The sequence below is a fragment of the Pseudomonas sp. PDM16 genome (assembly GCF_014851865.1).
Taxonomy (GTDB): Bacteria; Pseudomonadota; Gammaproteobacteria; order Pseudomonadales; family Pseudomonadaceae; genus Aquipseudomonas.
In genome coordinates this window covers 1,019,094-1,076,764 of record NZ_JACVAM010000002.1, presented here as the reverse complement: position 1 = coordinate 1,076,764, position 57,671 = coordinate 1,019,094, and the positions used below count along the sequence as shown (strand labels likewise).

Annotated in this window: 47 protein-coding genes, 2 tRNA genes and 1 pseudogene (1 of these 50 only partly in view); 28 read left to right on the top strand and 22 right to left on the bottom strand. The window is 65.1% G+C overall.

The window, feature by feature from the left end; translation table 11 throughout:
- A protein-coding gene (locus IB234_RS11455; RefSeq protein ID WP_192317578.1) for a LysR family transcriptional regulator crosses the window boundary here: on the top strand, positions 1-655 show its 3' portion. Its footprint begins 254 nt before the window's first position; only the last 655 of its 909 coding nucleotides appear in the window; the start codon falls outside the window, past its left edge; its stop codon occupies positions 653-655.
- A gap of 37 nt (positions 656-692) precedes the next feature.
- Positions 693-1,031, top strand: a complete 339-nt coding sequence (locus IB234_RS11450; RefSeq protein WP_192317576.1) for an FKBP-type peptidyl-prolyl cis-trans isomerase — start codon at positions 693-695, stop codon at positions 1,029-1,031.
- Here IB234_RS11450 and IB234_RS11445 read toward each other — a convergent pair.
- Positions 1,028-1,921 (bottom strand): DMT family transporter, encoded by an 894-nt coding sequence (locus IB234_RS11445; protein WP_192317822.1) that lies wholly within the window; start codon positions 1,919-1,921, stop codon positions 1,028-1,030. The two genes, IB234_RS11450 and IB234_RS11445, sit on opposite strands and share 4 nt — an antisense overlap.
- 134 nt (positions 1,922-2,055) lie before the next feature.
- On the opposite strand from IB234_RS11445, the gene IB234_RS11440 reads away from it, so the two are divergent.
- The 5 genes from IB234_RS11440 to IB234_RS11420 all read left to right on the top strand — a co-directional run bounded on the left by IB234_RS11440 (position 2,056) and on the right by IB234_RS11420 (position 6,918).
- Positions 2,056-2,493 (top strand): Lrp/AsnC family transcriptional regulator, encoded by a 438-nt coding sequence (locus IB234_RS11440; RefSeq protein ID WP_192317574.1) that lies wholly within the window; start codon positions 2,056-2,058, stop codon positions 2,491-2,493.
- Positions 2,494-2,504: 11 nt separating this feature from the next.
- Positions 2,505-3,638 carry a class C beta-lactamase gene (gene ampC / locus IB234_RS11435; RefSeq protein WP_192317572.1) on the top strand — a complete coding sequence of 378 codons (1,134 nt, stop codon included), beginning with the start codon at positions 2,505-2,507 and terminating at the stop codon, positions 3,636-3,638.
- A 78-nt stretch (positions 3,639-3,716) separates the two neighbouring features.
- Positions 3,717-5,585, top strand: a complete 1,869-nt coding sequence (locus IB234_RS11430; RefSeq protein ID WP_192317570.1) for a UvrD-helicase domain-containing protein — start codon at positions 3,717-3,719, stop codon at positions 5,583-5,585.
- Between the two features lie 104 nt (positions 5,586-5,689).
- On the top strand, positions 5,690-6,565 hold the full coding sequence (locus IB234_RS11425; RefSeq protein ID WP_192317567.1) for an MFS transporter: 876 nt from the start codon (positions 5,690-5,692) through the stop codon (positions 6,563-6,565).
- Between the two features lie 14 nt (positions 6,566-6,579).
- Positions 6,580-6,918: a hypothetical protein gene (locus IB234_RS11420; protein ID WP_318651999.1), complete on the top strand. Its 339-nt coding sequence runs from the start codon at positions 6,580-6,582 to the stop codon at positions 6,916-6,918.
- A 63-nt stretch (positions 6,919-6,981) separates the two neighbouring features.
- On the opposite strand, the gene cysS is transcribed toward IB234_RS11420, so the two are convergent.
- Positions 6,982-8,367 (bottom strand): cysteine--tRNA ligase, encoded by a 1,386-nt coding sequence (cysS, locus tag IB234_RS11415; protein ID WP_192317563.1) that lies wholly within the window; start codon positions 8,365-8,367, stop codon positions 6,982-6,984.
- Positions 8,368-8,370: 3 nt separating this feature from the next.
- Positions 8,371-10,038, bottom strand: coding sequence for a glutamine--tRNA ligase/YqeY domain fusion protein (locus IB234_RS11410; protein ID WP_192317561.1), 1,668 nt, complete (start codon positions 10,036-10,038; stop codon positions 8,371-8,373).
- Positions 10,039-10,230: 192 nt separating this feature from the next.
- Here IB234_RS11410 and IB234_RS11405 point away from each other — a divergent pair, with 192 nt between their 5' ends.
- The 12 genes from IB234_RS11405 to IB234_RS11350 all read left to right on the top strand — a co-directional run bounded on the left by IB234_RS11405 (position 10,231) and on the right by IB234_RS11350 (position 21,517).
- Positions 10,231-10,725 carry a peptidylprolyl isomerase gene (locus IB234_RS11405; protein WP_192317559.1) on the top strand — a complete coding sequence of 165 codons (495 nt, stop codon included), beginning with the start codon at positions 10,231-10,233 and terminating at the stop codon, positions 10,723-10,725.
- A gap of 4 nt (positions 10,726-10,729) precedes the next feature.
- Complete coding sequence (lpxH, locus tag IB234_RS11400; RefSeq protein WP_192317557.1) at positions 10,730-11,449, top strand: UDP-2,3-diacylglucosamine diphosphatase; 720 nt, start codon at positions 10,730-10,732, stop codon at positions 11,447-11,449.
- Positions 11,450-11,500: 51 nt separating this feature from the next.
- On the top strand, positions 11,501-12,529 hold the full coding sequence (locus tag IB234_RS11395; protein WP_192317555.1) for a L,D-transpeptidase: 1,029 nt from the start codon (positions 11,501-11,503) through the stop codon (positions 12,527-12,529).
- A 73-nt stretch (positions 12,530-12,602) separates the two neighbouring features.
- On the top strand, positions 12,603-13,289 hold the full coding sequence (locus tag IB234_RS11390; protein WP_192317553.1) for a murein L,D-transpeptidase catalytic domain family protein: 687 nt from the start codon (positions 12,603-12,605) through the stop codon (positions 13,287-13,289).
- A 143-nt stretch (positions 13,290-13,432) separates the two neighbouring features.
- Positions 13,433-14,785, top strand: a complete 1,353-nt coding sequence (locus IB234_RS11385; RefSeq protein WP_192317551.1) for an SPFH domain-containing protein — start codon at positions 13,433-13,435, stop codon at positions 14,783-14,785.
- Positions 14,786-14,955: 170 nt separating this feature from the next.
- Complete coding sequence (locus IB234_RS11380; protein ID WP_192317549.1) at positions 14,956-15,486, top strand: flavodoxin family protein; 531 nt, start codon at positions 14,956-14,958, stop codon at positions 15,484-15,486.
- Between the two features lie 339 nt (positions 15,487-15,825).
- A complete protein-coding gene (locus IB234_RS11375) occupies positions 15,826-16,254 on the top strand; it encodes an organic hydroperoxide resistance protein (RefSeq protein WP_192317547.1) in 429 nt (142 codons plus the stop codon).
- A 14-nt stretch (positions 16,255-16,268) separates the two neighbouring features.
- The gene (locus IB234_RS11370; RefSeq protein WP_192317545.1) at positions 16,269-17,282 is read left to right on the top strand and encodes an alpha/beta hydrolase; all 1,014 of its coding nucleotides are present in this window, start codon (positions 16,269-16,271) and stop codon (positions 17,280-17,282) included.
- Between the two features lie 10 nt (positions 17,283-17,292).
- The gene (locus IB234_RS11365) at positions 17,293-17,856 is read left to right on the top strand and encodes an antibiotic biosynthesis monooxygenase (protein WP_192317543.1); all 564 of its coding nucleotides are present in this window, start codon (positions 17,293-17,295) and stop codon (positions 17,854-17,856) included.
- 13 nt (positions 17,857-17,869) lie between these two features.
- The gene (locus tag IB234_RS11360; protein ID WP_192317541.1) at positions 17,870-19,828 is read left to right on the top strand and encodes an amidohydrolase; all 1,959 of its coding nucleotides are present in this window, start codon (positions 17,870-17,872) and stop codon (positions 19,826-19,828) included.
- A gap of 121 nt (positions 19,829-19,949) precedes the next feature.
- Complete coding sequence (locus tag IB234_RS11355; protein WP_192317538.1) at positions 19,950-20,903, top strand: GlxA family transcriptional regulator; 954 nt, start codon at positions 19,950-19,952, stop codon at positions 20,901-20,903.
- Positions 20,904-21,133: 230 nt separating this feature from the next.
- A complete protein-coding gene (locus IB234_RS11350; protein WP_192317536.1) occupies positions 21,134-21,517 on the top strand; it encodes a helix-turn-helix domain-containing protein in 384 nt (127 codons plus the stop codon).
- A 36-nt stretch (positions 21,518-21,553) separates the two neighbouring features.
- Here the strand turns inward: IB234_RS11350 and ycaC are convergent, their stop codons facing one another.
- Positions 21,554-22,177: an isochorismate family cysteine hydrolase YcaC gene (gene ycaC, locus IB234_RS11345; RefSeq protein WP_043310293.1), complete on the bottom strand. Its 624-nt coding sequence runs from the start codon at positions 22,175-22,177 to the stop codon at positions 21,554-21,556.
- A gap of 29 nt (positions 22,178-22,206) precedes the next feature.
- On the bottom strand, positions 22,207-23,793 hold the full coding sequence (locus IB234_RS11340; RefSeq protein WP_192317534.1) for an MFS transporter: 1,587 nt from the start codon (positions 23,791-23,793) through the stop codon (positions 22,207-22,209).
- Between the two features lie 277 nt (positions 23,794-24,070).
- On the opposite strand from IB234_RS11340, the gene IB234_RS11335 reads away from it, so the two are divergent.
- Both IB234_RS11335 and IB234_RS11330 read left to right on the top strand, forming a co-directional pair.
- A complete protein-coding gene (locus IB234_RS11335) occupies positions 24,071-24,511 on the top strand; it encodes a DoxX family protein (RefSeq protein ID WP_192317532.1) in 441 nt (146 codons plus the stop codon).
- A 22-nt stretch (positions 24,512-24,533) separates the two neighbouring features.
- On the top strand, positions 24,534-25,787 hold the full coding sequence (locus IB234_RS11330; protein ID WP_192317820.1) for an OprD family outer membrane porin: 1,254 nt from the start codon (positions 24,534-24,536) through the stop codon (positions 25,785-25,787).
- A gap of 25 nt (positions 25,788-25,812) precedes the next feature.
- Here the strand turns inward: IB234_RS11330 and IB234_RS11325 are convergent, their stop codons facing one another.
- On the bottom strand, positions 25,813-26,718 hold the full coding sequence (locus tag IB234_RS11325) for a LysR family transcriptional regulator (RefSeq protein ID WP_192317530.1): 906 nt from the start codon (positions 26,716-26,718) through the stop codon (positions 25,813-25,815).
- 187 nt (positions 26,719-26,905) lie between these two features.
- Here IB234_RS11325 and IB234_RS11320 point away from each other — a divergent pair, with 187 nt between their 5' ends.
- The 3 genes from IB234_RS11320 (at position 26,906) to IB234_RS11310 (ending at position 34,063) form a co-directional block, all read left to right on the top strand.
- The gene (locus IB234_RS11320; protein ID WP_192317528.1) at positions 26,906-27,883 is read left to right on the top strand and encodes a response regulator; all 978 of its coding nucleotides are present in this window, start codon (positions 26,906-26,908) and stop codon (positions 27,881-27,883) included.
- Between the two features lie 104 nt (positions 27,884-27,987).
- The gene (locus IB234_RS11315) at positions 27,988-33,444 is read left to right on the top strand and encodes an AAA family ATPase (RefSeq protein WP_192317526.1); all 5,457 of its coding nucleotides are present in this window, start codon (positions 27,988-27,990) and stop codon (positions 33,442-33,444) included.
- Positions 33,445-33,529: 85 nt separating this feature from the next.
- Positions 33,530-34,063: a helix-turn-helix domain-containing protein gene (locus IB234_RS11310; protein ID WP_192317524.1), complete on the top strand. Its 534-nt coding sequence runs from the start codon at positions 33,530-33,532 to the stop codon at positions 34,061-34,063.
- Between the two features lie 42 nt (positions 34,064-34,105).
- Here the strand turns inward: IB234_RS11310 and IB234_RS11305 are convergent, their stop codons facing one another.
- A complete protein-coding gene (locus IB234_RS11305; protein WP_192317522.1) occupies positions 34,106-35,044 on the bottom strand; it encodes a class I SAM-dependent methyltransferase in 939 nt (312 codons plus the stop codon).
- Between the two features lie 123 nt (positions 35,045-35,167).
- Between IB234_RS11305 and IB234_RS11300 the strand changes: the two genes are divergently transcribed.
- Positions 35,168-36,976 carry a monovalent cation:proton antiporter-2 (CPA2) family protein gene (locus IB234_RS11300; protein WP_192317520.1) on the top strand — a complete coding sequence of 603 codons (1,809 nt, stop codon included), beginning with the start codon at positions 35,168-35,170 and terminating at the stop codon, positions 36,974-36,976.
- A 196-nt stretch (positions 36,977-37,172) separates the two neighbouring features.
- Complete coding sequence (cysZ, locus tag IB234_RS11295; RefSeq protein ID WP_192317519.1) at positions 37,173-37,925, top strand: sulfate transporter CysZ; 753 nt, start codon at positions 37,173-37,175, stop codon at positions 37,923-37,925.
- A 158-nt stretch (positions 37,926-38,083) separates the two neighbouring features.
- On the opposite strand, the gene IB234_RS11290 is transcribed toward cysZ, so the two are convergent.
- From IB234_RS11290 to IB234_RS11230, 13 genes and pseudogenes are all read right to left on the bottom strand, one after another.
- Positions 38,084-38,160 (bottom strand) — tRNA-Asp (locus IB234_RS11290).
- A 21-nt stretch (positions 38,161-38,181) separates the two neighbouring features.
- A tRNA-Val gene (locus IB234_RS11285) sits at positions 38,182-38,257 on the bottom strand.
- Positions 38,258-38,403: 146 nt separating this feature from the next.
- A complete protein-coding gene (locus tag IB234_RS11280) occupies positions 38,404-38,916 on the bottom strand; it encodes a type II secretion system protein M (protein WP_192317517.1) in 513 nt (170 codons plus the stop codon).
- On the bottom strand, positions 38,913-40,058 hold the full coding sequence (gene gspL, locus IB234_RS11275; RefSeq protein WP_192317515.1) for a type II secretion system protein GspL: 1,146 nt from the start codon (positions 40,056-40,058) through the stop codon (positions 38,913-38,915). Before gspL ends, IB234_RS11280 begins: the two co-directional genes overlap by 4 nt.
- A complete protein-coding gene (gspK, locus tag IB234_RS11270) occupies positions 40,055-41,008 on the bottom strand; it encodes a type II secretion system minor pseudopilin GspK (RefSeq protein ID WP_192317514.1) in 954 nt (317 codons plus the stop codon). The genes gspL and gspK overlap by 4 nt, the downstream gene beginning before the upstream one ends.
- Entirely contained in the window at positions 41,005-41,718 is a 714-nt protein-coding gene (gspJ, locus tag IB234_RS11265; protein WP_192317512.1) for a type II secretion system minor pseudopilin GspJ, read from the bottom strand. Before gspJ ends, gspK begins: the two co-directional genes overlap by 4 nt.
- Positions 41,715-42,104, bottom strand: coding sequence for a type II secretion system minor pseudopilin GspI (gene gspI / locus IB234_RS11260; RefSeq protein WP_192317510.1), 390 nt, complete (start codon positions 42,102-42,104; stop codon positions 41,715-41,717). The genes gspJ and gspI overlap by 4 nt, the downstream gene beginning before the upstream one ends.
- On the bottom strand, positions 42,101-42,637 hold the full coding sequence (gene gspH, locus IB234_RS11255) for a type II secretion system minor pseudopilin GspH (protein ID WP_192317818.1): 537 nt from the start codon (positions 42,635-42,637) through the stop codon (positions 42,101-42,103). Before gspH ends, gspI begins: the two co-directional genes overlap by 4 nt.
- A gap of 6 nt (positions 42,638-42,643) precedes the next feature.
- Positions 42,644-43,060 (bottom strand): annotated as a pseudogene (gene gspG / locus IB234_RS11250) (type II secretion system major pseudopilin GspG); the annotation flags it as partial.
- 155 nt (positions 43,061-43,215) lie between these two features.
- Positions 43,216-44,433 (bottom strand): GspF family T2SS innner membrane protein variant XcpS, encoded by a 1,218-nt coding sequence (xcpS, locus tag IB234_RS11245; protein WP_192317505.1) that lies wholly within the window; start codon positions 44,431-44,433, stop codon positions 43,216-43,218.
- Positions 44,434-44,702: 269 nt separating this feature from the next.
- Complete coding sequence (gspE, locus tag IB234_RS11240) at positions 44,703-46,214, bottom strand: type II secretion system ATPase GspE (RefSeq protein ID WP_192317503.1); 1,512 nt, start codon at positions 46,212-46,214, stop codon at positions 44,703-44,705.
- A gap of 239 nt (positions 46,215-46,453) precedes the next feature.
- On the bottom strand, positions 46,454-49,195 hold the full coding sequence (locus IB234_RS11235) for a peroxidase family protein (RefSeq protein WP_192317500.1): 2,742 nt from the start codon (positions 49,193-49,195) through the stop codon (positions 46,454-46,456).
- A 149-nt stretch (positions 49,196-49,344) separates the two neighbouring features.
- A complete protein-coding gene (locus IB234_RS11230) occupies positions 49,345-51,978 on the bottom strand; it encodes a LuxR C-terminal-related transcriptional regulator (protein WP_192317498.1) in 2,634 nt (877 codons plus the stop codon).
- Between the two features lie 279 nt (positions 51,979-52,257).
- Between IB234_RS11230 and IB234_RS11225 the strand changes: the two genes are divergently transcribed.
- Positions 52,258-52,911 (top strand): type II secretion system protein N, encoded by a 654-nt coding sequence (locus IB234_RS11225; protein WP_192317496.1) that lies wholly within the window; start codon positions 52,258-52,260, stop codon positions 52,909-52,911.
- A 4-nt stretch (positions 52,912-52,915) separates the two neighbouring features.
- Positions 52,916-54,871 (top strand): type II secretion system secretin GspD, encoded by a 1,956-nt coding sequence (gspD, locus tag IB234_RS11220; protein WP_192317494.1) that lies wholly within the window; start codon positions 52,916-52,918, stop codon positions 54,869-54,871.
- 48 nt (positions 54,872-54,919) lie between these two features.
- Here gspD and IB234_RS11215 read toward each other — a convergent pair whose 3' ends face one another.
- Entirely contained in the window at positions 54,920-56,131 is a 1,212-nt protein-coding gene (locus tag IB234_RS11215; RefSeq protein ID WP_192317491.1) for an O-succinylhomoserine sulfhydrylase, read from the bottom strand.
- A gap of 14 nt (positions 56,132-56,145) precedes the next feature.
- Positions 56,146-57,651, bottom strand: coding sequence for an amidophosphoribosyltransferase (gene purF / locus IB234_RS11210; protein WP_192317489.1), 1,506 nt, complete (start codon positions 57,649-57,651; stop codon positions 56,146-56,148).
- Positions 57,652-57,671 lie beyond the last annotated feature (20 nt).

The following is a 57,671-nucleotide window of genomic DNA, read 5'->3' as shown; positions in this document are numbered from 1 at the left end:
CAACAATTTCCGCGACAAGCCCTCCGGCAGCCTGCGCATCAATGCCGGGCGCGCTGCCATCCAGTTGGTGCTACTGCCGCTGGTGGGGCGTTTCCTCGCTGCCTACCCGGACGTGCGCCTCGAACTGGTGGCCGACGACGGCCTGGTCGACGTGGTCTCCGCCGGCTTCGATGCCGGCGTGCGCTTCGGCGAGCGCCTGGAGGCGGACATGGTCTCGCTGCCCATCGGCCCGCGCATGCGCTCGGTGGTCGCCGGCGCCCCCGGTCTTTTCGAGCGTCATCCTATCCCGCAGAAGCCCGAGGACCTGCATGGCCTGCCCTGCATCCGCCATCGCTTCCCCGGCGGCAACTTCTATCGCTGGGAGTTCGAGCGCGGTGGCATCGCCCTGGAGATCGAGGTCGACGGCCCGCTGACGCTGGACGACGTGGCGCTGATGGTCGAGCCGGCGCAGCAGGGCATCGGCCTCGCCTATGTGTTCGAGGAGATGGTCCGCGAGCAGCTCGCCGATGGCCGCCTGGTGCAGGTGCTCGGCGACTGGTGCCCCTACTACGCCGGCCTGCACCTCTACTACCCGAGCCGCCGCCATGTGCCGGCGGCGCTGCGCGCCTTCATCGACTTCGCCCGCGCCGCACTTGCCAACGGCGCCAATCCCTGACAAAACGCCGCCAGCCTAACCATTCGCGAGCAGAACAATGAGCGACGAACTGAAAATCGAAGACCTGGAGATCGGCAGCGGCAAGGCCGCCGTCAAGGGCGCGCTGATCACCACCCAGTACCGCGGCTGGCTGGAGGACGGCAGCGAGTTCGATTCCTCCTACTCGCGCGGCAAGCCGTTCCAGTGCGTGATCGGCACGCGCCGGGTAATCCAGGGCTGGGACCAGGGCCTGATGGGCATGCAGGTCGGTGGCAAGCGCAAGCTGTGGGTGCCGGCGCACCTGGGCTATGGCGAGCGCCAGGTCGGCTCGATTCCGCCGAACTCCAACCTGGTGTTCGAGATCGAGCTGCTGGAAGTGCTGACCCGCGACGATTAAGACGTCACCGCCAGGCGCCGCCGGCGCAGACTCCAGCCCTGCTGCATGCCGGCCGCCGCCAGCAGGATGGCCGCCACGCCCAGCCACTGCAGCGGGCTGAGGCGATGGCCGAAGGCCAGCCAGTCGACGAAGATCGCCGCGATCGGGTAGATGAACGACAGCGCCCCGGTCAGTGCCGTCGGCAGTTTCTGGATCGCGCTGTACAGCAGCATGTACATCACCCCGGTATGCAGGATGCCCAGGGCCGCCAGGCTGGCCCAGGCCTGCGGCTGCTCGGGCAGCTGGTAACTGGCCAGCGGCGCTAGCATCAAGATGCCGGTGAGCAGCTGGATCAGCGCGATCAGGTGCGGCGGCGTGCCAGTCAGGCGTTTGACGATCAGCGCCGCCAACGCGTAGAGCAGCGCAGCGCCCAGGGCCAGGGCGATACCCATCAGGTAGTTCTCCCCCGTGGTGCCGGTATCGCCATGGGCGCTGACGATGGCCAGCATGCCGAGGAAGGCCACCCCCAGCCAGGCCAGCTTGGCCAGAGTGATGAGTTCGCCAAGGAACAGCGCCGCCAGGCCCACCAACATGAACGGCTGCACGTTGTACACCGCCGTGCTGATGGCGATCGACGCCTTGGAATAGGAGGCGAACAGCAGCAGCCAGTTGCCGACAATGGCCACCCCGCTGACCAGCGCCAGAACCAGCACGCGGCGATTCAGCAACTCGCGACGCAGCAGGCCGAGCGCGGCGCAGACCAGCAGCAACATCACGCCGCCGATCACGCAGCGCCAGAACACCACGTCGACCACGGACTGACCGGACACCAACACGAACCAGCCGATGGTGCCGGAAATCAGCATCGCCGCGATCATTTCCAGCGAGCCGCGCTTGAGGGTCTTGTCCATGGTCGGAGTCTCCGGTTGGGGTGCGCTCATTATTCGGCTACCCAGCCCGGCCACTCCATGGTTAATCTAAGGTGAAATCACACGGCAGCCTTTATTGCGAAGGCGTTTCCCTGAAATCACCTAACGGGATCACCATGACCGACGATATCGACCAGCTTCTGCTCACCGCCCTGATGGAAGACTCGCGCCGCTCGCTCAAGGCCCTGGCGCAGATCAGCGGCCTGTCCTCGCCCAGCGTGGCCGAGCGCCTGCGTCGTCTGGAAGAGCGCGGGGTGATCAAGGGCTACACGGTGGAGGTGGACCCGCGCCACTTCGGCTACCAGCTGCAGGCCATCGTCCGCGTGCGCCCGCTACCCGGCAAGCTGCACGAGGTGGAGCGGCAGATCCAGTCGATTCCCGAGTTCACCGAATGCGACAAGATCACCGGCGAGGACTGCTTCGTCGCCCGCCTGCATGTGCGTTCCATGGAGCAGCTGGACGAGCTGCTCGACCGCATCAACGCCTATGCCGAGACCAACACCGCCATCGTCAAGAAGACCTCGGTGCCGCGCCGGCTGCCGCCGATGAACTGAAGGATTTACCCATGCGATTCAAAACCTCCGCACTGGCCCTGCTGCTGATCGGCCAGGCGGCCCTGGCGCAGCCGAACGAGCTGCGCGCAACCGTCGATGCCGCCGTGCAGCCCGCCATCGCGCAGTACCGGATTCCCGGACTGGCCGTGGCCATCGTGCACAAGGGCGAGCGGCACTTCTTCAACTACGGCGCAGCCTCCCGCGACAGCGGCCAGGCGGTGGACGAACACACGCTGTTCGAGCTGGGTTCGGTAAGCAAGCTGTTCAGCGCCACCCTCGGCGCCTATGCCCTGGCAGAGGGCAAGCTGCGCCTGAGCGATAAGGCCAGCCAGCATCTGCCGGCGCTGCGCGGCAGCGCCTTCGAGCGTATCAGCCTGCTCGATCTGGCCACCTACACCTCCGGCGGCCTGCCGCTGCAGTTTCCGGATGCCGTGCACAACGAACAGCAGATGCTCGACTACTACCGCGCCTGGCAGCCGGCCTACCCTGCCGGCAGCCAGCGCCTGTATTCCAACCCCAGCATTGGCCTGTTCGGCCATCTGGCTGCCGCCAGCCTGGGCGAACCTTTCGATCAGCTGCTGGAGCGCCGCCTGTTTCCGCAACTGGGCATGACAGAAAGCCATGTTCGCGTGCCAGCGGCGCAGATGGCGCGCTACGCCTGGGGCTACCGCGACGAGCAGGCGATCCGTGTGCAGCCGGGCCCGCTGGATGCCGAGGCCTACGGGGTGAAGTCCACGTCCGCCGATATGCTGCGCTTCGTCGAGGCCAACCTCGATCCGTCGCAGTTGCCGGCACCGATGCGCCAGGCCATCGCCACCACCCACCAGGGTTATTACCAAGTCGGCGACATGACCCAGGGCCTGGGCTGGGAGCGCTACGCCTACCCCATCAGTCTGCAGCGTTTGCAGGGCGGCAACTCCACGCAAATGGCCCTGCAGCCGCATGCGGTCGAGCGTTTCGCCAAGCCACAAGCGGCCGAAGGAGACCTGTTGCTGAACAAGACCGGCTCGACCAATGGCTTCGGCGCCTACGTGGTAGTGCTGCCGGCCCGCGACACCGGCCTGGTGATCTTGGCCAACCGCAACTACCCGAATGCCGAACGGGTACGTATCGCGCTGCAGATCCTCACCAGACTGGAGCCCTGAGCACTGGCCCATTGCCAGGCTCCAGCCGGCGATGGAAAGCCCGTATGATGGCCGGCCGCATCTGCTTTCCGAGTTGCCATGCTGTCCGCCGTCAAACGCTACCAGGCGCTGTTCTCCGCCACCCTGGCGCGCTACTTCCCCCGCACCACCGAATACCTGCGCGCCGAGCGTGAAGCCGCAGCCCGGCTGCGCCAGCCACAACCGCGCGCCAAGCGTGCCGCCAGCAGCGGCAAGACCAAGGCTGGCGGTGGCAAGAAGAAGGCCAGCGACGGCCCTGCCCCTGCAACAACCGGCATATATTCCAGGGCCCGCCTGAAGGTCAGCGAAACCCAGATCGCCGCCATGCGCGCCCGTGTCGCCGAGGCGGTGGCAGCCGGGCTGATCGGTGAACCCTCCGAGGAGCAGTGGGCGATGATCCTCTGCCGCGCCCCACTGGCGCGCACCTTCGCCGGTGCCGGCTCGGGCAAGTCCACCACCCTGCTGCTGCGCGTGGTGTTCATGCTCTGCCACCTGCAGATTCCCGCCGCCAGCCTCACGGTGATCTCCTTCACCAACGCCTCCTGCGCCGAACTGCGCGGCCAACTGCTGCGCCTGCTGGCCTTCTGGCAATTTCCCTTCGACGAGGCGCAGGCGCGCCAGTGCGTGCGCACCTTCCACTCGGCCATGGCGCAGCAGACCAAGGCGCTGCTGGGGGCGCCGAACTGGTTCGAGCAACTCGGTGGCTCTACCGGCGACGAGCCGGACGCACCGGCCGGCGGCCGCCTGCCGCCCGCGCAACAGCGCCTGCTGCGCCAGGCCTATGACGAGCTCTACGCCAGCGACGCCGCCTTCCGCCAGCAGGTACACGAGCTGCTCGGCGTGGCCATGCCCGAGACCGTCGGCAAGCCGCCGCAGGAGGGCTTGCGCCTGGCTGGCGAACTACGCGCCGCACCGCTGTTCGAGGCGCTCTACCAGCAAGGCTGCTTCGCCGAGAGTCTCGGCCTGCGCCCGGACCGCATCGACGCGGCCACGATGAACTGCGCGCCGCGCGAGCGCCTGTTCCTGCAGGCGCTCGCCAGCTTCTGGACGCGCTTCCAGGCACTGCTGCAGGTGCAAGGCGCCATCACCTTCGATGCCGCCTTCCGCCAGCTTGGCGAGCGCCTAGCCTGCGCGCAGGAGCTACCCGCGGAGGCCATCGAGCCGCTGCGCCATCTGCTGATCGACGAGTTCCAGGACATCTCGCCGCAGATCGTCCACTGGCTGCAAGCCGTGCACCGCGCACTGGCCAGGCGCGGCAAGGCAGTCAGCCTGATGGCCATCGGCGACGACTGGCAGTCGATCTACGGATGGCGCGGAAGCTCGCCGGAGCTGTTCCTCGACTTCGACCGCCACTTCCCTAGCCGCAGCAAGGCCAAGAGCCAGGTACTAATGCTCACGGCTAACTTTCGCAGCATCGAGCCGATCCTGCGTGATGCCGAGGCGCTGCTGGAGGACGTCGCCTGCAAACAGGCCAAGCGCAGCCAGGCGGTCAAGGCCGCGCAGCCGGGCGACCACGGCGTACGCCGCATCGAGGGCTTCGACCTCAAGCGTCAGCTGCCCGAGCTACTGCAGGAAATCGCCACACAGTGCGCGCATGTCGCCCAGCGCGGCAGCCGCGAACGCAACCCGGTGCTGCTGCTGGGGAGGCGCAACGACGCGCTGAAGCAGGTGCAGGGTCAGCTGGACCCAAGCCTGCCGGTACGTGCCTACAGCATCCACCGCGCCAAGGGCCTGCAGGGCGAGGTGGCGATCATCCTCGACGATGGCGGCAGCCCCGATTCGCATCCGCTGCGCAATGCTCTGTATGCCCACTGCGGTCTGTTCCGCAACAGCTACGACCAGGCCATGCGCGACGAGAGCCTGCGCCTGGCCTATGTGGCCGTCACCCGTGGCGTCAGCCGGGTGATCTGGTACGCGGGCAAACGCTGAAAAAGCGCATCGCCCGGCTAGGCAGATGCCCGGCGCCCCGCTACCTTCGCTGAAGCCTTGGCGCTCGCTCAGGCCCCAGCCATGCAGTGAGGCAACCGCAGACGATGGACAGACTGCCGACCGAATCGAGCCCGCAAACCCAAGCCACCAGCCCCAGCCTGCCGGGCCTGCTGCGACATAAGCGCTGGCTGGTGGCTGCCAGTTACACACTGGTGCTGTGCTTCAACCAGCTGCTGGTCACCAACCTGATCCCCCTGCTGTCGCATATCCAGCAGCTGTATGGCTTGTCGGAGCTGCAGGCCAGCGCCGGCGTGCTGATCTTCCTCATCTTCTGCGTGCTGCTGTCGCTGCCGGCGGGGCGCTTCATCGACCGTTTCGGCTTCCGCCATGGCACCCTTCTCGGCATCGCCCTGATGGCGCTGGCCGTGCCCGTGCGCCTGGCCAGCGAGACCTTCGCCGGCCTGATGCTCGGCCAGTTGCTGATTGCCCTGGGCCAGCCGCTGATCATCACCGGCGCCGCCAAGATGGCCACGGAATGGTTCCCCGAGGCAGAACGCGGCAAGGCCATCGGCCTGAGCACCGCCGGCATGTTCGCCGGCCTCGCCCTCGGCCTGGGCCTGCCTCCGCTGCTGTTCGCCAGCTATGGCCTACAGACCACCCTGAGCGGCCTGGCCCTGGCGTCGTTGGTGCCCAGTGCGTTGTTCATTCTCTGCAGCGGCGAGCGAGGCAAGCCCGCCAGCGCCAGCCAGGCACAAAGCGCGCGCCCCGGCTGGCTCGACCTGCTCTATACCCCCGGTTTGGCGGCGCTGCTCTTGGCGGCTCTGCTGGGCTTCGGTCTGTTCAACGCCTTGACCCTGTGCCTGGAGCCGATACTCGCCGGCAATGGCCTGGACGCCAACGCCCTGGCCATCACGGGCATGCTGCTGATCGCCGGCGGCGTGTTCGGCTGCTGCTGGTGGAGCCGCTGGCGCAACGGCTGAAGAGCAGAAAACGCGTGCTGCTGGGCTGTGGCGTCGGCGTGATCAGCACCATCTGGCTGCTGTTCCATGCCCAGAGCCAAGCCGCGGCTGCGCTCTACGCGGCGCTGCTCGGCCTGTGCCAGCTGCCCTGCTACGCCTTGCTGCTGACACTGGCCGAAGAACTGGTCGGCACCGACCAGGCGGCCAGTGCCAATGCCTTGCTGGTGGTGGTCGGCAATGTCGGTTCGGCCCTGGCCATGACCGCCGTGGCGCTGATCCACAGCGCACAGGGCAGCTGGAGCCTGGTGATCGCCTTCCTGATCGGCATGGCGCTGCTGCAGATGCTGGTGGTGACGCGCTTCGACAATCGCTAGCCACCCTTAGCCAGCCATGAAAAAGGCCGCCCGAGGGCGGCCTTTTTCATGCAGCGCAGCCGCTTACTCGGCCAGGCGCCAGGTGGTGCCGCCCTTGCCATCTTCCAGCACCACGCCCATGGCGGTGATCTGGTCGCGGATACGGTCGGACTCCGCCCAGTTCTTGTCGGCACGAGCCTGCAGACGCGCGGCGATTAGCGCCTCGACTTCGGCGGCGTCGACCTTGCCGGCGGCGCCAGCCTGGAGGAACGCGTCCGGCTCCAGCTGCAGCACGCCGAGCACGCCAGCCAGTTGCTTGAGCTGGGCGGCCAGGCCGGCGGCGGCCTGTTCGTCCGACTCGCGCAGGCGGTTAACCTCACGGATCATCTCGAACAGCACGGCGCAGGCTTCCGGCGAGTTGAAGTCGTCGTCCATCGCCGCACCAAAGCGCTCGACGAAGGCTTCGCCGCCAGCAGGTGCCACTTCCGGCAGGCCTTTCAGGCCGTTGTAGAAGCGCTCCAGGGCACCCTTGGCTTCCTTGAGGCTGTCTTCGGAGTAGTTGATCGGGCTGCGGTAGTGGCTGGATACCAGCAGGTAGCGCACCACTTCCGGGTGGTACTTCTCCAGCACCTCGCGGATGGTGAAGAAGTTGCCCAGGGACTTGGACATCTTTTCGCCATCCACGCGCACCGCGCCGGCGTGCATCCAGGCGTTGGCGTAAAGCTTGCCGGTGGCCGCCTCGCTCTGCGCGATCTCGTTCTCGTGGTGCGGGAACACCAGGTCCGGGCCGCCGCCGTGGATGTCGAAGGTCTCGCCCAGGCAGCAGGTGGACATCACCGAGCACTCGATGTGCCAGCCCGGACGACCGGCGCCCCACGGCGATTCCCAGCTGGGCTCGCCCGGCTTGGCGCCTTTCCACAGAACGAAGTCGAGCGGGTCTTGCTTGATCTCGTCGACCTCGATGCGCGCACCGATCTTCAGGTCTTCGATCTTCTTGCGCGACAGCTTGCCGTAGCCGACGAACTTGCCGACGCGGTAGTACACGTCGCCATTGCCCGGAGCGTAGGCATAGCCCTTGTCGATCAGGGTCTGGATCATCTGGTGCATGCCGGCGATATGACCGGTGGCACGCGGCTCGATGTCCGGACGCAGCACGGACAGGCGTGCCTCGTCCTCGCGCATGGCGGCGATCATGCGCTCGACCAGAGCCTCGAACGGCTCACCGTTCTCCTGGGCGCGCTTGATGATCTTGTCGTCGATGTCGGTGATGTTGCGCACGTAGGTCACGTCATAGCCGCGCTGACGCAGCCAGCGGGTGACCACGTCGAAGGCGACCATCACGCGGGCGTGGCCGATATGGCAGAAGTCGTACACGGTCATGCCGCACACATACATGCGCACCTGGTTGCCTTCCAGTGGCTGGAACGGCTCTTTGACCTTGCTCAGGGTGTTGTAGATGGACAACGCCATGGATCAGGCTCCCCAGGTGTCGCGCAGGGTGACGGTACGGTTGAACACCGGTTTGCCGGGCTGCGAGTCCTTCAGGTCGGCGACGAAGTAACCTTCGCGCTCGAACTGGAAGCGCTCCTCGGCGCCGGCATTGGCCAGCGACGGCTCGGCGCGGCAGCCGGTGAGCACCACCAGCGAATCCGGGTTGATGTTGTCGAGGAAGCTGCCGCCCTCTTCGTCCTTCTCCGGGTTGGCGGAGCGGAACAGGCGGTCGTACAGGCGTACTTCGCATTCCACGCTCTCGGCGGCCGGCACCCAGTGGATCACGCCCTTGACCTTGCGGCCTTCGGGGTTCTTGCCCAGGGTGTTTTCGTCATAGGAGCAGCGCAGCTCGACGATGTTGCCAGCGGCGTCCTTGATGGCTTCGTCGGCGCGGATCACGTAGCTGCCGCGCAGGCGCACTTCGCCACCCGGGATCAGGCGCTTGAAGCCGTCCGGCGGGGTTTCTTCGAAGTCGCTGGCGTCGATGAAGATTTCGCGGCTGAACGGCAGCACGCGCACGCCCATGTCCTGCTTCGGATGGCGCGGCAGTTCGAGGTTCTCGATCTGGCCTTCCGGATAGTTGGTGATCACCACCTTGAGCGGTTTGAGCACGCACATGGCGCGGGCGGCGTTGGCGTCCAGGTCCTCGCGGATGGCGAACTCCAGCATGCCGATATCGACCACGCCGCCGGCGCGGTTGACGCCGATCATGTCGCAGAAGGCGCGAATCGAGGCCGGGGTGTAGCCGCGGCGACGGTAGCCGGACAGGGTCGACATGCGCGGATCGTCCCAACCATTGACGTGTTTCTCGTCAACCAGTTGCTTGAGCTTGCGCTTGCTGGTGATGGTGTAGTTCAGGTTGAGGCGGGCGAACTCGTACTGGCGCGGTTGCGCCGGCACCGGCAGTTGCTCGAGGAACCACTCGTACAGCGGGCGATGGTCTTCGAACTCCAGGGTGCAGATGGAGTGGGTGATGCCCTCGATGGCGTCCGACTGACCATGGGTGAAGTCGTAGCTCGGGTAGATGCACCACTTGTCACCGGTCTGGTGGTGATGGGCGTGGCGGATGCGATAGAGGATCGGGTCGCGCAGGTTCATGTTGCGCGAGGTCATGTCGATCTTGGCGCGCAGCGAGCGGGCGCCGTCCGGGAACTCACCGGCCTTCATGCGAGCGAACAGGTCCAGGTTCTCTTCTACCGAGCGCTCGCGGAACGGGCTGTCCTTGCCAGGGCTGGTCAGGGTGCCGCGGTATTCGCGCATTTCCTCGGCATTCAGGTCGCAGACGAAGGCCTTGCCGGCCTTGATCAGCTCGATGGCCCAGGCGTGCAGCTGGTCGAAGTAGTCGGAGGCGTAGCGCTCCTTGCCGGCCCACTGGAAGCCCAGCCACTCGACGTCGCTCTTGATCGCGTCGATGTATTCCTGGTCTTCCTTGGCCGGGTTGGTGTCGTCGAAGCGCAGGTTGCACTCGCCACCGAACTCCTGAGCCAGGCCGAAGTTCAGGCAGATCGACTTAGCGTGGCCGATGTGCAGGTAGCCGTTGGGCTCCGGCGGGAAGCGGGTGATGATCTTGGCGTGCTTGCCGCTGTCCAGATCGGCCTGAACGACGGGGCGCAGGAAGTTGGCGGCTTTTTCGACGGTGGGCTTGCTCATGATGTCCTTAGCTTCGAGGTGCGCGGCTCGCGGCCCGTGGCGGTTTCGCCCCAGGGTAGGCCGGTCAAGACAAAGCCCGTATGATACCCAACCCGTCAACCCCCTGACAGCCGCAAAGCGACCAGGCGTGGCCTTTTAGCGCGAATGCGCCGCCGCCCTGCCCGTCTTGCCCGAATTCGAGAGCGCATCGCCATGATCAAGCTGCACACCAACCACGGCGTCATCACCCTGGAACTGTTCGAAGACAAGGCCCCGGAAACCGCTGCCAACTTCAAGGAATACGTGAAGAGCGGCCACTACGACGGCACCGTGTTCCACCGTGTGATCAGCAACTTCATGGTCCAGGGCGGCGGTTTCGAGCCGGGCATGAAGCAGAAATCCACCCGTTCGCCGATCAAGAACGAGGCCAACAACGGCCTGTCCAACAAGGTCGGCACCGTCGCCATGGCCCGCACCATGGACCCGCACTCCGCCTCCGCGCAGTTCTTCATCAACGTCGCCGACAACGGCTTCCTCGACCACACCGCACCGACCATGCAGGGCTGGGGCTATGCCGTATTCGCCCAGGTGACCGAGGGTATGGACGTGGTCAACGCCATCAAGGGCGTTGACACCACCATGAAATCCGGCCACCAGGACGTCCCGGTGGAAGACGTGATCATCGAGAAGGCCGAAATCGTCGAGTGATTCGATGATCCTGCTGATCTCCGATCTGCACCTGGAAGAGGAACGCCCGGACATCACCCGGGCGTTTCTGCATTTCCTGCAGACCCGCGCCCGCGGGGCCGAGGCGCTGTACATCCTCGGCGACTTCTTCGAGGCCTGGATCGGCGACGACGGCATGTCGCCCTTCCAGCACAGCATCGCCCGCGCCTTACGCGAGTTGAGCGATGCCGGTACGCGCATCTTCCTGATGCACGGCAACCGCGATTTCCTCATCGGCCGCGCCTTCTGCCGCGAAGCCGGTTGCACCCTGCTGCAAGAGCCGAGCATCGTGCAGTTCAATGGCGAGCCGGTGCTGCTGATGCACGGCGACAGCCTGTGCACTCTGGACGTCGGCTACATGAAGCTGCGCCGCCTGCTGCGCAACCCGCTCAGCCTGTTCATCCTGCGCAACCTGCCGCTGACCACCCGCCACAAGCTGGCGCGCAAGCTGCGCAGCGAGAGCCGCGCACAGACCAGCATGAAGGCCCGCGAGATCATCGACGTGACCCCGGACGAAGTGCCGCGGATCATGGCCGAGCATGGCGTGCGCACGCTGATCCACGGTCACACCCACCGCCCCGCCGTGCACGAGCTGCAGGTGAACGGCCAGCCGGCCAAACGCATCGTCCTCGGCGACTGGGACAAACAGGGCTGGGCCCTGCAGGTGGACGAGCTGGGCCTGAATCAGGCGCCCTTCCCGCTCTAGCTCGCGGCTCGCCTGCTAAGCTGCCCTCAAAGCCATTGCTTGGGGGAAGCGATGACACGCCTGCTACTGGCCTGCCTGGCCCTGTTCCTGCCCATGCTCGCCAACGGCGAGCCACTCAAGCTGCCCGCCGCCGACCAGCTGCGCGAGGAGCTGAAGACGCTCAAGCCGGGGCAGTACCTGTGGTACCCGGAAGTCTCGCCGCAGGGCCCGATCACCCTAGTGGTCAGCCTCACCGAGCAACGCGCCTACATCTACCGCAACGGCATCGTCATCGGCGTCACCACGGTCAGCACCGGCCGGCCCGGCAAGGACACGCCCACCGGGGTGTTCACCATCCTGCAGAAGAGCGTCAGCCACCGTTCGACCCTCTACAACAGCGCGCCGATGCCCTACATGCAGCGCCTGACCTGGGATGGCGTCGCCCTGCATGCCGGCAGCCTGCCCGGCTACCCCAGCTCCCACGGCTGCGTGCACCTGCCGCTGGAGTTCGCCAAGAAGCTCTACGAGATCACCGGCTTCGGCAGCACCACGGTGGTCATCACCGACAGCCACAGCGCGCCGAGCGAGGTAAACCATCCCGGCCTGCTCGCGCCGCTGGTGGCCGACGGCAAGCCGGCGGGCGAGCCGCAGGTCGCCGGCAGCACCTACCTGAACGACCCTGGTAGCGATCACGGTCCACTGTCGATCCTGATCAGCCGCGCCGACCTGCGCGTCTACGTGTTCCGTGGCGGCGAGCTGATCGGCTCGGCGCCGGTGCTGGCGAGCGGCACCGAGCTGCCGCACGGCATGGCAGTGTTCTCTCTGCTGCAGAAGCCGCCAGCCAGCGAGTTCGACCCGGCACCGCCGCTGCGCTGGTCCGCCGTGGCCCTGAGCGACCCGCAGGCGGGTGGCACGCCGGCCGACCAGCTCGGCCACGTCAGTGTCGACAAGGATTTCCTGCGCCAGCTGCATGACGCGATGGACATCGGTACCACCCTGGTGATCACCGACCTCAGCGCCAGCCGCGAGACCCGCAGCGACGGGCAGATGACGGTGATCAACACCGAACCCGAGGAAACTGCACCGCCGGTCAAAAAATGATCGGCAGCTGGACAAATTTCGAGCAGAATGCGCCCGCATTCATAGCCACACGCTTCGTGCAGGTATTCCTTCGATGCTGAATCGACTGGCTGCAGCCTTCGTCGTCCTGATCTTCTCCGGCCTGGCCCAAGCCGCCACGCTGCCCGATGTCGAAACGTTGCAGCGCCTGGCCCCGCAGGCCAACCCCGTCGCGCTGAAACTGGCGCTTACCGCCTACCAGTGCGCCGGCCAGGGCAAGGTCGAGCAGCTGCTGACCGTGATCGACTACTCCCGCCCCTCGCGGCAGAAACGCCTGTGGGTCTTCGACCTGGCCGCACGCAAGCTGCTGTTCGAGGAGTGGGTGACCCATGGCAAGAACAGCGGCGCCGACGTGCCGACCAGCTTCTCCAACCGTCCCAACAGCTACCAGTCGTCCCTCGGCCTGTTCCAGACCGGCCAGACCTACAGCGGCAAGCACGGTCGCTCCCTACGCCTGCGCGGCCTGGAGGTGGGTTTCAACGACAACAGCGAAGCGCGCGCCATCGTCATGCACTCGGCCGCCTATGCCGATCCGGGCGTGGTGCCCGGCCTCGGCCGCCTCGGCCGCAGCCAGGGCTGCCCCGCCGTACGCCCGGCCATCGCCGGCCAGCTGATCGACGCCCTGCAGCGCGGCAGCTACCTGTTCGCCTACTACCCGCAGGAAGAATGGCTGGAGAAATCCGCTTACCTCAACGCCGCCAGCTGCCCGTTGGTCGAAGAGACCATCGCCCGTCAGGACTGAGCCCGCTGAGGCGAATGAGCGACGGATCCACCCAACAATCCTGAAGCGCTGGGAGCCGGGGCACATCCCGGCCTACGGCCTCTTGACGCCTGCCAATGGCCTGATCAGCATTCGCGCTCCTTTCCCGCAGTCAAGGACAGATAATGGACATCACGGTCGGACCGAACCCCAGGCTCTCTCTCATCAAATACGTCGGTTTGCCCGTACTGGTGGCTGTCGCCGGCTTCGTCGCCTTCAACGGCGTGTTTTTCTACAACGAAGCCGGTTACGCCACTCACGTACGCACCATCTTCGGCGAAGAGAAGATCGTCGACGATGTGGGCTACGCCACCAAATGGTTCGGCCGCGCCACGCCATGGAAGAAGGCGCTGAGCGTACAGTCCGTGCTCGGTGAGAATCATGAGGTTGACACCAGCTTCGACAACGACAGCCTGGGAGCCACCATCGAGGCCTTCCCCATCGTGTTCCTCGGCAACGTCGACGCAAAGGTCGAGTCCTCGGCGCGCTTCCGTCTGCCCAGCGGTGACCAGTTCCTGAAGATCGCCCAGGAATATCGCAACCCGGACAACTTCATCAAGACCGCGCTGGTTCCCGCCATCAAGGAAACCCTGCAGGCCACCGCTTCGCTGATGAGCGCCGATGACTTCTATGCCGGCGCCCGCAGCGAATTCGCCGCCGAGTTCGAAAACCAGCTGAATGACGGCCTGTACCTGATCAAGCGCAAGGAAGTACGCGGTCCGCGAGGCCACATCCCGAGTCAGACCGCGATCCTGCAGGCGGGTAGCGACCAGGGCACCTTCGGCGACAACAATGCCAGCCAGTTCATCACCGAGAAGGTCACCGACAACAAGGGCATCCCGGTGCGCAAGCAGCAGCAGTTCCGCAAATATGGCGTGGAGGTGGTCGAGGCACGCATCACCAACGTCGACCCCAATCCGCAGTACAAGCAGCGCATGGTCAAGGTCCAGCAGGCGCTGGCCGAGCTGGCCGTGGCCCGGCAGAACCGCCTCAAGGAAGAGGAAGAGAAACTGTTGGTCACCGCCCGCGGCGAGCGGGAAGTGGAAGCCCGACGCCAGGAAACCCTGCGCGACCAGATCGAGCGCACCACTCAGGCCGAGACCGAGAAGCAGCTGGCGCGGATCAACGCCGAGCGTGAAAAAGGCCGTGCCGAAATCGAGAAGCAGACCGCCGAGCTGCTGCGCGACAAGGCGGCCATCACCGCTGACGCCACCAAGATCACCGCCGACGCCGAGGCCTATGCGCGCAAGGCCGTGATCGAGGCGGACGGCGCCCTGCAACCGAAGCTCGACGCCCTGGTGCAGATCAATAAGGTGTGGGCCGAAGCCGCCTCCCAGGCACCGGTCCCAGGCGTGATGATGGGAGGCTCGGGCAACGGCGCCAGCGCCAGCCGCCAGGACGAGATCGGCCAGTTGATGGGCATCCTCGCCACCAAAGCCGCTCGCGACCTGTCGCTGGACATGAAGGTCAAGGAATAAGCCTCCGCATCACCCGAACGCCCCGCCCCGCGGGGCGTTTTTCATTACATCTCCCGCCTCGCCCCTCCACTTCCTTGATACGGATCAAGCCACGCACCCGGCTGGTGCGTACGCTGAAACCAGCGCCGGACGGTTCCGGCTCGCTCCCCAGCCGCGCGACGGAGGTCGCCATGAACGACATTCTTCTGGTGTGCTATTCGCGCACCGGCAATACCCGCCTGGTCGCCGACGAGTTGGCCAGGCTCACCGGCTGGCCGCTGGCCCTGATCCAGGATACCAAGCCCCGCGCCGGTGCCAGCGGCGACTGGCGCTGCATGTTCGACGCCTGGCTGCGCAATCGCCCCGACTATCGCTACGAGGGCCTGCCACTGGAGCGCTTCGACCACATAGTGCTGCTCACCCCGGTGTGGATGAAGGGCCTGGCCGCGCCGCTGCGCACCTTCCTCAGCGACCACGATCTGTCACGCAAGCGCATCTCGGTGGTCTGCACCCAGGGCGGCCGTGGCGGCTTCAACGCGGTAGAGGAGATCGCCACGCTGACCCGGCAGGTACCCTCGCCCGTGCAGATCCTGCTACAGAGTGAGGTGCTCAGCGGTCTGTCTCCACAGCGTCTGGAGGATTTCGTAGTACAGGTGCTGGCCTCGACCACCTACCAGCGCGATCGTCAGCGCCCTGCCTGGCTGTCCCCCGTGGCCTCCTGAAGAAAGCTCCAACAACGCCTCGCCATGCGGGGCGTTTTCTTTTGCGCACGCCAGTGCAAAAGCGGCACGTCCATGCAAGAGCGGGACGCATCGCCGCGCGACACTCCATGCTCCTTTATCTCCCTTCCGGAGCATCACCATGGCGACCACCTCAGTAGGCAAGCTGTTGCCTATTCCGCCCGACCAGACTCCGCTCCTGATCGAACAGACACCATAGATCGCTCGACTCGATAACGAAGATCACTCGGTCCTGATCTGCAACAGATTGCCGCCAAACACCACCGACCATTGATGCCAACACGCCCGGCCTATGGCCTGGCCATACCAGGGAGAACCGCCATGTCCATCGAAAAAGTCCTCTACCGCGCCTACGCCGAAGCTTACGGCGGCCGTGACGGCCGCGCCGTGTCCTCCGACGGCATCCTCGACGTCGCCCTGACCACGCCCAAGGAACTGGGCGGCGCCGGCGGCGAAGGCACCAACCCCGAGCAGCTGTTCGCCGCCGGCTACTCCGCCTGCTTCCTCGGCGCCCTGAAGTTCGTCGGCATGCGCGACAAGCTCAGCGTGCCGGCCGACTCCTCCATCGAGGGTGTGGTCGGCATCGGCGTCGTGCCCACCGGCTTCGCCATCGAGGTCGAGCTGCGCATCAGCCTGCCGGGCCTGGCCCGCGAGGCCGCGCAGGAGCTGATCCAGCGCGCGCACATCGTCTGCCCCTATTCCAACGCCACGCGTAACAACATCGACGTCACCCTCACCCTGGTCGACTAACAAGGAGCATCGACATGAACCGTCTCACTCTGCTCGCCTCGCTGCTGGCCCTGGCCACCGGCAACGCCTTCGCCGCCGGCAGCCCCGGCGTGGAACACAACACCCAGGTCTTTCTCGAAGCCCTGGAAGCCGGCGGCGGCAAGCCGCTGGAGACCCTCAGCCCGCAAGATGCCCGCGCCGTGCTGGTTGGCGCCCAGGCCTCGGTCAAGGTCGACCTGTCCGGCGTGAGCGTGTCGGAGAAGACCATCCAGGCTGGCGGCCAGTCGATCGCCCTGACCATCGTCCGTCCCGAGGGCGTGAAGGGTGAGCTGCCGGTGTTCATGTTCTTCCACGGCGGTGGCTGGGTGCTGGGCGACTACCCGACCCATGCCCGTCTGATCCGTGACCTGGTGGTGAACTCCGGCGCCGTGGCTGTCTACGTCGGCTACACGCCATCACCTGAAGCCAAGTATCCGACCGCCATCGACCAGGCCTACGCCGCGACCAAATGGGTCGGCGAACACGGCAAGGAAATCAGCGTGGACAGCTCGCGCCTGGCCGTGGCCGGCAACAGCGTCGGCGGCAACATGGCTGCAGTGGTCGCGCTCAAGGCAAAAGAAGCCGGCGTGCCGAAACTGCGCTTCCAGCTGCTGCTGTGGCCGGTGACCGATGCCAACCTGGAAACCGTTTCCTACAACCAGTTCGCCCAGGGTCACTTCCTCACCAAGCCGCTGATGCAGTGGTTCTGGGACAGCTACACCACCGATCCGAAGCAGCGCGCCGAGCGTTTCGCATCGCCGCTGCAGGCGTCCACCGAGCAACTCAAGGGCTTGCCGCCTACCCTGATCCAGACCGCCGAGTTCGACGTACTGCGTGACGAGGGCGAGGCCTACGCGCGCAAGCTGGACGCCGCCGGTGTCACCGTCACCGCGGTGCGCTACAACGGCATGATCCACGACTACGGCCTGCTCAACCCGCTGGCCCATGTTCCGGCCGTGCAGGCCGCCATGCGCCAGGCCGGCGTCGAACTCAAGCAGCACCTCAAATAGGAAGCACGACATGGCAGCGGATAGCACAGATGAAGTGGTCACCCTGCTGATCCGCCACCGCGTGCGCCAGGGCCAGCTCGACCCTTACGAGAGCTGGCTGCGGCGCATCGTCCAGGCCGCCCAGGGCTACCCCGGGCACCTGGGTGTCGACGTGATGCGCGGCAAGGAAGGCGAGCAGGCACTGTTCACCAGCGTGCTGCGCTTCGCCGGCGCCGAACGCCTGCAACACTGGCTCGGTTCCGACGAGCGCAAGCGCCTGATCGAGGAGGTCGGCCCGCTGCTGGCCGCCGACGAGGACCTGGTCCTGCACCCGGCCCGCGAGTTCTGGTTCACCCCGGAACAGGCAGCGAACCCGCCGCCACGCTGGAAACAGGCCTGCGTCACCTTCGCCGTGATCCTGCCGCTCAGTCTGCTGGTACCGCTGCTCTGGCAGCCGCTGTTCGCCGCCCTGCCCTGGCTCGGCGGCCACCTCGCCAGCAACACGCTGATCACCCTGACCATCGTCCTGCTGGTGGTCTATCTGTTCATGCCGCGAGTCACCCGTTGGCTCGCGCCCTGGCTCAATCGGCCCTGAACCCGGAGGCCCCATGCCCAACGACCCCGCCAACAACAGCCGACGCCGCTTCCTCGCCGCGTCTTCGGTCCTCGGCGCCGCCGGCGCGCTGTGGCCCGCCCTGCCGATCTTCGGCGCCGACAAAGGAGGCTCCATGCACCCCGACCTGATTCTGCACAACGGCCGCATCCACACCGTGGACCGGGAGAAACCCAACGCCAGCGCCGTGGCCATCCACCAGGGGCGCTTCGTCGCCGTCGGCAGCGATGCCGAGGTGATGGCCCTGCGCGGCGCCGGCACCCGCGTGATCGACCTGCAGAAACGCACGGTGATCCCCGGCCTCAACGACTCGCACCTGCACCTGATCCGCGGCGGCCTCAACTACAACCTGGAGCTGCGCTGGGAAGGCGTGCCCTCGCTGGCCGACGCCCTGCGCATGCTCAAGGACCAGGCCGAGCGCACTCCAACCCCGCAGTGGGTACGGGTGGTCGGTGGCTGGAACGAATTCCAGTTCGCCGAGAAGCGCCTGCCGACCCTCGACGAGATCAACAAGGCCGCGCCGGACACCCCGGTGTTCCTCCTCCACCTGTACGACCGCGCCCTGCTCAACCGCGCCGCGCTGCGCGTGGTCGGCTACGACAAGAACACGCCCAACCCGCCGGGTGGCGAGATCGTTCGCGATGCCAACGGCGAGCCCACCGGCATGCTCATCGCCCGGCCCAACGCGATGATCCTCTACGCCACCCTGGCCAAGGGTCCGAAGCTGCCGCTGGAGTACCAGGTCAACTCCACCCGTCAGTTCATGCGTGAGCTCAACCGCCTGGGCGTGACCAGCGCCATTGATGCCGGCGGCGGCTACCAGAACTACCCGGACGACTACCAGGTGATCGAGCAGCTGGCCAAGGACAAGCAGCTGACCGTGCGCATCGCCTACAACCTGTTCACCCAGAAGCCCAAGGAAGAACTGACCGACTTCCAGAACTGGAGCAAGATCGTCAAACCCGGCCAGGGCGACGACTTCCTGCGCCACAACGGCGCCGGCGAGATGCTGGTGTTCTCCGCCGCCGACTTCGAGGACTTCCTCGAACCGCGCCCGGACCTGCCCGGCACCATGGAAGCCGAGCTGGAGCCGGTGGTGCGCCACCTGGTGGAACAGCGCTGGCCGTTCCGCCTGCACGCCACCTACGACGAATCCATCTCGCGCATGCTCGACGTGTTCGAGAAGGTCAACCGCGACATTCCGTTCAACGGCCTGCCCTGGTTCTTCGACCATGCCGAGACCATCACGCCGAAGAACATCGAGCGCGTGCGCGCCCTGGGCGGCGGCATCGCCATCCAGCACCGCATGGCCTTCCAGGGTGAGTACTTCGTCGACCGCTACGGCGCCAAGGCCGCCGAGGCCACCCCGCCGATCCAGCGCATGCTGGCCGAGGGCGTACCGGTGGGCGCCGGCACCGACGCCACCCGCGTGGCCAGCTACAACCCCTGGACCTCGCTGTACTGGATGGTCAGCGGCAAGACCGTCGGTGGCCTGGAGCTGTATCCCCAAGGGCTGCCACGCGAGACCGCGCTGCAGCTGTTCACCCACGGCAGCGCCTGGTTCTCCAGCGAACAGGGCAAGAAGGGCCAGATCAAGGTTGGCCAACTGGCGGACCTGACCGCCCTGTCGGCGGACTTCTTCAGCGTCGAGGAAGAGGCCATCAAGTGGATCGAGTCGGTGCTGACCGTGGTCGGCGGCGAGGTGGTCTACTCGGCCGGCGAGTTCGATAAGCTCGGCCCGGCGCAACTGCCGGTACTGCCCGACTGGTCGCCAGTGGCCAAGGTACCCGGCCACTGGAAGCCGGCCGCACCGCTGGTGGCCGCTGTGCACCAGTGCGTCGGCAGCTGCGCCGTGCACGCCCACAGCCATGAACGGGCACGCCAGTCGTCGGTGCCGATCAGCGACTACCAGGGCTTCTGGGGCGCGTTCGGCTGCTCCTGCTTCGCCTTCTGATGCGAAGCCGCTCACGTGCCGGTCATTGAACCGGCGCGTGGGCTCTATCTCGCGGATCCCCGGCGTTGGGAAGAATTGCTATTCTGTTCTTCTTCCCCCAACGAGCCGATGCGACCGCAGCATGAAAAACGTGGCGATGCTTCTCTTTCCCGATGTCCTGATGCTGGACGTGGCCGGACCGATCGAAGTGTTCTCCATCGCCAATCGCTACCTCCCCGGCGACCGGCAATACCGCATCAGCACCATCAGCAGTACCAGCGACACCAACGTGCGCGCCTCCAATGGCCTGCACATGCTCGCCGAGCACAAACTGGCCGATGCCCCGACCAGCTTCGACCTGTTGCTGATCCCCGGCGGTCCCGGTGCCTACAACGGTGAACACGGCGAGCTGCTGCCCTGGTTGCGCAGCGCCAGTGCGGCCTCGCGCCGCTATGGCTCGATCTGCACCGGCGCTTTCCTGCTCGGCGAGGCCGGCCTGCTTGACGGCCGCCAGGTGACCACCCACTGGAACTACACCGAGCGCCTGGCCAAGCGCTTTCCCAACGCCTGCGTCGGCACCGACCAGATCTACATCAAGGACGGCGAGCTGATCACCTCGGGCGGCATTACCGCCGGCATCGACATGGCCCTGGCCATCCTCGCCGAAGACCATGGCAAGCAGGTGGCAGTCAGCGTGGCCAAGGTGCTGCTGGTGGCCACCAAGCGCCAGGGCGGACAGGCCCAGTTCAGCCCGATGCTGGCCGAAGTGGCGCGCGAGGAATCGCCGGTCAGCCGCGCCCAGCACTACGCCCTGGAGAACCTGGAAGAAGACCTCAACGTCGAGCGCCTGGCCGGTGTGGCCGGCATGAGCACCCGCCATTTCACCCGCGTGTTCGCTCGCGAGACCCGTCTCACACCCATGGAGTTCGTGCAGGGTGCACGCATCGACCGAGCCCGCAACCTGCTGGAGACCAGCGACCTGCCGCTGAAGACCGTGGCCTACCGCGCCGGCTTCCGCAGCGTGCGCTGCATGCGAGTGCAGTTCGGCGAGCGCCTGGGTCTCACCCCCGCTCAGTACCGCCATCAGTTCGGCTGACGACCTGTCTGTATCCGGCCCCCTGTTGGCGCTTCACGTCCCCACGGCTGCATTTGCTCGAAGGCGTAACGGCGCCATCATTCCTCCCACGCTACAGCGCCTTGCGGCGGGCCGGTCGACCTGGCTCGGCACGCATCTGCGTGCACGGCCATTGAGAACCTGGCCCCGCAGCGTCATTTCAGCATTCGGGAGGGAATCGCATGGGCGTCCGTGGGTCGACACCAGATTGCATGACTCCGCCACGGCTCATCCTGCAGGAGCCAGGCAGCGCGCCCATACGACTGGCGCCACGGCAAGAACGGTTGGCCAAGGCCTTGATAACCGCCAACCTCAACAACGGCATTTCCATGACCTGGCTGGCACGCGAATGCGGCCTGTCACGCAGCCACTTCTCCCGCGCCTTCCACGGCAGCACGGGGATGTCGCCACACCAGTGGCTGACGCAGAAACGCCTGGAACGCGCCAGGGAGCTGCTGCTCCACGAGCACGCCATCGTTCACATCGCCCAGGACTGCGGATTCGCCGACCAGGCGCATTTCTCGCGGGTATTCGCCCGGCAAACCGGCATGCCGCCCAGCCAGTGGCGGCTGGAGCGACTGCAGGCTTCGAACTGAGCGCGCGGCGGGCATAGCCGCCGCACGCCCCTGCCCTCACTTGCCGATCAGGGTGAAGTAGCTGGTCATCAGGTTGCGGTAGTTAGGGATGTGGTTGGACAGCAGGTTGCCCAGCCCTTCGATGTCGTTGCGCCAGTCGCGGTGCAGCTCGCACGCCACGCTGAACCAGTTCATCAGCTGTACGCCGGCGGCATTCATGCGCGCCCAGGCAGCCTGCTGCACGGTCTTGTCGAACGTACCGGATGCGTCGGTGACGACGAACACGTCGAAGCCCTCGGCAATCGCCGACAGCGCCGGGAAGGCCACGCACACATCGGTCACCACACCGGCGATGATCAGCTGCTTGCGGCCGGTCTTCTTGATCGCAGCGACGAAGTCCTCGTTGTCCCAGGCGTTGATCTGGCCGGGACGAGCGACGTAGGGCGCATCCGGGAACAGCTCCTTGAGTTCCGGCACCAGCGGGCCGTTGGGGCCTTGCTCGAAGCTGGTGGTGAGGATGGTCGGCAGGTTGAAGAACTTGGCCACGGCACCGAGGGCCAGGACGTTGTTCTTGAAGTCGCTGGGGGTGAAGTCCTGCACCAGGGAAATCAGGCCGGACTGATGATCGACCAGCAGAACGACGGCGTCGTCCTTGTTCAGGCGCTTGTAGGGAACGGACATGGCTGACACTCCTTTTTCGGGGTTTGAAATCAGACTTGCGGGGCAGCGAGCAGGTGGCGGATGCGCACCGGCTCGCCGGGTTGCTGGTAATGCCGTGCGGCGGCCTCGATACGCTGCTCGGCGCGGGTGACGCGGCCGTGGTGGCGCAGGTGATCCAGCCAGGACTCGTCGAAGAACAGTTCCTGCCACAGGCTCGGGTCCTCGCTGTCCTGCAGCAGCGCCCAGGAGAAGGCGCCGTTGCGCCGGCGCATGCGCCGCACGTCATGCATGGCCAGGCGGAAGGCGGCGGCATCCTCGGCGGCGATGCGGTACTCCACGGTGACCAGCACCGGGCCGCGCTCGCGATCCAGCGCCTCGTCCAGGATCGGCGTCGGCCAGTGCAGCGAAGGCGCGAGGTCGTCGGCCTGGGTGGCCGGCAAGGCGAACCACAGACGGGTCAGCGTGCCCAGCACTAGCAAAGCCCCGCCACCGGCGAAGGCCGCTGTCAGAGACAGCTCGCTGGCCAGCGCTCCCCAGGCGATGCCGCCGGCGGCCGAAGCGCCGAAGAACACCAGGATGTAAACGGACAGTGCGCGAGCGCGCACCCAGGACGGCACCGAGGTCTGCGCCGCCAACTGCAGGCTGGACAGCACGGCGATCCAGGCCGCGCCGCTGAGCAGCATCAGTGGCGCCAGCCAGGCGAACTCGCGTAGCCAGGCCAGACCGAACAGCACCGCCGCGTAGGCCAGGCTGGCGGCCAGCACCAGGGCATCACCACCGAAACGCGCGCGCAGGCGTGGCAGCAGCATGGCGCCGCCAATCGCGCCGAGGCCGACGCAGCCAAGCAGGATGCCGTAGTCCAGCGCGCTACCGCCGATCTCACGGCGCACCAGTGCCGGCAGCAGCGCCATGCCGGCGCTTGCTCCAAGGAAGAACGCTGCGGTGCGCACCAGCACTGCCTGCAGCGGCCGTGCGCTACGGGCATAACGCACACCGGCGCGGATCGCACCGAACAGTCGCTCGGCCGGCAGCACGCTCTCACTCGGGGCACGCTTCCACAGCAGCAAGGCAACTATCACGGCGAAGAAGGACACAGCGTTGAGGGCAAAGGTCAGCCACGGCCCGCTGAGGCTGACCAGGATGCCGGCCAGCGCCGGGCCGATGGCCCGCGCCACATTGACGCCCAGACTGGACAACGCCACCGCCGCCGGCAGCGCATCACGGTCGACCACTTCCGGCGCCAGCGCCGACCAGGCCGGCATCATCAGCGCGGTGCCGATGCCCATGCCGAAGGTCAGCAGCAGGAGCAACGGCACGTTCATCTGCCCACTCAAGGTGAGCAACGCCAGAGCCAGGGCGATGGCGGCCATCCACACCTGTACCACCAGCAGGTAGCGGCGCTTGTCGACGATATCGGCCAATGCCCCGGCCGGCAGCGCCAGCATGAAGATCGGCAACGCCGCGGCGACCTGCACGAGGGCCACCGCCAAGGGACTGGCCGACAGCGACGTCATCAGCCAGCCGGCGCCAACCTCATGCATCCAGGTCCCGATGTTGGAGGCGATACTCGCCAACCACAGCCAGCGGAACACCGTGCTCTGCAACGGCGCCCACGGCGAGACCGCAGGCGTATTCATTGCATTGTCCATGGGGCTTGCCCGGTGTACTGACGCGAATCGGTCCTGCTCATGGCAACCCCTCTGGCTAGATGGCCACACTATCCCCGTCTCGCCGGCGCCTGGATTGCATCGATGTGCTCTGTTGCTCGCTCCGGCACAGGCCTCAGCTGACGCGGGTCGATGCGGCATTGAAAGCCGCGGTCGCTGAACCGGCGCCTGGTGACAGCACATCGCGCCAAGAAATCTCCGGACACCCTGTCGATAGTGGCGACCCATCGTTACCGGAGATCCACCTATGCCCACTTCCTCCCTTCGTCGAGCCGCCTCGATACTTTCCCTTCTCCCACCCGCATCTCCCGCATGGGGCTTGCTGCTCCTGCGTGTCGGCGCCGCGCTGATGCTGCTTCTGGTACATGGACTGCCCAAGGTTCTGGACTGGAATGGAGAGCTACAACGTATCGAGGACCCGCTCGGCCTGGGTGCACACCTGACCCTCGCCCTGGCGGTACTGGCCGAAGTGATCTGCCCGCTTCTGCTCATCCTGGGCATCTGGGCACGCCTGGCCTGCCTGCCGGTACTGGCCGTACTGCTGGTGTCGCTGGCGCTGGTGCATCCGCAGTGGAGCCTTGAGCAGGGCCAGTTCGCCTGGCTGCTGTTGGTGCTCTACGGCGGCCTCGCCGTGACAGGTCCCGGCCCTCTGGTGATCAGGGCCGCACTGCGCCCGAGGCCAGCATGAGCCGCGCAGCCGCTCTGGCAGCCTGTGCACTAGCCTGCGCCTGCCCGCCTACGCGGCCGCCGAATGGTCTCTGCTGGCGCGCAACTTCCTGCTGGACAGCGACTACCGCGAGCCCGCCCCTGGCGGGCAGAGCCAGCGCCGCGAATGGGCACAGGGCTTCATCGCCAGCCTGTCAGGCGACCTCTTCGAGCATGGTGAGCTGGCCCTGGGCGCCGAGGCTCACGGCTTTCTCGGCTTGAAGCTCGACGGTGGCCGCGGACACGCCGGAGCCGGTCTGCTGCCAGTCGATGGCGACGGCGCCGCCGAAGACGACTACGCCAACGCCGGCGCCGCACTGCGCGCACGCTGGGGAGGCACCAACCTGCGCTACGGCGAAATGCAGGTGGAGACCCCGGTCCTGGACACCGGCGACAAGCGCCTGAGCCCCGAATACGCCACCGGCTGGATGATCGATAGCCGAATCTCCGACGACCTGTTGCTCCAGAGCGGGCGCTTCACCTCGTTCAAGAACCAGGCATCCAGCTCCGCGCGTGGAGACTTCATCGGCTACGGCGCCAGCACTCGACATGGAGGCCTCAGCCTCACCGGGCTACGCCACGGCTCTGCCGATTCACGCTGGCGCGGAGCAATCTACATCGGAAAGCTGGATGACACCTGGGTGCAGACCTACGCCAACCTCGGCACACACCAGGGGCGCTGGGTACTGGACGCCAACCTGTATCGCACACGCGCCAGTGGCGCTCAGCATGCCGGCGCCATCGACACCCTGGCCTACAGCCTGCTCGGCAGCCTGACGCTGGAGGCCCACACCCTGAGCCTGGCTTACCAGCGTGTGGAGGGCGATACACCGTTCGACTTCGTCGGCGGCGACTCCATCTACCTGGCCAACTCGATCAAGTACGCCGACTTCAACGGCCCAGGCGAACGCTCGTGGCAGTTACGTTACCAATGGAACGCAGCCGGGGCAGGCCTGCCCGGCCTGAGCCTGTCGGCGCGCTACGTGCGCGGGAGTCGCATCGACGGTACCCATGCACCGCACCCAGGTGCCTACCAGCACTACGATGCCGAGCTGGGCCGTTTCGTCCCTCAGCAGGGCCGTGGCGGTCGTCATTGGGAGCGCGATCTGGATCTGCGTTACGTCGTACAGGGCGGCCCGGCTCGCGACCTCACCTTCAGCCTCGCGCATGTCTCCCACCGGGCCAATGCCGCGCAGGGCAGCCCCGACCTGGATCGTCTCTACCTGATTCTCGAATATCCACTGTCGGGTCGTTTCTGAGGCACGAAACGACCCGGACATGGGCTCAGACGGCCGCCATGTATTGCTTGATCCGATCCCTCAACCAGATCTCGGCCGGATCGCCATCGTAGGCACCACTCCAGACCATCGACAGCTCGGACTCATTCATCTCGAACGGCGCATCATCAGCGCGCAGGCTGCCATCGTCGGCGAGGATGCAGGCCGCGTAGTCCGGTACCGTGGCAATCATGTCGGTATTGCGCAGCAGCGCGCGCAGACTGCCGAACTGAGGTACGGCGAGGACCACCCTGCGACAGCGCCCCAGACGCGCGAGGTCGTTGTCGATATTGCCGGACAGGTCGCCGGAGAACGACACCAGCGCGTGCGGCCGGGCGCAATACTCGTCCAGCGTCAGCGGTCCGGGGCGCGAGTCGCCACGCAGCACCTTGACGCCGATGTCGCGCAGCTTGCGACGTTTTACGTTAGCCGGCAGGTCAGTGGTGTAGCTGACACCGACCGAGATCTCGCCGGACGCCAGCAGACCAGGCATCAGCAGGAAATTGGCCCGACGCACCACCACCACGATGTTCGGCGCCTCGCGCTGCAACGCATTGAGCAGCGCCGGAAACAGGCCGAACTCAGCATCGTCCGAAAGCCCCAGGCGGAACACATTGGTGCTGGTGGACGGATCGAAGCTCTTGGCTCGGCTGACAGCTGCGGAGATCACGTCCATCGCCGGCCGCAGCTCCTCGAAGATGTGCAACGCACGGGTAGTCGGCTCCATCTGCCGACCGTTGCGTACCAGCAACGGATCGTCGAACAGATCACGCAGGCGGCTGAGCGCCGCACTGACGGTGGACTGGGTGATGAAGAGCTTCTCGCCGACCCGGGTGAGGTTTCGTTCGAGCATCAAGGCCTCGAAGATCACCAGCAGGTTCATGTCGAGATGACGCAGCTCGTTCCGGTTCATGAGGCCTCGTCCAGATATGCGAATTTTCCTGGCATTTGAACATAGCGCCAGGACCATCACTTGAACATTTGTGCGAATTCTAGTGCTTCGCATTCTCTGGTTGAGAAGCCGCTTTTTATCCTCTACGGTGAAATGGCGCCGCCACCGAGCGACGTTGAAATATGCTTTAAAAACAACGAGTAACCATATGATTCAATTAGGCGAAGCATGGCTCTCGGTGGAGCGACGGGAGGCCTTCCTGCACGGCAGGCCAGTGCGGCTGGGCAGCCGCGCGTTCACCATCCTGGAAGCACTACTGTCGTCACCCAATCGCCTGGTCACCAAGGACGAACTGATCCGCACCACCTGGCCCGACACGGTGGTCGAGGAGAACAATCTGCAAGTGCAGATCTCCACTCTGCGCAAACTGCTCGGCCTCGATCAGCAACTGCTGGAGACCGTGCCCCGGCGTGGCTACCGCCTCAACCTGGCACACGCCGCCCGCGACGACATGCCCACGGCCACAACAGCCGACTCGGAAGCCTGGAAGGCCCAGGCAAGTGTCCATGTGGTCGATGACGAGCCAGCCGTGCGCGCAGGACTGGTACGACTGCTGCGCTCCATGGGCATCAGCGCGACCGGCCATGATTCGGCCGCCGCCTTCCTCGCCAGCAGTGCCCTGGAAGCACCCACCTGCCTGCTGCTGGATGTGCGCCTGCACGAAGGCAGCGGCTTCGACCTGCAGGAAGAGCTGATCCGGCGCCAGGCCACCCTGCCCATCGTATTCATGACCGGCTTCGGCACCATCGACATGTCGGTCCGGGCAATGAAGGCCGGTGCCGAGGGCTTTCTGACCAAGCCGGTGGACGAGCAGCAATTGCTGGTAGCGGTACGCGAGGCCATGGAACAGGCTCACCGCCGACATGCCGAAAGTGCCCTGATCAGATCGGTGCGCAACCGCTATGCCGGGCTGACCGAACGTGAGCAGCAGATATTTGCGCTTCTGCTGAGCGGGCGACTGAACAAGGAGATCGCCAGCGAGTTGAGCCTGCAGGAAGTCACTGTCAAGGTGCACAAGAAGCACATCATGACAAAACTGGCCGCCAAGACCCTGGTGGATCTGCTGATGATCGGACGGGCACTCGGCATGCTCCCGACGCTCCACCAGCAGGCCGAGCTGGCCTGATCGATGAGCGTCGCCCATCGGTCTGCCATTGCACCCAGGCACAGAGGTATACCGGCGCATTGTCTATCCTTGCGTCTGCGCTTCATCACGCCAGGACCATGCGCATGAATGCGCCCACCGATACCGCCACCCCGCACGACACGCAGGCGAACGGCTCCGACGGCCAACCATGCTTCGACGAGCGCTGGCTGCGCCAGATCGAATGGAGCGGCCTGGACCGTATCGGCGAGCTGACGCGCTGGCAGGTGTATGACAAACGCGCAGGACGTCACTGGCTGATCGTGCGTGCCAGCCCGCAGGCATCGTTCTGGGAGCTGGCTCGACTGGACCGTGAGTATGCGCTGGGCCCCAGCCTTTCTCCCGCCTGGGCGGTGGTGCCGCTGGTACAACTCAATACACTCGACGGCCCGCTGCTGGTGCTCGACGATGATGGCAGCCTTCCGCTATCGACGGCCGCTCCGGCGCCGCTATCGGTAGAACACTTCCTGCACCTGGCCATTGCCGCCACCTCCGCGCTGGCCCAGTTGCACCGGCAGGGTATCGTGCATCGGGACATCCGCCCGGCCAACCTGCTGCTCGCAAACAACGGCGACATACGCCTGACCGGATTCGCTTTCGCCACGCTCTCCGACAGCAGCACCGAAGGTGCCCCCCCACTACCCGATGGCAGCCTGGCCTACCTGCCGCCGGAGCAGACCGTCTCGCCGCGCGGCGATCTCTACGCACTCGGCGTCAGCTTCTTCGAGATGCTTACCGGCCACCTACCATTCAGCGCCGACGACCCCGTGCGCTGGCTGCACCAACACGTCGCCGTGCCGCCCCCCTCCCTGGCAACCTTGCGCCCCGGTCTGCCCCAGGCACTGGACGACCTGCTTGCCTGGTTGATGGCCAAGCAGCCCGGACATCGCCCCGACTCGGCCCACCTGCTGGAAGCGGAACTACGCCGTGGCCTCGATGAATGGCGCGAGTCCGGCAGCGTGCGACGCACGCTATCCCAGGTACCCGCCAGGGGCTCAGCCACCCAGGTGGGACGGCATGCTGAGCTGGCCATATTGAATGCCGCGGTCACCCGTCTCGGCCAGGGCCTCGGCGGCACGGTGCTGATCGGTGGCGAAACCGGCATCGGCAAGACATCGCTGGTCCGCCAGCTACGCAGGCTCCAGGGCAACGGAGCCACCCTGTTCGCCAACGGCAAGTGCGAACTGTCCCGTCAGCACCTGCCCTATGCCGCCCTTTCCGCCGCACTGTCATCACTACTGATCCGCCTCGCTGGCGAAGCACCAGACGATGTGCGGCGCTGGGGCCAGCGCCTGCGCGAGGCCATCGGCCAGAATGGCGTGTTGCTGTCACGTCTGACGCCCGAACTGGAGTGGCTGACCGGCCCCCTGCCCGCTCTTGCCGCCCAACTGCCGGTCGGCGAAGCACGCCGCTACCTTCACGGCATGCTGCAGCGACTGCTCGCCCTACTGGCCTGCCACGAACACCCGCTGATCCTGTTCCTCGATGACGTGCAGTGGATCGACGAGGAAACCCAGGCCTTCCTCGGCGAACTCCCTCCCAGCAGCTTCGACCACCTGCTGCTGATCGCCACGTATCGCCTTCACGAGCAACGCCCCAGTCCGCATCTGGCACCGCTGCTCGGTCACTGCCGCACACTCGGAGCCCGCACCATCGAGCTGGTCCTGCGTCCGCTGGCAGTCGGCGACATCAGTGCCCTGCTCCAGGCCGAACTCGATCTGCACCCCGATGAGCAGGCGTTACTGGCCGATCGACTGGCCCGCAGGGGAAACGGCAACCCGTTGTACGTCACCCAGTTCATCGCCGCGCTACGCGACGCCGGCAACACCACCCTCGACGACTTGCCGCCGCTGCTGGAGGATGTGGCTGCGCTGATGAATTCGCGCCTCGAACGTCTGCCCGATGTCACCCGTGACACCCTGGCCGCGCTGGCCATCCTCGGCAACCGCACGCCATTGGAGACCCTGGCGGCCGTGATCGACACCTCGGTGCCACAGCTGCTCGGCCTGCTGCGACCCGCGCTCACGGCGGGGCTGATCAGCCAGCACCACGAGGGGTTGTCGTTCACCCACGATGCCGTGTGGGAGTCGGCCAGGGCTCGTATCGCGCCCCCCATGCGCCGCGCCATGTACGTAGAATTCGCCATGGCCCTGCTGGCCCTGCTCACCGAAGACGCCGAGCCAGAAGCCGTGTTCCGTGTCGCAACGCAGGTGATCAAGGCCGATGACGCTCCACTGGAAGCTTCGCAAAGCCGGGCCTTCGTCGAACTGCTGATGCGTGCGGCACGCCTGGCGATGGATGCCGCTGCGGCAGCCACCGCGCGCGACTACCTGCAACATGCCCAGAGGTTGCTCGATGTGCAGGCCTCGGATGCAGACAAAGAAATGGTCCGCTCGGTTGCCCTGCAGCTGACCCACAGCCTGATTCTCAGTGCTCGCTACGAGACGGCCGCCAGCCATGTCACGTCGCTGCTGGCAGCGACCGATGCGCCGCAGCAGCGCGCCGAGCTGTATCGCCTGTTGTGCGAGATCTGCTCGCTACGTGGCGACTATGCCGGCGCCGTGGCTACGGCCACCACTGGCCTGGCCGAGCTCGGGGTGGTGCTACCCGATCCAGACCATGCCGAACAGGCCTGGCAGGCGCTGCAGGCAAGCCTGGGCTCGCACACGGCAGAAGCCTTCTGCACCCTGCCGGATATCAGCGACGCCAACATCCAGGCAGTGGTCGAACTGCTCGCCGCCATAGTCATTCCCGGCTCATTCATCCACCCCGACCTGATGCTGTTGAGCACCTGCCATATCGCCCGCCTGAGCCTGGAGCACGGCATGAGCGCGGCTACCGTGCACGCGCTGGCCTGGTTGGGCGTGGCCAGCGCGCACCGCTTCGACAGTTATGAACAGGGCTTCGACTACACCGCCACTGCGCGCCGGCTGGCCAATCAGCCGCGCTTCGCCGCCAGCCGGGTGGCCGTGCTAGTCGCCCTGGATCAGGTAAGCGCCTGGACCCGCCCGCTGCCGTTCGCCCTGGAATGCGCCGAGTCGGCTTTCCGCGCCAGCCTGGCCCAGGGCTCGCCAAGCTTTGCCTGCTACGCCAACAACCACATCGTGTCCGACCTGCTGGTGCTCGGCGCCCCCATCGAGCGCATGCTCCGGCAGATCGACACCGGCCTGGCCATGGCCAGAAACCTGGAGTTCATCGATGCGCAGACCGTACTCCATGCCCAGGCCCGCTATATCCGCCGCCTGGCCGGGGAAACCAGCAGCAGCATCCCGATCCCACCCTACGAGCAACTGGTCGAGCGGGTCCGCGCCAGCCACATGGGGCCACTGCATTTCTGGTGGGAACTGTTCGAGGGGCTGCTGAGCTTCCTCGAGGCCGACTTCGAGCGGGCGGCCAGACACATGGATACCGCCTGGTCACTGACCTGGGCGGTGCCGGCACACATCCACCTGATCGATCTGGCGCTGTTCAGCGTGCTCAACCGCGCCGCCCTGCAAACGGCTACCGGTCTGCCGCAGCAATTCGAGCAACCGATGCGTCACCTGCGGCTGTGGGCGGAACTGAACCCCCGCTATTTTTCTGATCGCCTGGCCCTGGCCGAAGCCGAACTGCTGCGCCTCGATGGCCATAGCCTGGAAGCACTGCGGCATTACGAGAGCGCGGTCGCCAAGGCAGAAAGCTGCGGCGCCATCCACCTCAAAGGGCTGTCCCACGAGATGGCTAGCCGTTGCTACCAGGTACTTGGCCTGGAGATGGCGGCACGCACGCACACTCGCCAGGCTCGCGACGCCTGGCGTCGCTGGGGGGCCGTGACCCTGGCCGAGCAACTGGAAAGCGAGCATGCCTTCCTCCGTGAGCAACCGCTGACGCCAACGCCCTCCCAGGGTCTGCCGGCCCATCAGCAGTTGGACATGCTGTCCATCACCCGCGCCTGCCAGGCACTGTCACGCGAGATCGAGCCCGACGAATTGATCCGGACGCTGCTGGCCAATGCGGCCATGCATGCCGGCGCCACTTACGTCGCCCTGCTGCTGATCGATGGCGACGGTTTACGCGTGGAGGCCACCGGCCTGGCCGACAGCCGCGGCATCGACATACGCCTGCGTCCGCGGCCGAACGTGGCCTGGGCCGCCCCGCTGAGCCTGGTGCGCCAGGCAATGCACCAGCGCGAATCGCTGCTGCTGACAGGCACCGAGGCATACCGCCGCTTCGGCGAGGATGCCTACCTGAGCCGTGTGGAAAACGGTTCGCTACTGTGCGTACCGCTGCTCACGCAGAACGAGGGGGTGGGTGCGCTCTACCTGGAGAACAGCCTGACCCAGGGCGCCTTCGAGCCAGCCCGGGTCGACGTGCTGGAATTACTCGCCGCCCAGGCGGCGATTTCCCTGAGCACTGCACAGCTGTACAGCGACCTGCGCGCAGAGAACCAGCGCCGTCGGGACAGCGAAACCACGCTGCAGCGCACCCAGGCGCTGCTCGCCATCGGCCAGGAAGTCAGCCGCTACGGCACCTTCGTCTGGCGCTACCAGGTTGACCGTTCATTCTGGTCGCCGCGCCTGCTGGTTGAGCTCGGCATGCCCATCCCCAGCAATCAGGACTACCTGTTCGATCCCACCGTCCTGGTCCATGCCGACGACAGAGGGCGCTTCGTGCAGACGCTGGGCGAGGCCGCCGAACACCTGCAGGCCTTCCACCTGGAGTTCCGCACCGTGTCGCTGGATGGCACACCGCTGCACCTGGAGCTGGTTGGCGAACCCCACGGCAGCGATGCCTTCATCGGCGTGGTCTGCGATATCAGCGCCAGGCGCCAGGCAGAAGTGGCTCTGCGTACTGCGCGCAGTGAGCTGGACCGCACCTCACAGGCGACCATCCTCGGCGAGCTGTCCGCCTCCATCGCCCATGAGATCAACCAGCCTCTGGCCTCGATCCTGGCCAATGCCGGAGCCAGCATCCGCTGGTTGGAGCGCCCCGAGCCATGCATGGAGGACGCGCTCGAAAGCCTGCGTGACATTCTCGACGAGAGCCAGCGCGCCGCCGATATCGTGCGCGCCATGCGAACCCTGGCCCGGCAGAAGCCGACAACGCGCAAGCCGGTGGAACTGGGGGCGATCATCCGCCAGGTACTGGCGATCACCCAGGCCGACCTGGATGACAAGCACATCCAGCTGACCCTGGCGCTTGAGCCCCTCCCCTCGGTGCTGGGCGATTCGACCTTGCTGCAGCAGGTCGTACGCAACCTGATCACCAACGCCATCGAGGCCATGCAGGCCCTGCCACCCAGCACCCGCCGCCTTAACCTCCAGGCCTGTGCGCTGGGCACGGAAGTGCTGGTACTGATCGAGGATTCCGGCCCCGGTGTCCCCGCAGAGAAACTGCGCCAGGTGTTTCAAGCGTTCTTCAGCACCAAGGCCACCGGCATGGGCATGGGGCTGGCGATCTGCGCTTCCATCGTCTCCAGCCACGGCGGCACGCTCGGCGCCACACGCGGGCGCAGGGACGAAAGCCTGTTCTTCTTCACCCTGCCCATACACCGGGCGGGATAGTGTTGCTCAGAGCTTTTCAGATCGGGTAAAGGACGCCGCCTGGCGAAACGGCGCACGCTCTGTTCATTCGTGAAGGAGAGCTCCCATGACTGTTCTGGCCAATCCGGCTTCGGCCACCCTGGACGCCCAGACCTATCAACTCGTTCTCTCGCTGAAGCAGGCGCTGGAGGCCGCTGCTCACAGTGGGCGCGACGGCGTGTCCTGCGCTGGCAAGCAACTGTGCGAGCACTTGCTGGAGCGTTACCACCAACCCGCGGCGAACAGTCCCGGTCGCCAGTCGCTGGCACCCTGGCAGGAGCGCAAGGCCAAGGAGATTCTCGCCCGCAGCCTGAACGCGCGCCTGTTCATTGCCGACGTGGCCGAGCAGTGCGCCATGTCGCGCAGCCATTTCTCACGGGCATTCAAGAAGACCACCGGCATGTCGCCACAGGAATGGTCGCTGGACCTGCGCGTCCGCCGGGCCAAGGAATTGCTGGCCGACGAGTCCCTGTCCATTGCCCTGATCAGCCTGGAATGCGGCTTCGCCGATCAGTCGCACTTCAGCCGCATGTTCAGCAAGCTGGCCGGCACCACGCCCATGCGCTGGCGGCAGAGCGCACGACACGCCGAATCGGCCTGAAGGAGTTATCCCTAGGGATATGTCCCTGGGGATAACCCTGAATCAGGACGCGGCGAACACCAGCACCTTGAGTGCACTATCGGCCTCGATATCGGCGAACTCCGGCGGATTGGCCAGGCGCTCCACGTAGCGCAGAGACGGAGCCTCGCGGGCCATCTCGTCGATGACGAAGCTCGGGGCGATGGAGGGATCGTTGCAACAGGCCAGCACCCGACCACCTGGCGTGAGCATGTCGGGCAGGCGCCGGATGATCTTGGCGTAGTCGCGGGTCAGCACGAAGCTGCCTTTCTGGAAGCTCGGAGGATCAACGATGATCAGGTCGTAAGGACCATCCTTGCGCAACTTACCCCAGGAGTTGAACAGGTCATGGCCGAGGAAGCTGACCCGGGCCAGATCATGGCCGTTCAGCCGATGGTTATCGCGACCACGGCTCAGGGCCGGGCGTGACATGTCCAGGTTGACCACCCGCTCGGCCCCGCCGGCGATGGCCGCCACGGAGAAGCCGCAGGTGTAAGCGAACAGGTTGAGCACCCGCAGGCCATCTGCCTGCTCGCGTACCCACTGGCGCCCGAAGCGCATGTCGAGGAACAGGCCGCTGTTCTGCTTGCGGCCGAAATCGAGGAGAAAGCGCAGACCACCCTCCTCGACCTCGCCACGCTCGACGACGTCACCTACCAAGTATTCGGTGGCGCTGTCCGCCTGGTAACGGTGCTGCAGCAACAGATGACGGGCACTACTCTGTGCCCATGCCGGCGAGCCGGCGAAGTGCAGCAGCATGTCTTTCAACTCCACCAGTTCGGCCGCACCAGGTTCGCGGAACAGTGACACCAGCAGTACGTCCTGCAGCCAGTCGGCGGTGACATGTTCCAGCCCCGGCCACTGCCGACCGCGGCCATGGAAGACGCGGCGCGCCTCCCCGGGCAGGTCGGCGAATGCCGAGAGCAGATGTTGATGAAGGGTGGCGATGGCGGCGGTATTCATGGCGGCAGACAGCTGATGGAAAGGCCGGCATTCTAGGGCAAATTTCAAACTGCGACGCCTTGGCCAGGTACGCGGGCCTCTCTAGCTGGTACCCTCGCGCCATTTTTCAAACGGGAGAACTCCATGCCCCACGATGGCAGCCTGCTGCAAGGTGCAGTCGTATTCCTCTGCGCCGCGGTACTCGCAGTGCCCCTGGCCAAGCGCCTGCAATTGGGCGCTGTGCTCGGTTACCTGCTGGCAGGCGTGTTGATCGGCCCTTCGGTACTGGGCCTGATCGGCGACCCCGAGAGCGTCGGCCACCTGTCCGAGATGGGCGTGGTCCTGCTGCTGTTCATCATCGGCCTGGAACTGTCGCCGCGCCGCCTGTGGGTGATGCGCAAGGCGGTATTCGGTGTCGGCATGGCCCAGGTCATGCTGACCGCCATGGTGATCGGTACCGTGGCACTGTTCGGCTTCCATCAGCCACTGCCGGTGGCCATGGTGCTTGGCCTGGGCCTGGCACTGTCGTCCACCGCCTTCGGCCTGCAACTGCTGGCCGAGCGCAAGGAGCTGACCACTCCCCATGGGCGCATGGCCTTCGCCATCCTGCTGTTTCAGGACATCGCAGCGATTCCACTGATCGCCCTGGTGCCGATGCTCGGCGACGCCAGCCCGCACCCGCTGCCCGGCAACGAACTGCGCGGCCTGCTGGAAGTGTTCGGCAGCATCGCCCTGGTGGTGCTCGGCGGCCGCTATCTGCTGCGTCCGGTGTTCCGCATCGTCGCCCGCACCAATATCCGCGAGGTGTCCACCGCCACAGCCCTGCTGGTGGTGATTGGCACCGCCTGGCTGATGGAGCTGGCCGGCATTTCCATGGCCCTGGGCGCATTCCTCGCCGGGATGCTGCTGGCCGACTCCGAGTATCGCCATGAGCTGGAGTCGCACATCGAACCGTTCAAGGGGCTGCTGCTGGGGCTGTTCTTCATCAGCGTCGGCATGGCCGCCAACCTTGCCCTGCTGTGGAGCGAGCCACTGATGGTCCTGGCCCTGACCGTGCTGCTGATCGGCCTCAAGCTGCCGGTATTGCTGCTGCTCGGACGCCTGGCCGGTGGTCTTTCGCGGATCAGCGCTGTCCGCCTGGCCGTACTGCTGGCGGCCGGCGGCGAATTCGCCTTCGTGGTGTTCCGCATGGCCCGCGGCGAACAATTGCTCGATGCCCATGTGCATGATCTGCTGGTCATCGCCATCACCCTGTCGATGGCCCTGACGCCACCAATGGTTCTGCTCGCCGCGCACTGGTTCAAGGCCGCACCGACCGCACCGCGTGACGTGCCACCAGAACTGCAAACGGTGGACAGCGATACACCCCGGGTGGTGATCGCCGGCATGGGCCGCATGGGCCAGGTGATCGCCCGCGTGCTGCGAGCCCAAGGCGTGCCCTTCGTCGCCCTGGACACCTCGGTGGATGCGGTGGAGATGTCGCGTAGTCTCGGCGAGATGCCGATCTTCTACGGTGACCCGCTGCGCCCGGAGATTCTCCGCGCCGCCCAGCTGGACAAGGCGGAGTGGTTCATCATTGCCACCGATGATCCGGACACCAACCTCAAGACCGCCGAACTGGTACGCAAGCTCTATCCGCACGTGAAGATCATCGCTCGCGCGCGCAACCGCCAGCACGTGCACAAGCTATGGGACCTCAACGCCCAGGCCGTGCGTGAAACCTTCCACTCCAGCCTGGAGATGAGCCATCAGGTGCTGCGCGGCCTGGGCCTGAGCGAAGAACAGGCCGCCGTACGCCTGCGCCGCTTCCAGCGTCATGACGAAGAGGTGCTGGAAGCGCAGCACATGGTCTACGACAATCAGGCAGCGGTACAGCAGACCGCACGCCAGGCCCGCCGGGAGCTGGCGACGCTGTTCGATAGCGATACCGTCGACGAGAAGGGTGCTAGCTAAACTGGAGCCGCCGCGGGGCATATGGGCTAGGGCACAAGCATCCTGCAGCTGGCGCTCCCCGCAACAACCGCATGTTTCAGGAAAAGCCCTGCAAATAAAGAACGCCTGATCTTCTCGCCAGGTCCTGCCGAGGCGGCTTTCCTCCCCCCCTTAAACTGGTTAAGGTCGGTGCACTCTCATCATTACGGAGCCGTTCATGCCCTCTCCTGCCCTCTCCGGCCCCCAGTACCTGAGCGAAGGTCTCAAGCTGGTTCTCAGCCCGGGGCTGCGCCTGTTTGTCTTGCTGCCACTGACAGTCAACACGCTGCTGTTCATCGGACTGATCATGGTCGCCCTGCAGCAGTTCGGCGGTTGGGTCGACGGTGTGATGCCGAGCCTGCCGAGCTGGTTGAGCTTCCTCGAGTACATTCTCTGGCCCCTGTTCGTGGTGCTGGTACTGGTGGTGATGTTCTTCACCTTCACCATGCTGGCCAACATCATTGCCGCACCGTTCAACGGTTTTCTGGCCGAGAAGGTGGAAGTAGTGGTTCGCGGCCGAGACGATTTCCCGCCCTTCAGTTGGGGCGAGCTGATGGCCATGATTCCCCGCACCCTCGGTCGAGAGATGCGCAAACTGGGCTATTTTCTGCCTCGCGCGATTCCACTGCTGATCCTCACGTTCGTGCCGGTGCTCAACCTGGTGGCTGCACCACTCTGGATTCTCTTCGGCATATGGATGATGGCGGTGCAGTACATCGACTATCCGGCGGACAACAACAAACTGGGCTGGAACGAGATGCTCGCCTGGTTGCGCGAGAAACGCTGGCAGAGCCTGGGCTTCGGCGGCATCGTGTACCTGGCGCTGCTGATCCCCTTCGTCAACATCCTGGTGATGCCGGCGGCGGTGGCCGGCGCGACGCTGTTCTGGGTGCGCGAACGTGAGCGGGGAGAGCAAGCGGAGCCGGGCTGAGAGAAGTAGCAGGCGGGGGCGCTCGCTACCCGCCTTAGCTTCGCCGCGCAGGGAACGTGGAAAACAGCTCCGAAAATGCGAGTGCAGAAAAAGAAAAAGCGGCCTATGGCCGCTTCTTCTTTGGCTCCCCTCTCAGTGATCTGATTGGGAGCAATATATGGCGCAGCGGACGGGACTCGAACCCGCGACCCCCGGCGTGACAGGCCGGTATTCTAACCGACTGAACTACCGCTGCGCGTCGGTCTCGCAAGAGACATGGTGGGTGATGACGGGATCGAACCGCCGACCCTCTGCTTGTAAGGCAGATGCTCTCCCGGCTGAGCTAATCACCCGAGTAGCCTTGCGAGGTGGCGAAATTTACGCAGTGCCCTCGCCTAAGTCAACACCCTGCTTGAAATTTTTCTTCAATCTCTCTTTTTCGCCAAGCTCGACCTCCGACCGATAGGGAGAGCCAGCAGCGTCTGTCCGGTTTCTCTGGTCAGCCCGCGCGTAATAGCAGGCGAGTACTGACCAGCCCCTTCTCGGCGCGCTCCAACCCCGCCTCTTCTACCCGTACGCCCTGCTCTTCCAGGCTCATGAGCCAATGCAGCAGGCGAGAGAACTCCGTGGGCTGCAGGTTCACCTGCAGCCCACCATCGCCCTGGTTGTCCAGGCGTTCCACATTCAGGCCTTGGCTGGCGGCACTGCCGGTCACCAAGCCCTGCAACGCGGTTGCATCAACGCTCGCCCTGGGCCACTCCTGCACCGCTCGAACCTGCGGAGCGTGCTCCTGCAGGTAAGCGTGCAATCCGCGCTGCTGTTGCAGGAAGCTGCGCGCCTGTTCGAGGTTCTGACTGGCAGGCCGCCAGAGCAGCAGATAGAGCAGGACCAGCAGCAGAAAACCGCCAAGCAGCCCCAACGCCAGCCGATCACGCGACGGCAGAGTCTGCCAGCGCAGCGCCAGCGGGTTACGGGCGATACGAGCCCGCCATTGCAGAACCAGATCAGTCATCCATTGCCTCCAATCACCAGACGCGCACTGACGCCATTTCCTTCACGACTTGCTGAGCCCATATCCACCGCCAGGCCAGAGTCCTGCAGCCGAGTCCGCAGGCTTTCCAGAGCAGCGAAGTCACTGGCCTGAAGACTGAGAGCCAGATCACCGCGCTGAGCATTGAAGTCCAGCTGTTGCACCTGCACACGTGCACCCTCATCACCGATGGCGGCCGCGGCCTGGTCGAGCAGCTGCAGCAATTGCTGCTGACCACCGCCTTCCGTCTCCCTCAGATGCTGGTCGAACTGCGCCTGCAGGTTGATCAGTTTGCTGTCGCCAGGAAACAACTCACGGTATAGCTCGCGGCTAGCCTCGGCATAGCGCTCCCCTTCATGCCTGAGGTGCCAGCCCTGTGCCAGGTTGAAGCCCCATTGCAGAACAAGCCACAGGCCAAGCAGCGCCGCCAACGGGCGCCAGCGCTGCCATTGACCGGAAGGCTCGCGCCGGGCGAACGATCCCTGGGCCAGATCGCATTCGGCCCGGTGTCGCGCCAGCCAGGCGTGGGGCTGACTCAACTCGTAGGTGCTATCGACTCCGGACGGAGCGGGCTGGCCGGTCATCACGTAGGCCACATGCGGCCTCGGGCAGAGGGCGGACAACTGCGGCCAGTCCTCCGCTCTCATGGCCATACGTGCCTCGGCGGTACCGCCGAGCAGCCAGCGATCACCGAGACAGAGCAACTGGCTTCCTTCCTCCCCCAGAAGATCGGCATCGACCTCGATGCGCTGCGGTGGGTTGTCACCGCAAAGATCCAGCCAGCCAGCCAGCCAATCGCGCCGTACCGCGTAGATCCGATGACGGCCATCGCTCAATTGGCCGCCGACACTCAGGTGAAACTGTTCCACCTCCTCGGCCAGCAGTTCCTCAACGGCAAATGGCAACGCCTTCTGCAGCCAGCGAGCCTTGGTGGTTGGCAACTGCACAGTGCAGACCGTCACCGCCTCTATCGGCAGCACCAGGCGCCAGACGTCCCCCTGGAGCGGTAATGCAGCAGCGAAGGGTAGCTGATCGCAGCTGTCGCCATCGACACGCCAGACCGGTATATCGGCCACCACATCGATGCAGGCCTGGGGTGGAAGAAACAGAGTGAGCAGACTCATTCCTCAGACTCCTCGACGGGCAGGGGCGCAAGGCCCTCCTGCCCCAGATCGCGCGCCATCAGGCGGACGCGCCCATCATTACCGCGTTGCAGATAACTGGCCAGCACCTGCCGCCGGTCGCCCAGCAACACCTCGGTAGTGACCCGGAAATACTGGCTGCCAGTGGACAGCCCCTGAGGGTTCACACCGTAGCTGCCAAGCTGCTGAACGAAGGCCCCGGGATCGCGATAGCCGTTGCTCCCCCGTCCCTCGATGGCGGCCTTCAGCGCCGCCTGGGGTATGCCTTCCCCCAGACATGCCAGCACCTGGGCGCTGGCAGTGTTGATGTTCAGCTCCACCTGGCTCGGCAAAGCGCTGACGAAGGGTGCCAGTCGCCGGTAATCCACCTCGCTCATGCCTAGCAGTAGACGCAGCTCGGAAACCTCGGCAATACGGCCAGGGCCGGTGCGATAGGCCGGCTTCAGCAACAGATATTGGTCGTCCTCGGCACCAGCCATACCGGTGGGGTCCTGGTCGCCATCGAGCCAGTCCTGCAGGCGCTCGGCGTAGGCCGGCGTCAGCTGCAGCACCTGCAGCAGGCGACGAAACCGCAGCAGCGCCTGCTCCCCAGCTTGCCCACCCGCGACCAGGCTGTTCAGATTGAAACGACCGGACAGGTCCTCGATGCGCAAACGCAGCTCACCCCCCTCGTCCAGCGGAAAACGCAGCTTGGGATTTGCCCAGGGTTCGGCGAGATGATCCACCTGATCACTGCTCAGATCACGACGCAGCAAAGCCTTGGCTACCAGTTCGCCGCCCTCGGCATAGTACTGGGCCTGGCGCACCAGCAATTGATTGCCGGTGCTGCGAATCGCCAGCTGCTGACGCAGCATCATTGCCGCGCAGACGATGGTCACGAGCGCCACCACCAGCATGACAGTGATCAGGGCAACCCCTCGCTCCCGCCTCATGGTGAAGGCCCCTGTGGCAGGTCCGGAGCGACCTCTTCCGATGGCAGACCACCCTCTTCTTCGCTGCCCTCCTCGCCACCAGGTGGTACCACCTGCTCCTGCTGCGGCATCTCCGGCATGCGCCACAGGCGACGCAGCTCGCCGTAGTAGCGGTGCTCGACGATCAGCTCCACTGCCTTGGGCAGCTGGGTCAACGCCTCATCTGCACGACTATTGGCCGGCGGCCAGCCCTGCAGCCAGCGGCCTTCCTCGTCGAGAAAGCGCAGCTCGAAGCGCTTCACCCCCTCCAAAGCCTGCTGTACCCGCGGCTGGCTATCCTGTGCCTGATCCAGTACCGGCCAGTAGAGACGCTGCCAGCGTTCACCCTCGAGTTGCCAGCGCACCCTCTGCAGGGTCGCCCGCGGTTGGCCAAGCGGGTTACGCCAACCGCTGCGGGTGAACTCCAGCTGGGTGTTGCGGCCGCTGTCGCCGCGCAGCGAAGGCAGCAGATCGCCCAACGGGTCACGTATCGGGCGCAAGCGTACCTGCAGCAGATCACGCTCGAAGGCGGCCATGGCCTTGGTCAGGTGCCGCAGACGCTGTTCCTGCTCGCGCTGGCCAGCGTCGGTCTGCAAAACGCTGTCGAGCATGCGATAGGTCGCCATGGCCAGCAGGGCGAAGATGGCGATGGCAATCAACACCTCCAGCAGAGTGAAGCCACGCTGCTTCATGGCTCCACCCCGACGAAGCCGCTGAGGGTGACCAGCGCATTGTCCTCGACCGTGCCACGCAGGCCGCGCTCCGGGCGCAGCGCCACACGTACGGTGACACGCAACATCTCCGGTTCGCTGGTGGCCTGCACTTCGGTCTGCCATACCCAGCGTCGACCGGCATAGGTTTCCTCGCCCTGCTCGCGCCCCTCGCTCGGAGGGCTTTCCGCCAACTGGATATCCTGCAGTCGGTTGTCGGCCAGCCATGTCGCGAAGGTCTTGTCCTCCAGCCGCGCAGCCGTCTTTAGCGAGCGAGCGCTGGCACTGAGCACGCTGGCGGCGACTACGGCGAAGATCGCCAGGGCCACCAGTACTTCCAGCAGAGTGAAGCCACGACCGCGCCTCATCCAGAACGCCCCTTGGCGCCTTCAGGCTTCAGTTCCGGCTCGGAGAAGCCATCACTACTCAATAACAGCACCGGTGAACCACGCTCCCGGCCACCACCCAGGCGCAAAGTGAAGGGCGTCAGCTCACCGCTGGAAAGGATAAGCAGCTGCGGAGGCTTGGGACCGGACTTGCCCTTGCCTCCCAGCGGAGTCGGCAGGCCGACAGCCTTGTCCTCGACCTCGATGCGCAACTCGACCCACTCCGGCAGCTCGTGGACCTTATCGTCCAATGGTTCCCAACGCGATTTCAGCGGCTCGTAGCGCAGCACCTGGTAGCTGTGCGTCTCGAAGCGCACGCCGTACTCGCGGTTATCCAGCACAGCCTCGTCAAGCAGTACCCGCAGCAGGCTGTTGAGCCGCTCAGCTTCATCGTTGAGCTTGCGTGCAGGGCTGCTGGCCAGGCCGCTGCCGATCACGGCGAGACCGGTCAGGACGCCCAGCAGGACCAGAACCACCAGCAGCTCGATGAGCGTGAAGCCCCGCGCGGCTCGCATCGACAATCAGATATCCCAGTTGCCAATATCGGCATTGGTGCCGTCGCCGCCCTCCTGGCCGTCGGCGCCTAGGGAGTACAGATCGATCTTGCCGCGGGTGCCCGGGGACAGATACAGATACTGATTGCCCCAGGGATCGATCGGCAGCTTCTTCAGGTAACCCTCGGCGTTCCAGTTCTTCGCGGGCGGATTGCCGGTAGGTTTCTTCACCAGAGCCTCAAGGCCCTGCTGGGTGCTGGGGTAGTTCTGGTTGTCCAGCTTGTACATGTCCAGTGCCGCGCCGATGGCGCGGATGTCGTTCTGCGCGGCGGTAACCTTGGCCTGGTCCGGGCGCCCCATCACCTGCGGCACCACCAGCGCAGCGAGGATGCCGAGGATGACCACCACCACCATGATCTCGATCAGGGTGAAACCGCGTTGCTTAGACGATGCAAAAACTACTGCGCTTGGCGATGCGTCGTTAAAACCAGGCTCAGCATGCTCATTTACGACTTGTAAACTCCGCAGCTTCGCCTGGTTTCGCCTAGCCTGGCCGGCGCTCGCGGTGTTTTCGCTCAGTCTGTCTTTGTTCATCACTATCAACCCACCAGTTGGTTCAGAGAGAGAATCGGAAGGAGGATGGCCAGTACGATCACCAGAACCACCGCCCCCATGAACACCAGCATGAACGGCTCGAACAGCCCCACCAGCAAGCTGATGGTGGCGGCCAGGTCGTTCTCCTGATTGCGTGCCGTGCGCGACAGCATCTGGTCCAGCTCACCGGAACGCTCGCCGCTGGCGATCATGTGCAGCATCATCGGTGGGAACTGCCGGCTGGACTCCAGTGCACGGGACAGGCTGCCGCCCTCGCGCACACGTTGGGTGGCGTTGGCTACATCAGTGCGGATGATGCGGTTGCTCACCACCTCGGCACCGATGGCCAGCGCCTCCACCAGCGGCACCCCACTGCGCACCAGGATGGCCAGGGTCGAGGCGAAGCGCGCAGTCTCGGTAGCAGCGATCAGCCCACTCACCAGTGGTAGGCGCAGCAGGAAGGCGTGCCAGCGTCGGCGCAGGTCCTCGTTGCGCAGCGCGCGGCGGAAGCCGATCACGCCCAGCACGGCCAGGACGATCACCAGCGCGCCCCAGGCCTTGACCAACTCACTGAGGAAGATCAGCCCGCGAGTCAGCGCCGGCAAGGTCTGCCCGGAGTCGACGAACACCCGCACCACGTCCGGCACCACGTAACCGAGCAGGAAGCCGACGATGCCCAGCGAGGCGAGCATCAGGATCACCGGGTAAAGCAGCGCCATCTGGATCTTCTGCCGCGACTGCTGACGCTGTTCGGTGTAGTCGGCCAGTTGCTCCAGCACCGGGCCGAGGTGGCCGGCGTGCTCACCAGCAGCCACCGTGGCGCGATAGAGTTCGGGGAAGGCCGCCGGGTATGTGGCCAGGGCCTTGGCCAGGCTATGGCCTTCGAGCACTTTGCCGCGCACCGCCAGCAGCATCGACTGGATACGCGGCTGGCGCGACTGGGCCGCAGCGGCACGCAATGCCTCCTCGATGGGCAGCGCGGCGCTGATCAGGGTCGCCAGCTGGCGGGTGACCAGAGCCAGGTCGCGGGCCGAGAGGCCACGGCGCAGGCTGAAACCGCCAGTGCCCTCGGCCTGCTCCTTGCGATGCACCGGTTCGACCTGCAGCGGCGACAGCTGCTTCTCGCGCAACAGCTGGCGCACCTGGCGGGCGCTGTCGCCCTCCAGCACGCCCTTCTGCTGGCGGCCCTTGCCATCGAGAGCAATGTATTCGAAGGCGGCCATTAGGGTCTGCTGATGCTTTTTCGCGAGCCGCGTTGCAGCGTCAAAAGACGCCAGGCTAGGCGCGGGACGCAGGTAATGGTGCCCCCCTTGCCAAGTCCCGCAACGCCGCATGGCGTCTTTTGGCGCGCAACCCGCAGGGACGGGCCGTTTTTTGCGCGGCGCGTCGTGACTCGTCGTTCATTTGGAATAACCAAACTTCTCTCCTCGCGCCTAGCTCCGCGCAAAAAACGGCGCCGTCGCGGCCGTGAAAAAGCATCAGCAGACCCTAATCAATCTTCTCTAGTGACGCGCAGGACTTCTTCCAGGGTGGTCACCCCTTCCAGCACCTTGCGCCGACCATCGTCACGAATGCTCGGGCCGAGGCTACGAGCATGGCGTAACAGTTCCTGCTCGCCGACGCCGTTATGCACCAGGGTGCGCATCTTGTCGTCGAAGATCACCAGTTCATAGATGCCGGTCCGGCCGCGGTAGCCCTGCTGGTGGCACTCCGAGCAGCCCTTGGCGTGGTAGAGCGTTGGCTGGCTGTGCGGATCTAGGCCGAGCAGGCCGCATTCGGCCTCGTCGGCCGGGCGCGCCTCGCGGCAGTGCACGCAGAGCACGCGCACCAGGCGCTGGGCCAGCACGCCGAGCAGAGACGAGGACAACAGGAAGGGCTCGACGCCCATGTCGACCAGGCGGGTAACGGCGCCCACGGCGCTGTTGGTGTGCAGGGTGGAGAGCACCAGGTGGCCGGTCAGCGAAGCCTGCACGGCGATGTCGGCGGTCTCCTGGTCACGGATCTCGCCGACCATCACCACGTCCGGGTCCTGGCGCAGGATGGCGCGCAGGCCGCGGGCGAAGGTCATGTCCACCCGCGGGTTGACCTGGGTCTGGCCGATGCCTTCCAGGTAGTATTCGATGGGGTCTTCCACCGTAAGGATGTTGCGCGAGCGGTCGTTGAGGGTGACCAGGCCGGCGTACAGGGTGGTGGTTTTACCCGAGCCGGTGGGGCCGGTGACCAGGATGATGCCGTGGGGCTTGCGCAGGTTGTCGTCGAGCAGGCGGCGGTCGCGCTCGCTCATGCCCAGGTGCGGCAGCGACAGGCGCCCGGCCTGTTTATCCAGCAGACGCAGTACCACGCGTTCGCCATTGGCCGACGGCAGGGTCGAGACACGAATATCGACCTCGCGACCACCGACCTTGAGCGAGATGCGCCCATCCTGTGGCACGCGCTTCTCGGCGATGTCCAGGCGCGCCATGACCTTGACCCGCGACACCAGCAAAGCTGCCAGCTCGCGGCGCGGCTCGATCACTTCGCGCAGGATGCCGTCGACGCGAAAGCGCACTACCAGGCGTTTCTCGAAGGTTTCCAGGTGAATGTCGGAAGCGCCGGCCTTGATCGCCTCGCTGAGGATGGCGTTGATCAGGCGGATGATCGGGGCGTCGTCTTCCTGCTCCAGCAGGTCGCCAGACTCGGGGGTGAGCTCGGCCAGGCTGGCGAGATCAAGCTCGGCGCCCAACCCCTCGGCCATCTGCCGCACCTCGGAAGAGTCGCGCTGGTAGGCCAGGCTGAGCTGTTGCTCGAAGGCCTCGGGCTCCAGCCATTGCAATGGCAGCACCCGGCCGGCGAAGCGCTGGGCCTCCTGTACGGCGGTGAGGCTGGCCCCGCGACGGGCTTGCAGTTCGGCCTGGCCGAGGGCCTCGCGCAACAGCACGCCGTGGCGCTTGGCGAAGGCGAACGGCAGTGAACGTAGAGCTGGAACTACTGGAGCCGCCAGAGCGGCATGAGTATCAGTGGACATGAGCGGGCGCGTTCCTGGAGCAGAAGATCCATCTCGTTGTTTTTGTTGTTCTAACGGCACGTCTGAGGACCAAAATTAACGGATTTCCACGGAAACTGCAGTGCAGATTTCGCAGGCTTCGACAATGAAGCGACAACCTTAGCGACGAATTGTTATCGCCGTGGGTCGGAATACCGCATTCCACAAAAAAAGAACCCCGGCGAATGCCAGGGTTCTTGTACCGCGTAGGTGAGCTTTATTTACTTGTCTTCGCTGCGTTGGTGCTTGAAGAACACGCCATTGTCGCCGAAGGACGAAGCCACGAAGGGCGAGGTGAGCTCCATCTCACCGATCTTCACCGCACTGTTGCGACGCTGCTGCGCGTAGCTGCGGTTGGTGGACGGAATGATCGAGGTCTTGATCTCCATCGAGGTGGCGTAGACGTCATACAGCTTGGTACCTGCCGCCAGGGTCACCAGATCGCTGCGGAAGTCGTGCGCCGCGGTGGAGAACACGTTGCGCAGTTCAGTCTTCGGCACGAAGTAGATCTGCGTCGGAGCCTTGACCGAGGTTACGGCCTGACCGGTCTGGGTCACCTCAGCCATGTCGTCAACCCGCAGCAGGGTCGGCTTGAGGCTGACCAGCGAGAACAGCAGCGTGGTACCCAGGGTGTCGTTGGTCTCCGGCAGGACGAACTGCGAAAGCTCGTTGGCGAAGAAGTTGTGGTTGCTGCCCTGCCCGCTCAAGGTGTAGAGCGCGGAGACGTTCTGCGACGGCTTGCCATCGACGAATGCCTTCCAGGCCAGCCCCGGCTGGAAGCCGTTCTTGGCCGGATCACCAGCCACAGACAGGCGCAGCAGGCCGTTCTCGGCGCCCTGGAACAGACCGGTATACGGCTGGCCCGCCACGGCGGTGAACTTGACCTTGGCCATCGCTCCATTCGGGTGCATGGCCTTCTCGTAGCCAGCCGGCGCCACGTCAGACTTGGTCTGTACTTTCTTCCACAGCACGGAGCTGATGAGGCCGCCGACGTTCACCGCGGGAATGGCCGGTAGCTGCCCTTCGGCATATTGGGTGCGCAGGGCACCATTGACCCACAGGTTGTCCTGTTTGGCCTTGGCCGGCCAGGTTTCGTAGTCGGCCGGGATATTCAGGCCCCAGGGTTTGAAGGCGTTCTGCACGCCCACCAGGCTGCTGTCGAGCTGCGGGTTGTGACGCTTGATCACGTCGACCATGGTGGTGTTCTCAACCCAGGCCAGGCCCTCGGCGGTGTAGATCTCCGGGCGATAGTCCTTGGTGTAGAAACGGTCGGTCATCAGGCGACGCGAGGCGTTCATGATGAAGATCTGGAAGGCGGTCTCGCCGAAGGCGAAGCCGTCCGGACGCACGGTCTCGGCCAGCATGCCCACCAGGGTGTCGATCTTCTCGATATCGTTGCCGTAGACACGCTTTAGGTTGGCCAGGGTGGCCGGGTCCTTGGTCAGGTCCTCGAACTTGGTGATCGGATTGAGGCCGATCTCGCGACGGAATTCGTTGTAGCGCGGCACACCACGCTCGCGATCACGCAATACGTCGATGGTTGCCAGGTCGATGTTGCCGACCAGCGGAATCGAGAGATTGCGCAGGAAGTTCGGGTAGTTGTTGAGGGTCAGCGAGCCCGGGTTGGTGATACCGAAGGAATACCACATACGCTCCGGGTGCTCGCCGTTCAGCAGGTTCTCGGCATCGCGGTCACGAGTGTTCTGCAGCTGTACCGAGCGCGAGATGACGTTGGAGCCGATGTCATAGACGTCGACCTTGTCACGCATCAGCGGGTGCATGCGGTATACCGCGACGAACTCCTCGGTCAGCGTGTAAGGCACACCGTAGTTGTTGGGGTTGGTAGAGCCGACGATACCGGCCAGGGCGTGGTCGATTGCCGAGCTACCAGCCCCGCTGCCGTCGATACCGAGGATGCGCAGAACGAAGGAGTTGGAGCTGGCCAGGTCGGCCTGCAGTATACGCGCCTCTTCCTGGTACTTGTCGCGGTTCGGGCCGGAGCCCAGCAGGCCCCACCAGTTGGCGTACATGGCACGCTCGGTAACCGGGTTGGCGATCACGGCCGGGGTCCATTCCACGGTGTGGATCTTGGCCATGAGCGCGGCGTTAACCAGGCGAGCATGGTCATACAGCCACTGGTCGTTCTTGTCCGGATACTTCTGCTTGAGCATCGTCGCGATGGCGTTGTGCTCTTTGGTGAACAGCTGGTGCAGCATGCTCAGACCGACCCACCAGTTCTCGTTGAAGCCGGTGATCGGCTTGCCACTGAGGAAGTCGGTGGGCAGGGTGCCGTCGGGATTGATCTTCAGCTTGCCGTCGACGAAGGAGCGGACCTTGTCATTGGTGGCCTTGTCACTGCCATACAGTTGAGAACCATCCCACCAATGGGTGTTGTGGTTGCGGTAGGCGGCAGGTTTGCCAGCCTCTGCGGCGGTACGGGTCGGATCCGCCTGGGTGCGGCGCACAGACATGGTGCCCGAGCCCAGAACATCGCCGGCCGGCAGCGGCACCTGAATCGGGTTGGACTCGGCATTCGGGCCGTGCTCGACCCAGTCATGCACCATGAACTGGATCCACGATGCGGCGATGAAGTTGAGGCTGGGCGCCGGCTTGAACTCGCCGCGGGCCATCAGCACGTTACTCACTTCCCGCGGGTTGGGGCTGAGCAGGGTGTCGGACTCGGTCTCGCCGTGGGTGACGTTGGGATTCACGTTGCGACCGAAGCGGCGGTAGACAGAGCCTTCGGCAGGATTGGAGAGGATGTTGCAGGTGCCGTCCTCGGTACGGGCCACCTGGCTGCGGGCATCGCAGGTAATGGTGGCATTGGCGGCAGGCAGGTTGTCGACATCGAACAGGTTTTCCTTGAACAGTACATCGCGTTCGAGCGCGAGTGTGATCAGACCTGCATAGATGCCCAAAGTACCGAACTTGACCAAGCTCGGCCACGTGACCCAGACGGACATGGCGTTATCTCCCGATTTTTTCTTGTACTAATTACGGTTGGATGCCGGTGTTTCCGGCTGGCGGGAGATTAGGGATTCGCTGCCCCCCCTCCCCCCTCCCCTGGGAGGGGGAGCTGGGAATCGGGTCTACCACTGGTCAGGATTGGGGATCAGACGCCGCGCTGCTGCATCGCGAGAATGGCCTCGGTGCGGCCGGAGAGATTGAGCTTCGAGTAGATATTCTTCAGATGCCACTTCGTGGTGGACAGGGCAATGCCCGTGCTGGCACTGATCTCGGTGTTGGAAAAACCCTTGAGCAGGCAGGCGAAGATCTCCGCCTCCTTGTCGGTCAGTAGACTCACCAGGTCAGGCAGAGCTGAGGGCGGCGCCTTGCTTTCTGCCAGGAGGAACTCGGCATACGCTTCGCTGTAGGCCTCCGGCACCTGCAGTTGGCCCGAGTGCAGCAGGCCGAACACCGCCTCGGCAAATCCGGGGGCCTCGTCGAATACCGAGCGGTTGATATTGACGATGCCGAAGCGCTCGACCAGCGCAAGCAAGGCCTTGATCTGCTGTTCGGCACTCTGTTGGGGCGCGCTCTGCACCAGCAGGTTGGCCTCCACCACCAGCGCCCGCGCCTTCATCTCACTCTGTTGCAGCGACTGCGCCAGTACCTTGAGAATCCGGCAGGCACGCGGCTGTACGCCACGCATCACCAGCCAATACACAGCGGCAAGGCCATAACGCTCCCAGCACTCGTCGTATGGGCGTACCTTCTCCCACTCCCCTGCCGCCAGGCGCTCATCGATACCCAGCCGCAGAGCCAGGGCGTCCATCGCCGCAGGCCGCCCATCGAGATAGGCCTGGCGCATGCTTTCCTGGGCCACCTGGCTCGCGAAGCGCTGGTAGTTGCCCAGCTGCAGGATGCGTGAAAGCTGCTCCAGCAGGCGTCCGGCACGCCCCTGGGACTGGCGCCTGTAGAGCAGGCGCGACAGGGTGATGTGTACCGTGGCAATGGTCTCTGTGGCCGAAGACGAGGTGACCATCGCCATCAGGTCCTCACACAGCTGCTGTGCAGCGGCCAGCTGGTTCTGCTCATACAGCGCAACCACCATCGCCGTAGCCCGGTTGAGCCACGCGGGCGACGAGCGCTCGGTACGCTGGTAGTCGTGGCACACGTCCTTGCGTGCGCTGGTGGCGCGGCCCGCGTTGCGGTTGCACAGCGCGATGATCAGGTCGGCATAGCTTTCCAGGAACAACTGACCAGTACGGGCCAGCAGCGCCTTGGCCTCCAGAGCGAGCTGGATGGACTGTTCCAAACGCGAGTTCATCAGATGGTGATAGGCCAGGATGGTCATGGCCAGCGCCCGGATGTCCGAGGAGATGCCAGGTGCCAGCAACTCCCTCCAGCGTGCGCCAGGATCGAATGCCAGGTCGTACTGGAACAGCTCCAGGTTCAACGTCAGGAGCTGGCGGGTGGGCTCATCCAGGCCAGGTCGCTCGGTGTTCGGCACCGCCAGCTCGTCCACGCAGTAGCGGGCCTGGTGGAAACGCCGCGAAAGTGTCAGGGACAGGATCAGGGGCACCAGCAGCCGCGGCTGGTCGCGCAACTCCGCCTCGCTGAGTGGCTCCAGCCACTTCAGCACCTCGGCAAAGTGGCCGCCATGCACCCAGCGCTCGCTGGCTTCCTCCAGCAGGCAGCGGAACAGCGCCCGGTCAGCGCTGCGCTGGGCATGCTGCAGCGCCATGTCCCAATCGCCTTGGGCGCGAAAATGCAGAGCGGCGCGCCTATTCAGCAGCGGTACCTGTTGCGGCTGATACATGGCCAGGCGCTTGGCCAGGAAATCGTGCAGGAGGGCATGATAGCGATAGCAGCCGGGATACTGATCGACCGGCAGCATGAACAGCTCGCGGGCGGCCAGATCCTCCAGCAGCAGGGCCGAACCGGCGCGCTCGAGCACTCTGTCGCACAGTTCGCCATCGAAGCGCTCGAAAATGGCACAGCTGAGCAGAAAGTCGTGCATCTCCGGCGGCAGACGCTTGAGCACCACATGGCCGAAATAGTCGACGATTTCCGGCTGGCTGCCATTGAAGCGCTCCAGTGCCACCGTACCGAACCGCGCGTAGGCCAGCAGCGCCACCTTGACCCCGGCCATCCAGCCTTCGGTCATCGCCATCAGGCTGTCGATATAGGCAGGACTGAGTTCGGGCCCGCCGAGGTGAGCATTGAGTTGCTGGATCTGCACCGGCGACAGGCGCATGTCGTGCTGGTCGATACACAGCAGCTTGTCCTCCAGCTTCAGGCGGCTGAGCGAAAACCCGGGATGATTGCGGCTGGAGAGGATCACCCGCGTCGTGGAGGTGAGGTGTTCGAGCATCGCCGACAGCACGTCGAGAATGGTCGGCTGGCTGATGAACTGGAAATCGTCGAGAACGATATAGAGTCCGCCATCGATGCGATTCAGTGCATCGGCCAGGTATTCGCCGACCACCTCCGGCGCCTGATACATCTCGGCCGCGAAAGGGTTGAACCATGAAACGTCGAAGTCTTCGACCTGTGCGCGGATACCCTCGGCCAGATAACGGAAGAAGCGGACCGGCTCATTGTCACGAGCCTGCAGCGGAAAGTGCATCAAACTACGGGTGAGCCTGCCGGACTGCCATTGAGCCAGCAGCGTCGACTTGCCGGAACCGGCGGGTGCCAGCAACAAGGTCAGCGGGAACTGCTCGCAGTGGTTGAGCAGTTCCAGCAGCTCTTCGCGGGCAAAGCCTGCATGAGCGAGGGCGGTCGTCTTGCGATCATCCATTGCAGTGATCCGTCAGGCTTATTTTTATTGTTGAACGGGAAGCACGTGGAGACCGATGATAGCGACTCGTTTCCAGGAAGTTTCGAAACGTTTCACGCTTCCGACTGCGACACGACGCACGGTAGCAACGCGCGTTGCGCAGATAGATCCGGAAGGTGCGCCATGGATAGGAAACTTGCTGTATGGTTGGCGGCGCCCGCAGAGTACGGGTCGAGCCAAGGCGGGTCGGGCACTGCCCGGCGCGCCGAACTATAAGAAGAAAACCGGGGGATTCATGCGTTGAGCACTACCAGCATCAGCCTTCCCGCCTGGCTGCAGCGCCATGGGGTGACCATCCTCTGTCTGCTGGTCATATTGCTTATAACCCTGAGCCTGACCAAGCAGAGCATCGACTACCTGCGCCTGCTGCGCAGCGAAGCGCCCAGCTCGCCCCCCCCTTCCGCCACGGACCAGTCACCACAGGTTTCCCTCCAGCGACTGCAGAACATGTTCGGCGTACCAAAGGTGCGAGCGACGGGCGACCAGAACGCCCCGCCCACCCAGCAGAAGATGACTCTCCTGGCCAGCTTCGTCAGCCCGGATGCCCAACGCTCCACCGCCGTGATCCAGTTCGATGGGGAAAAACCGAGGCGCATTGCGGTCGGCAACGAGGTCAACGCCAGCACCCGATTGCAGGCGGTCTACCAGGACCACGTGGTTCTCGAGCGTGACGGCCGCGAGGAAAGCCTGCGGTTTCCCGCCGTTCGTAACCCCGCCTTGACGCCCTATTCCGCAGCACCCTCGCCTTATACGCCGGAAGAGCCAACCGCCCAGCAACTGGAACAGCTGCAGGACGAAGACGTCCAGGCCCTGCAGGAGCGCATCCAGCAACTACAACAACGCATGGAAGGCGGCGAAGAAGTGCCGCAGCCCGAAATCCTGGAAACCGAATAAACCCATGACCGACTTCAAACGCATGTCGCAGAAACGCCTGTCTCTCGCCCTGCTGCTGGCCGCGAGCTGCCTGGGCGCCCCGCTCCCTCCGGCCATGGCTGCCGAGCCGGTAGCCACCACCCAGGGTGCGGAAACCTGGACCATCAACATGAAGGATGCAGACATCCGCGACTTCATCGATCAGGTGGCGGATATCTCCGGCGAGACCTTCGTGGTCGATCCGCGCGTCAAGGGCCAGGTCACGGTGATATCCAAGACGCCGCTGAGCCTGGAGGAGGTCTACCAGCTGTTTCTCTCGGTGATGAGCACCCACGGCTTCAGTGTGCTAGCTCAGGGCGACCAGGCCCGCATCGTGCCAATCACCGATGCGCGCAGCGGCGCCAACAGCAGCCGCAACGCCCCGGACGACGTGCAGACCGAGCTGATCCAGGTGCAACACACCTCGGTCAACGAGCTGATTCCGCTGATCCGCCCGCTAGTACCGCAAAACGGCCACCTGGCCGCCGTGTCCGCGTCCAACGCCCTGATCATCAGCGACCGCCGCGCCAACATCGAGCGTATCCGCGAGCTGATCAACCAGCTCGACGCCCAGGGAGGCGGCGACTATAACGTGATCAACCTGCAACACGCCTGGGTACTGGACGCCGCCGAAGCACTGAACAGCGCGGTGATGCGCAACGAGCGCAAGGATGGCGCCGGCACCCGAGTCATCGCCGATGCCCGTACCAACCGCCTGATCCTGCTCGGCCCGCCCGCCGCACGCCAGCGCCTGGCCAACCTGGCCCGCTCACTGGACATCCCCAGCACCCGCTCGGCCAATGCACGGGTAATCCGCTTGCGCCACAGCGACGCCAAGAGCCTGGCCGAAACGCTCGGCGATATTTCCGAGGGGCTCAAGACGGCGGAAGGCGGCAGTGAAACCAAAAGCAGCAAACCGCAGAACATCCTTATCCGCGCCGACGAAAGCCTCAATGCTCTGGTCCTGCTGGCCGACCCGGATACGGTGGCGACGCTGGAGGAGATCGTCCGCAATCTCGACGTGCCACGAGCCCAGGTGATGGTCGAGGCGGCCATCGTCGAGATCTCCGGCGACATCAGCGATGCCCTCGGCGTGCAGTGGGCGGTCGATGCTCGTGGCAGCACCGGCGGCCTCGGCGGCGTCAACTTCGGCAACACCGGGCTGTCGGTCGGCACCGTCCTGCGCGCCATCCAGGAAGACAAGATCCCGGACAACGTGACCCTGCCCGATGGTGCAATCATCGGCATCGGTACCGACAGCTTCGGCGCGCTGATCACCGCGCTCTCCGCCAACAGCAAGAGCAATCTGCTGTCGACGCCAAGCCTGCTGACCCTGGACAACCAGCAGGCCGAGATTCTGGTGGGCCAGAACGTACCCTTCCAGACGGGCTCCTACACCACCGACGCCTCGGGGGCGAACAACCCCTTCACCACCATCGAGCGCGAGGACATCGGCGTGACCCTCAAGGTCACTCCGCACATCAACGACGGCGCTACCCTGCGTCTGGAGGTGGAGCAGGAGATCTCCTCGATCGCCCCCAGCACCGGAGTCAACTCCCAGGCGGTGGACCTGGTGACCAACAAGCGCTCGATCAAGAGTGTAATCCTCGCCGACGACGGCCAGGTGATCGTGCTCGGCGGCCTCATTCAGGACGACGTCACCAGTACCGACTCCAAGGTACCGTTGCTGGGTGATATCCCCTTGGTCGGCCGGCTGTTCCGCTCGACCAAGGACACCCATATCAAGCGCAACCTGATGGTATTCCTGCGCCCGACCGTGGTTCGCGACCGTGCTGGCATGGCCACGCTCTCCGGCAAGAAATACCGCGATATCAGCGTACTGGGCGTGGACGAGGAAGGCAGAACCATGCTGCCGGGCGATGCTGTGCGCCTGTTCGACAAGCCCGGGGCGGCGGCCATCGATCTGCGCGACGCGGATTGATAACGACCCGAGAATGAAAAACGCCGCTCGATGAGCGGCGTTTTCGTTTCAGAGCGCGGCCAGCCCGCGGGCCAGGTCCATCTTGAGATCAGCCACGTCCTCCAGACCCACCGCGACGCGGATCAGGTTGTCGCGGATACCGGCATTGGCCCGCTCCTGTGGCGACAGGCGGCCATGGGAAGTGGTCGCCGGATGGGCGATGGTGGTCTTGGTGTCACCCAGGTTGGTGGTGATCGAGATCACCCGGGTCGCGTCGATGAAGCGCCACGCTGCGTCCTTGCCACCCTTGACCTCGAAGCTGACGACCGCACCAAAGGCGCTCTGCTGACGCTTGGCCAGCTCGTGCTGCGGATGGCTGGGCAGGCCGGCGTAGTAGACCTTGTCGATACCCGGCTGGGTCTCCAGCCACTGAGCCAACTGCAAGGCACTGGCGCTGTGGGCCTGCATACGCACGCGCAGGGTCTCCAGGCCCTTGAGGAACATCCAGGCGTTGAACGGGCTGAGAGTCGGCCCGGCCGTGCGCAGGAAGCCCACCACAGCCTCCATCTCGGCCTTGCGCCCGGCGACCACGCCACCGAGGCCGCGGCCCTGGCCGTCGATGTACTTGGTGGCCGAGTGCATGATGATGTCGGCACCCAGCTTCAGCGGTTGCTGCAGGGCCGGGGTGCAGAAGCAGTTATCCACCACCAGCAGCGCCTTGCGGGCATGGGCGATCTCTGCCAGGGCAGCGATGTCGACCAGCTCGGCCAGCGGATTGGATGGCGACTCGACGAACAGCAGCTTGGTATTGGGCTTGAAGGCCGCTTCCCAGGCGCTCAGGTCGGCCAGCGGCGGGTAATCCACCTCGATGCCGAAGCGTTTCAGGTACTTCTCGAACAGGCTGATGGTCGAGCCGAATACGCTGCGCGACACCAGCACGTGGTCGCCGGCGCTGCACTGACTCATGACGATGGCCAGGATCGCCGCCATGCCGGACGCGGTGGCAACCGCCTGCTCGGCACCTTCCAGCGCGGCTATGCGCTCCTCGAAGGCACGCACGGTCGGGTTGGTGTAGCGCGAGTAGACGTTGCCCGGCACCTCGCCGGCGAAGCGCGCGGCGGCGTCGGCGGCACTGCGGAACACGTAGCTGGAGGTGAGGAACATGGCCTCGCCATGTTCCCCTTCCGGCGTACGGTGTTGGCCAGCACGTACCGCCAGGGTGTCGAAGCCGACCCCTTCGAGGTCGCTGTCCAGTCTGCCTGCTTCCCAATCCTGGCTCATGGCCGCTCCCCTGCTCAGTCGTTGTGCAGATCGATGATGGCGCTGACAGTCGGGCTGCCCGCCTTGGCGGCATCGTTGCGCGCCTGCTCGATCTTGTTCAGATAGTGCTCGTTGACGTCGCCGGTCACGTACTGGCCGTCGAACACCGCGCAATCGAAGTGCTCGATCTTGATCTTGCCGCCGCCCACCGCTTCTTTCAGATCGTCCAGATCCTGGTAGATCAGCCAGTCGGCACCGATCAGCTCGGCTACTTCCTCGGTGCTGCGACCATGGGCGATCAGCTCATGGGCGCTGGGCATGTCGATGCCGTACACGTTCGGGTAGCGCACTGCCGGGGCCGCCGAGCAGAAGTAGACGTTCTTGGCACCGGCTTCGCGGGCCATCTGGATGATCTGCTTGCAGGTGGTGCCGCGCACGATGGAGTCATCCACCAACATCACGTTCTTGCCACGGAACTCCAGCTCGATGGCATTGAGCTTCTGCCGCACGGACTTCTTGCGCGCCGCCTGGCCGGGCATGATGAAGGTACGGCCGATGTAGCGGTTCTTGACGAAGCCTTCGCGGAACTTCACGCCCAGGTGGTTGGCCAGCTCCAGAGCAGAAGTGCGGCTGGTATCTGGAATCGGGATGACCACGTCGATGTCGTGGTCCGGACGCTCGCGCTGGATCTTCTCGGCCAGCTTCTCGCCCATGCGCAGACGTGCCTTGTACACCGACACGCCATCCATCAGCGAGTCTGGGCGGGCCAGGTAGACGTGCTCGAAGATGCACGGCGAGTACTGCGGGTTCGGTGCGCACTGGCGGGTATGCAGCTTGCCATCTTCGGTGATGTACACCGCCTCGCCCGGGGCCAGGTCGCGGATCAGGCTGAAGCCAAGCACGTCGAGGGCGACGCTCTCGGAGGCGATCATGTATTCCACGCCTTCGTCGGTGTGACGCTGGCCGAAGACAATCGGGCGGATCGCATGCGGGTCGCGGAAGCCAACCACGCCGTAGCCGGTGATCATCGCCACCACCGCGTAGCCACCACGGCAACGGGCATGCACGCCAGCGACAGCAGCGAACACGTCCTCCTCGGTGGGCTGCAGCTTGTTACGCACCGCCAGTTCATGGGCGAAGACGTTGAGCAGCACTTCCGAGTCGGAATTGGTGTTCACGTGGCGCAGGTCGGACTCGTAGATCTCGCGCGACAGCTGCTCGACGTTGGTCAGGTTACCGTTGTGCGCCAGGGTGATGCCGTACGGCGAGTTGACGTAGAACGGCTGCGCTTCGGCGGAGCTGGAGCTGCCGGCGGTGGGGTAGCGCACGTGGCCGATGCCGACGTGGCCCACCAGGCGCTGCATGTGGCGTTGCTGGAAGACATCGCGCACCAGGCCGTTGTCCTTGCGCAGGAACAGACGCCCGCCGTGGCTGGTGACGATGCCGGCAGCGTCCTGGCCGCGATGCTGGAGCACGGTAAGAGCGTCGTACAGGGACTGATTGACGTTGGACTTACCGACAATACCGACGATGCCGCACATGTGACGCAACCTCTGTGTAG

Coding starts and splice junctions, on each gene's coding strand:
- IB234_RS11450 (WP_192317576.1), top strand. CDS start 693: ATGAGCGACGAACTGAAAATCGAAGACCTGGAGATCGGCAGCGGCAAG.
- IB234_RS11445 (WP_192317822.1), bottom strand. CDS start 1,921: ATGGACAAGACCCTCAAGCGCGGCTCGCTGGAAATGATCGCGGCGATG.
- IB234_RS11440 (WP_192317574.1), top strand. CDS start 2,056: ATGACCGACGATATCGACCAGCTTCTGCTCACCGCCCTGATGGAAGAC.
- ampC (WP_192317572.1), top strand. CDS start 2,505: ATGCGATTCAAAACCTCCGCACTGGCCCTGCTGCTGATCGGCCAGGCG.
- IB234_RS11430 (WP_192317570.1), top strand. CDS start 3,717: ATGCTGTCCGCCGTCAAACGCTACCAGGCGCTGTTCTCCGCCACCCTG.
- IB234_RS11425 (WP_192317567.1), top strand. CDS start 5,690: ATGGACAGACTGCCGACCGAATCGAGCCCGCAAACCCAAGCCACCAGC.
- cysS (WP_192317563.1), bottom strand. CDS start 8,367: ATGGCGTTGTCCATCTACAACACCCTGAGCAAGGTCAAAGAGCCGTTC.
- IB234_RS11410 (WP_192317561.1), bottom strand. CDS start 10,038: ATGAGCAAGCCCACCGTCGAAAAAGCCGCCAACTTCCTGCGCCCCGTC.
- IB234_RS11405 (WP_192317559.1), top strand. CDS start 10,231: ATGATCAAGCTGCACACCAACCACGGCGTCATCACCCTGGAACTGTTC.
- lpxH (WP_192317557.1), top strand. CDS start 10,730: ATGATCCTGCTGATCTCCGATCTGCACCTGGAAGAGGAACGCCCGGAC.
- IB234_RS11395 (WP_192317555.1), top strand. CDS start 11,501: ATGACACGCCTGCTACTGGCCTGCCTGGCCCTGTTCCTGCCCATGCTC.
- IB234_RS11390 (WP_192317553.1), top strand. CDS start 12,603: ATGCTGAATCGACTGGCTGCAGCCTTCGTCGTCCTGATCTTCTCCGGC.
- IB234_RS11385 (WP_192317551.1), top strand. CDS start 13,433: ATGGACATCACGGTCGGACCGAACCCCAGGCTCTCTCTCATCAAATAC.
- IB234_RS11380 (WP_192317549.1), top strand. CDS start 14,956: ATGAACGACATTCTTCTGGTGTGCTATTCGCGCACCGGCAATACCCGC.
- IB234_RS11375 (WP_192317547.1), top strand. CDS start 15,826: ATGTCCATCGAAAAAGTCCTCTACCGCGCCTACGCCGAAGCTTACGGC.
- IB234_RS11370 (WP_192317545.1), top strand. CDS start 16,269: ATGAACCGTCTCACTCTGCTCGCCTCGCTGCTGGCCCTGGCCACCGGC.
- IB234_RS11365 (WP_192317543.1), top strand. CDS start 17,293: ATGGCAGCGGATAGCACAGATGAAGTGGTCACCCTGCTGATCCGCCAC.
- IB234_RS11360 (WP_192317541.1), top strand. CDS start 17,870: ATGCCCAACGACCCCGCCAACAACAGCCGACGCCGCTTCCTCGCCGCG.
- IB234_RS11355 (WP_192317538.1), top strand. CDS start 19,950: ATGAAAAACGTGGCGATGCTTCTCTTTCCCGATGTCCTGATGCTGGAC.
- IB234_RS11350 (WP_192317536.1), top strand. CDS start 21,134: ATGACTCCGCCACGGCTCATCCTGCAGGAGCCAGGCAGCGCGCCCATA.
- ycaC (WP_043310293.1), bottom strand. CDS start 22,177: ATGTCCGTTCCCTACAAGCGCCTGAACAAGGACGACGCCGTCGTTCTG.
- IB234_RS11340 (WP_192317534.1), bottom strand. CDS start 23,793: ATGAATACGCCTGCGGTCTCGCCGTGGGCGCCGTTGCAGAGCACGGTG.
- IB234_RS11335 (WP_192317532.1), top strand. CDS start 24,071: ATGCCCACTTCCTCCCTTCGTCGAGCCGCCTCGATACTTTCCCTTCTC.
- IB234_RS11325 (WP_192317530.1), bottom strand. CDS start 26,718: ATGAACCGGAACGAGCTGCGTCATCTCGACATGAACCTGCTGGTGATC.
- IB234_RS11320 (WP_192317528.1), top strand. CDS start 26,906: ATGATTCAATTAGGCGAAGCATGGCTCTCGGTGGAGCGACGGGAGGCC.
- IB234_RS11315 (WP_192317526.1), top strand. CDS start 27,988: ATGAATGCGCCCACCGATACCGCCACCCCGCACGACACGCAGGCGAAC.
- IB234_RS11310 (WP_192317524.1), top strand. CDS start 33,530: ATGACTGTTCTGGCCAATCCGGCTTCGGCCACCCTGGACGCCCAGACC.
- IB234_RS11305 (WP_192317522.1), bottom strand. CDS start 35,044: ATGAATACCGCCGCCATCGCCACCCTTCATCAACATCTGCTCTCGGCA.
- IB234_RS11300 (WP_192317520.1), top strand. CDS start 35,168: ATGCCCCACGATGGCAGCCTGCTGCAAGGTGCAGTCGTATTCCTCTGC.
- cysZ (WP_192317519.1), top strand. CDS start 37,173: ATGCCCTCTCCTGCCCTCTCCGGCCCCCAGTACCTGAGCGAAGGTCTC.
- IB234_RS11280 (WP_192317517.1), bottom strand. CDS start 38,916: ATGACTGATCTGGTTCTGCAATGGCGGGCTCGTATCGCCCGTAACCCG.
- gspL (WP_192317515.1), bottom strand. CDS start 40,058: ATGAGTCTGCTCACTCTGTTTCTTCCACCCCAGGCCTGCATCGATGTG.
- gspK (WP_192317514.1), bottom strand. CDS start 41,008: ATGAGGCGGGAGCGAGGGGTTGCCCTGATCACTGTCATGCTGGTGGTG.
- gspJ (WP_192317512.1), bottom strand. CDS start 41,718: ATGAAGCAGCGTGGCTTCACTCTGCTGGAGGTGTTGATTGCCATCGCC.
- gspI (WP_192317510.1), bottom strand. CDS start 42,104: ATGAGGCGCGGTCGTGGCTTCACTCTGCTGGAAGTACTGGTGGCCCTG.
- gspH (WP_192317818.1), bottom strand. CDS start 42,637: ATGCGAGCCGCGCGGGGCTTCACGCTCATCGAGCTGCTGGTGGTTCTG.
- xcpS (WP_192317505.1), bottom strand. CDS start 44,433: ATGGCCGCCTTCGAATACATTGCTCTCGATGGCAAGGGCCGCCAGCAG.
- gspE (WP_192317503.1), bottom strand. CDS start 46,214: ATGTCCACTGATACTCATGCCGCTCTGGCGGCTCCAGTAGTTCCAGCT.
- IB234_RS11235 (WP_192317500.1), bottom strand. CDS start 49,195: ATGTCCGTCTGGGTCACGTGGCCGAGCTTGGTCAAGTTCGGTACTTTG.
- IB234_RS11230 (WP_192317498.1), bottom strand. CDS start 51,978: ATGGATGATCGCAAGACGACCGCCCTCGCTCATGCAGGCTTTGCCCGC.
- gspD (WP_192317494.1), top strand. CDS start 52,916: ATGACCGACTTCAAACGCATGTCGCAGAAACGCCTGTCTCTCGCCCTG.
- IB234_RS11215 (WP_192317491.1), bottom strand. CDS start 56,131: ATGAGCCAGGATTGGGAAGCAGGCAGACTGGACAGCGACCTCGAAGGG.
- purF (WP_192317489.1), bottom strand. CDS start 57,651: ATGTGCGGCATCGTCGGTATTGTCGGTAAGTCCAACGTCAATCAGTCC.